Annotated in this window: 49 protein-coding genes and 1 rRNA gene (1 of these 50 only partly in view); 32 read left to right on the top strand and 18 right to left on the bottom strand. The window is 65.0% G+C overall.

Features of this window, described 5'->3' with window-relative positions; translation table 11 throughout:
• Positions 1–110, top strand: partial view of an ABC transporter substrate-binding protein gene (locus AC3A4Z_RS20460; protein WP_498713841.1) — the 3' portion only. The gene continues 874 nt to the left of window position 1, outside the view; 110 of the gene's 984 nt are visible here — the last part of the coding sequence; its start codon lies beyond the left edge, outside the window; its stop codon occupies positions 108–110.
• A 69-nt stretch (positions 111–179) separates the two neighbouring features.
• Here AC3A4Z_RS20460 and AC3A4Z_RS20455 read toward each other — a convergent pair whose 3' ends face one another.
• Complete coding sequence (locus AC3A4Z_RS20455) at positions 180–1,031, bottom strand: pyruvate, phosphate dikinase/phosphoenolpyruvate synthase regulator (RefSeq protein WP_493972673.1); 852 nt, start codon at positions 1,029–1,031, stop codon at positions 180–182.
• Positions 1,032–3,428, bottom strand: a complete 2,397-nt coding sequence (gene ppsA / locus AC3A4Z_RS20450; RefSeq protein ID WP_498713837.1) for a phosphoenolpyruvate synthase — start codon at positions 3,426–3,428, stop codon at positions 1,032–1,034. It lies immediately after the preceding gene.
• A 205-nt stretch (positions 3,429–3,633) separates the two neighbouring features.
• Here ppsA and AC3A4Z_RS20445 point away from each other — a divergent pair, with 205 nt between their 5' ends.
• From AC3A4Z_RS20445 to AC3A4Z_RS20430, 4 genes are all read left to right on the top strand, one after another.
• Positions 3,634–4,269 (top strand): TetR/AcrR family transcriptional regulator, encoded by a 636-nt coding sequence (locus tag AC3A4Z_RS20445; protein WP_498713835.1) that lies wholly within the window; start codon positions 3,634–3,636, stop codon positions 4,267–4,269.
• A 99-nt stretch (positions 4,270–4,368) separates the two neighbouring features.
• Entirely contained in the window at positions 4,369–5,886 is a 1,518-nt protein-coding gene (locus AC3A4Z_RS20440; RefSeq protein ID WP_498713833.1) for an aldehyde dehydrogenase family protein, read from the top strand.
• On the top strand, positions 5,887–7,527 hold the full coding sequence (locus AC3A4Z_RS20435) for a GMC family oxidoreductase (protein ID WP_498713830.1): 1,641 nt from the start codon (positions 5,887–5,889) through the stop codon (positions 7,525–7,527).
• 145 nt (positions 7,528–7,672) lie between these two features.
• The gene (locus AC3A4Z_RS20430; RefSeq protein WP_498713928.1) at positions 7,673–9,253 is read left to right on the top strand and encodes an APC family permease; all 1,581 of its coding nucleotides are present in this window, start codon (positions 7,673–7,675) and stop codon (positions 9,251–9,253) included.
• A gap of 35 nt (positions 9,254–9,288) precedes the next feature.
• Here the strand turns inward: AC3A4Z_RS20430 and AC3A4Z_RS20425 are convergent, their stop codons facing one another.
• Positions 9,289–10,434: a LacI family DNA-binding transcriptional regulator gene (locus AC3A4Z_RS20425; protein WP_498713828.1), complete on the bottom strand. Its 1,146-nt coding sequence runs from the start codon at positions 10,432–10,434 to the stop codon at positions 9,289–9,291.
• Between the two features lie 196 nt (positions 10,435–10,630).
• Here AC3A4Z_RS20425 and AC3A4Z_RS20420 point away from each other — a divergent pair, with 196 nt between their 5' ends.
• From AC3A4Z_RS20420 to AC3A4Z_RS20365, 12 genes are all read left to right on the top strand, one after another.
• Complete coding sequence (locus AC3A4Z_RS20420) at positions 10,631–11,464, top strand: ABC transporter substrate-binding protein (protein ID WP_498713926.1); 834 nt, start codon at positions 10,631–10,633, stop codon at positions 11,462–11,464.
• A gap of 104 nt (positions 11,465–11,568) precedes the next feature.
• Positions 11,569–12,357, top strand: coding sequence for an ABC transporter permease subunit (locus AC3A4Z_RS20415; RefSeq protein ID WP_493959830.1), 789 nt, complete (start codon positions 11,569–11,571; stop codon positions 12,355–12,357).
• A complete protein-coding gene (locus AC3A4Z_RS20410) occupies positions 12,354–13,136 on the top strand; it encodes an amino acid ABC transporter ATP-binding protein (RefSeq protein WP_455835890.1) in 783 nt (260 codons plus the stop codon). The genes AC3A4Z_RS20415 and AC3A4Z_RS20410 overlap by 4 nt, the downstream gene beginning before the upstream one ends.
• Positions 13,136–14,179, top strand: a complete 1,044-nt coding sequence (locus tag AC3A4Z_RS20405) for a Gfo/Idh/MocA family protein (RefSeq protein WP_498713826.1) — start codon at positions 13,136–13,138, stop codon at positions 14,177–14,179. The genes AC3A4Z_RS20410 and AC3A4Z_RS20405 overlap by 1 nt, the downstream gene beginning before the upstream one ends.
• A 79-nt stretch (positions 14,180–14,258) precedes the next feature.
• Positions 14,259–15,440: an NAD(P)/FAD-dependent oxidoreductase gene (locus AC3A4Z_RS20400; protein WP_498713824.1), complete on the top strand. Its 1,182-nt coding sequence runs from the start codon at positions 14,259–14,261 to the stop codon at positions 15,438–15,440.
• A gap of 1,304 nt (positions 15,441–16,744) precedes the next feature.
• Positions 16,745–18,106, top strand: a complete 1,362-nt coding sequence (locus AC3A4Z_RS20395) for an MFS transporter (protein WP_498713822.1) — start codon at positions 16,745–16,747, stop codon at positions 18,104–18,106.
• 81 nt (positions 18,107–18,187) lie between these two features.
• Complete coding sequence (locus AC3A4Z_RS20390; protein ID WP_498713821.1) at positions 18,188–18,847, top strand: GntR family transcriptional regulator; 660 nt, start codon at positions 18,188–18,190, stop codon at positions 18,845–18,847.
• Between the two features lie 39 nt (positions 18,848–18,886).
• Positions 18,887–19,681: a carbon-nitrogen family hydrolase gene (locus tag AC3A4Z_RS20385; protein ID WP_498713819.1), complete on the top strand. Its 795-nt coding sequence runs from the start codon at positions 18,887–18,889 to the stop codon at positions 19,679–19,681.
• Positions 19,682–19,698: 17 nt separating this feature from the next.
• Positions 19,699–20,382, top strand: coding sequence for a DUF2848 family protein (locus AC3A4Z_RS20380; RefSeq protein ID WP_498713817.1), 684 nt, complete (start codon positions 19,699–19,701; stop codon positions 20,380–20,382).
• Positions 20,379–21,845, top strand: coding sequence for a 4-hydroxyphenylacetate 3-hydroxylase family protein (locus tag AC3A4Z_RS20375; RefSeq protein ID WP_498713815.1), 1,467 nt, complete (start codon positions 20,379–20,381; stop codon positions 21,843–21,845). Before AC3A4Z_RS20380 ends, AC3A4Z_RS20375 begins: the two co-directional genes overlap by 4 nt.
• A 2-nt stretch (positions 21,846–21,847) precedes the next feature.
• A complete protein-coding gene (locus AC3A4Z_RS20370) occupies positions 21,848–22,204 on the top strand; it encodes a cupin domain-containing protein (RefSeq protein ID WP_498713814.1) in 357 nt (118 codons plus the stop codon).
• Position 22,205: 1 nt separating this feature from the next.
• A complete protein-coding gene (locus tag AC3A4Z_RS20365) occupies positions 22,206–22,730 on the top strand; it encodes a flavin reductase family protein (protein WP_498713813.1) in 525 nt (174 codons plus the stop codon).
• Positions 22,731–22,854: 124 nt separating this feature from the next.
• Here the strand turns inward: AC3A4Z_RS20365 and AC3A4Z_RS20360 are convergent, their stop codons facing one another.
• Positions 22,855–23,442, bottom strand: a complete 588-nt coding sequence (locus AC3A4Z_RS20360; RefSeq protein ID WP_498713812.1) for a GntR family transcriptional regulator — start codon at positions 23,440–23,442, stop codon at positions 22,855–22,857.
• 266 nt (positions 23,443–23,708) lie between these two features.
• Between AC3A4Z_RS20360 and AC3A4Z_RS20355 the strand changes: the two genes are divergently transcribed.
• The 4 genes from AC3A4Z_RS20355 to AC3A4Z_RS20340 all read left to right on the top strand — a co-directional run bounded on the left by AC3A4Z_RS20355 (position 23,709) and on the right by AC3A4Z_RS20340 (position 29,223).
• Complete coding sequence (locus AC3A4Z_RS20355) at positions 23,709–25,925, top strand: catalase (RefSeq protein ID WP_498713810.1); 2,217 nt, start codon at positions 23,709–23,711, stop codon at positions 25,923–25,925.
• A gap of 334 nt (positions 25,926–26,259) precedes the next feature.
• The gene (locus AC3A4Z_RS20350; RefSeq protein ID WP_498713808.1) at positions 26,260–27,408 is read left to right on the top strand and encodes a glutathione-independent formaldehyde dehydrogenase; all 1,149 of its coding nucleotides are present in this window, start codon (positions 26,260–26,262) and stop codon (positions 27,406–27,408) included.
• A 60-nt stretch (positions 27,409–27,468) separates the two neighbouring features.
• Complete coding sequence (locus AC3A4Z_RS20345; RefSeq protein WP_498713806.1) at positions 27,469–28,617, top strand: zinc-dependent alcohol dehydrogenase; 1,149 nt, start codon at positions 27,469–27,471, stop codon at positions 28,615–28,617.
• A gap of 15 nt (positions 28,618–28,632) precedes the next feature.
• On the top strand, positions 28,633–29,223 hold the full coding sequence (locus AC3A4Z_RS20340) for a hypothetical protein (RefSeq protein ID WP_498713804.1): 591 nt from the start codon (positions 28,633–28,635) through the stop codon (positions 29,221–29,223).
• Between the two features lie 157 nt (positions 29,224–29,380).
• Here the strand turns inward: AC3A4Z_RS20340 and AC3A4Z_RS20335 are convergent, their stop codons facing one another.
• Positions 29,381–30,460 (bottom strand): LacI family DNA-binding transcriptional regulator, encoded by a 1,080-nt coding sequence (locus AC3A4Z_RS20335; protein ID WP_498713801.1) that lies wholly within the window; start codon positions 30,458–30,460, stop codon positions 29,381–29,383.
• A gap of 211 nt (positions 30,461–30,671) precedes the next feature.
• On the opposite strand from AC3A4Z_RS20335, the gene AC3A4Z_RS20330 reads away from it, so the two are divergent.
• The 7 genes from AC3A4Z_RS20330 (at position 30,672) to AC3A4Z_RS20300 (ending at position 37,436) form a co-directional block, all read left to right on the top strand.
• Positions 30,672–31,154, top strand: coding sequence for a hypothetical protein (locus AC3A4Z_RS20330; protein ID WP_498713800.1), 483 nt, complete (start codon positions 30,672–30,674; stop codon positions 31,152–31,154).
• Positions 31,155–31,219: 65 nt separating this feature from the next.
• Entirely contained in the window at positions 31,220–32,356 is a 1,137-nt protein-coding gene (locus AC3A4Z_RS20325; protein WP_498713799.1) for a substrate-binding domain-containing protein, read from the top strand.
• A 54-nt stretch (positions 32,357–32,410) separates the two neighbouring features.
• On the top strand, positions 32,411–33,916 hold the full coding sequence (locus AC3A4Z_RS20320) for a sugar ABC transporter ATP-binding protein (RefSeq protein WP_498713797.1): 1,506 nt from the start codon (positions 32,411–32,413) through the stop codon (positions 33,914–33,916).
• Between the two features lie 3 nt (positions 33,917–33,919).
• Positions 33,920–34,906, top strand: coding sequence for an ABC transporter permease (locus AC3A4Z_RS20315; RefSeq protein WP_498713795.1), 987 nt, complete (start codon positions 33,920–33,922; stop codon positions 34,904–34,906).
• 63 nt (positions 34,907–34,969) lie between these two features.
• Positions 34,970–35,785, top strand: coding sequence for a sugar phosphate isomerase/epimerase family protein (locus AC3A4Z_RS20310; protein ID WP_498713793.1), 816 nt, complete (start codon positions 34,970–34,972; stop codon positions 35,783–35,785).
• Positions 35,786–35,856: 71 nt separating this feature from the next.
• Positions 35,857–37,029, top strand: a complete 1,173-nt coding sequence (locus tag AC3A4Z_RS20305; RefSeq protein WP_498713792.1) for a levoglucosan dehydrogenase — start codon at positions 35,857–35,859, stop codon at positions 37,027–37,029.
• A gap of 71 nt (positions 37,030–37,100) precedes the next feature.
• A complete protein-coding gene (locus tag AC3A4Z_RS20300) occupies positions 37,101–37,436 on the top strand; it encodes a putative quinol monooxygenase (RefSeq protein ID WP_498713790.1) in 336 nt (111 codons plus the stop codon).
• Positions 37,437–37,446: 10 nt separating this feature from the next.
• On the opposite strand, the gene AC3A4Z_RS20295 is transcribed toward AC3A4Z_RS20300, so the two are convergent.
• From AC3A4Z_RS20295 to AC3A4Z_RS20260, 8 genes are read right to left on the bottom strand one after another with little or no spacing between them, the layout of a single operon-like run.
• Positions 37,447–37,605, bottom strand: coding sequence for a hypothetical protein (locus tag AC3A4Z_RS20295; RefSeq protein ID WP_498713788.1), 159 nt, complete (start codon positions 37,603–37,605; stop codon positions 37,447–37,449).
• Positions 37,602–38,960 carry an NtaA/DmoA family FMN-dependent monooxygenase gene (locus AC3A4Z_RS20290; RefSeq protein WP_498713786.1) on the bottom strand — a complete coding sequence of 453 codons (1,359 nt, stop codon included), beginning with the start codon at positions 38,958–38,960 and terminating at the stop codon, positions 37,602–37,604. Before AC3A4Z_RS20290 ends, AC3A4Z_RS20295 begins: the two co-directional genes overlap by 4 nt.
• Positions 38,961–38,970: 10 nt before the next feature.
• Positions 38,971–40,071: an LLM class flavin-dependent oxidoreductase gene (locus tag AC3A4Z_RS20285; RefSeq protein ID WP_498713784.1), complete on the bottom strand. Its 1,101-nt coding sequence runs from the start codon at positions 40,069–40,071 to the stop codon at positions 38,971–38,973.
• Positions 40,068–40,901 carry a DUF1684 domain-containing protein gene (locus AC3A4Z_RS20280; RefSeq protein WP_498713781.1) on the bottom strand — a complete coding sequence of 278 codons (834 nt, stop codon included), beginning with the start codon at positions 40,899–40,901 and terminating at the stop codon, positions 40,068–40,070. The genes AC3A4Z_RS20285 and AC3A4Z_RS20280 overlap by 4 nt, the downstream gene beginning before the upstream one ends.
• A complete protein-coding gene (locus AC3A4Z_RS20275) occupies positions 40,885–42,012 on the bottom strand; it encodes an LLM class flavin-dependent oxidoreductase (RefSeq protein ID WP_498713779.1) in 1,128 nt (375 codons plus the stop codon). The genes AC3A4Z_RS20280 and AC3A4Z_RS20275 overlap by 17 nt, the downstream gene beginning before the upstream one ends.
• On the bottom strand, positions 42,009–43,064 hold the full coding sequence (locus tag AC3A4Z_RS20270) for an ABC transporter substrate-binding protein (RefSeq protein WP_498713777.1): 1,056 nt from the start codon (positions 43,062–43,064) through the stop codon (positions 42,009–42,011). Before AC3A4Z_RS20270 ends, AC3A4Z_RS20275 begins: the two co-directional genes overlap by 4 nt.
• 12 nt (positions 43,065–43,076) lie before the next feature.
• Positions 43,077–43,904, bottom strand: a complete 828-nt coding sequence (locus AC3A4Z_RS20265; protein WP_498713772.1) for an amino acid ABC transporter ATP-binding protein — start codon at positions 43,902–43,904, stop codon at positions 43,077–43,079.
• Entirely contained in the window at positions 43,901–45,004 is a 1,104-nt protein-coding gene (locus AC3A4Z_RS20260) for an amino acid ABC transporter permease (RefSeq protein WP_498713769.1), read from the bottom strand. The genes AC3A4Z_RS20265 and AC3A4Z_RS20260 overlap by 4 nt, the downstream gene beginning before the upstream one ends.
• Before the next feature lie 265 nt (positions 45,005–45,269).
• Here AC3A4Z_RS20260 and AC3A4Z_RS20255 point away from each other — a divergent pair, with 265 nt between their 5' ends.
• From AC3A4Z_RS20255 to AC3A4Z_RS20240, 4 genes are all read left to right on the top strand, one after another.
• The gene (locus AC3A4Z_RS20255) at positions 45,270–47,240 is read left to right on the top strand and encodes an FAD/NAD(P)-binding protein (RefSeq protein WP_498713766.1); all 1,971 of its coding nucleotides are present in this window, start codon (positions 45,270–45,272) and stop codon (positions 47,238–47,240) included.
• 3 nt (positions 47,241–47,243) lie between these two features.
• Entirely contained in the window at positions 47,244–47,825 is a 582-nt protein-coding gene (locus AC3A4Z_RS20250; RefSeq protein ID WP_498713764.1) for a GNAT family N-acetyltransferase, read from the top strand.
• 50 nt (positions 47,826–47,875) lie between these two features.
• Positions 47,876–49,627, top strand: coding sequence for a helicase HerA-like domain-containing protein (locus AC3A4Z_RS20245; protein WP_498713763.1), 1,752 nt, complete (start codon positions 47,876–47,878; stop codon positions 49,625–49,627).
• 69 nt (positions 49,628–49,696) lie between these two features.
• Positions 49,697–50,689, top strand: a complete 993-nt coding sequence (locus AC3A4Z_RS20240; protein WP_498713761.1) for a hypothetical protein — start codon at positions 49,697–49,699, stop codon at positions 50,687–50,689.
• 160 nt (positions 50,690–50,849) lie between these two features.
• Here the strand turns inward: AC3A4Z_RS20240 and AC3A4Z_RS20235 are convergent, their stop codons facing one another.
• The 5 genes from AC3A4Z_RS20235 to rrf form a co-directional block, all read right to left on the bottom strand.
• The gene (locus AC3A4Z_RS20235) at positions 50,850–51,668 is read right to left on the bottom strand and encodes a DUF559 domain-containing protein (protein WP_498713758.1); all 819 of its coding nucleotides are present in this window, start codon (positions 51,666–51,668) and stop codon (positions 50,850–50,852) included.
• 220 nt (positions 51,669–51,888) lie between these two features.
• A complete protein-coding gene (locus AC3A4Z_RS20230; protein ID WP_498713755.1) occupies positions 51,889–53,910 on the bottom strand; it encodes an NHL domain-containing thioredoxin family protein in 2,022 nt (673 codons plus the stop codon).
• On the bottom strand, positions 53,910–56,063 hold the full coding sequence (locus tag AC3A4Z_RS20225) for a bifunctional copper resistance protein CopD/cytochrome c oxidase assembly protein (protein ID WP_498713754.1): 2,154 nt from the start codon (positions 56,061–56,063) through the stop codon (positions 53,910–53,912). The genes AC3A4Z_RS20230 and AC3A4Z_RS20225 overlap by 1 nt, the downstream gene beginning before the upstream one ends.
• A 117-nt stretch (positions 56,064–56,180) precedes the next feature.
• A complete protein-coding gene (locus AC3A4Z_RS20220; protein WP_009358243.1) occupies positions 56,181–56,468 on the bottom strand; it encodes an HU family DNA-binding protein in 288 nt (95 codons plus the stop codon).
• A 669-nt stretch (positions 56,469–57,137) separates the two neighbouring features.
• Positions 57,138–57,213 (bottom strand): 5S ribosomal RNA (rrf, locus tag AC3A4Z_RS20215); the annotation flags it as partial.

Genomic DNA, 57,213 nt, shown 5'->3' with positions numbered 1-57,213 from the left:
ACGAACTGATCGAAAACGGCACCTACGCCAAGATCCTGGACCGCTGGGGCCTGTCATCCGAGGCGATCCAGAAGTCCGAGCTGAACCCGGCAGGCCTGCCCAAGAAGTAAGCGGGCCTGCCGACGAATGGGTCCCCGCCTTGCTTCGGCAAGGCGGGGATTCTTCGTGGTGGCACATGCTCAATGGTGCAGCTGCATGCGCTGGAGAACGGTGGCGGAGATTTCCTCGACGGACATCGACGCGGAGTTCACATACGGCACCTGGTTGACCCGGTACATATCCTCGGCGTTGCGCAGCTCGAAAGTGCACTGGCCCAGTGAGGCGTAGTCACTGCCGGGTCTGCGTTCCTGGCGGATCTGGCTCAGCCGGACGGGCAGTGAGGTGAGTCCGAAGCACTTGTCCACGAACGGCTGCAACGGTTTGGGCAGGGACATACTGGCGAAGTCTTCCTCCACCAGCGGGAAGTTGGCCGCGAGGATGCCGTGCTGCAGTGCCAGGTACATAGTGGTGGGCGTCTTGCCGCAGCGTGACGGGGCAATGAGGATCAGTTCGGCCCGCTCCAGGGCACGTACCGACTGGCCGTCGTCGTGCTCGATGGCGTATTCAACGGCGGCCATGCGCGACTGGTAGCGGGCCGCGTCACCCACGCCGTGGGCCTGGCCCGGCTGTCCGCTGGCAGAGGCATGCAGGGCATGTTCCAGCTGGCCGATGTGCGCACCGAACAGGTCGAAGAAGTGCCCCCGGCTTTGGGACAGGACGGCCCGGATGTCGTTGCCCACGGTGGTGGAGAAGATGATCGGCCGCGGCCCTTCCGCGGCCAGCTGATCGATGACGGCCACTACCTCGTGCGCCTGCTCCACAGAGGTGATGAACGGAATCGTCCGGCGCTCGAGGCGCCGGCTGGGAAATTGCGTGAGCAAGGTGTTGCCCAGCGTTTCGGCGGTGATGCCGGTGCTGTCAGAAAGGAAGAACACCGTGGGGGCGGACGAGCTGTCCGCCCCCACGGTATCCATCCGGTGGGCGTCGGCCATTTAGACCGCGGAGCGGGTGCGGGCCAGGCGCAGCCAGGTGTCCGTCACGGCGTCGGGGTTCAACGAGATGGAGCTGATGCCCTGCTCGAGGAGCCACTCGGCAAAGTCCGGGTGGTCGCTGGGGCCCTGCCCGCAGATTCCGACGTACTTGCCCTTGGCGCGACAGGCCGCAATGGCCATTTCCAGGAGCTTCGTAACCGCGGGATCACGTTCATCGAAGCCTTCGGCCACCAGGGCGGAATCACGGTCCAGGCCCAGCGTCAGCTGGGTCAGGTCATTGGAGCCGATCGAGAAACCGTCAAAGTACTCAAGGAACTCATCGGCGAGGAGGGCGTTTGAGGGAAGCTCGCACATCATCTCGATCTCCAGGCCGTCCTCACCCCGGCGCAGCCCGTTGGCGGCGAGCAGCTCAGTCACGCCGCGGGCCTCGGCCAGGGTGCGCACGAACGGGACCATGATCTTGATGTTGGACAGTCCCATCCCGGTGCGCACGAACTTCAGGGCTTCGCACTCAAGCTCGAAAGCCCGCCGGAAAGAGTCCGAGAGATACCGGGAGGCGCCGCGGTAGCCGATCATGGGGTTTTCCTCGGCTGGTTCGAATGCGGGGCCGCCCAGCAGGTTGGCGTACTCGTTGGACTTGAAGTCCGACATCCGGATGATCACCGGCTCCGGGGCAAAAGCCGCTGCGATCGTGGAGATACCCTCGGCCAGGCGCCGGACGTAGTAGTCCCGGGGCCCGTCGTAAGCTGCCGTCTTCTCGCGGATTTCCCGCACGGTGTAGTCCGAGAGCGAGGCGGGGCGTTCGATTTCTCCCGCCACCGCCAGCAGGGCGTTGGGGTGGATGCCGATCTGGCGGTTGATGATGAATTCGAGGCGGGCCAGGCCAACACCGTGGTGCGGAAGCCTGGCGAAGCTGAAGGCCTGCTCGGGGGTGCCTACATTCATCATGATCTTCACCGGCGCCGGCGGCATGGTGTCCAGGCTGGTCTCGTTCAGGGTGTAGTCCAGCAGGCCCTCGTAGACCAGGCCGGCCTCGCCCTCGGCGCACGAAACAGTGACCGGGACTCCGTCCGCAAGGACCCTGGAAGCGTTGCCGGTTCCGACGACGGCCGGGATGCCAAGCTCGCGGGCAATAATGGCGGCGTGGCAGGTGCGCCCGCCACGGTCCGTGACGATGGCGGCGGCCTTCTTCATGATCGGTTCCCAGTCCGGGTCCGTCATGTTGGCCACCAGGACGTCGCCGGCCTGGAACGAGGCCATCTGGTCGATCGAGGTGAGGACCCGCACCTGCCCGGCGCCGATACGCTGGCCGATAGCGCGGCCCTCCACCAGGACAGCCGAGCGCTCGTTCAGCGTGTACCGGGAGATGGTGCCGGTGGCCTTACGCGACTCAACAGTTTCGGGGCGGGCCTGAAGGATGTACAGCTCCCCGTCCACCCCGTCCTTGCCCCACTCGATGTCCATGGGACGGCCATAGTGCGCCTCGATGGCCACCGCGTGGCGGGCAAGCTGCTCCACTTCTTCATCCGTCAGGCTGAAACGGCGGCGGAGGTCCTGCGGCACGGGCACGAAGTCCACGGTCCTGCCCACCTCGCGGGACTCTGTGTAGGTCATCTGGACTGCTTTTTCGCCCAGGCCGCGTTTCAGGACTGCCGGGCGTCCGGCGGCCAGGGCCGGCTTGTAGACGTAGAACTCGTCAGGGTTAACGGCACCTTGGACCACAGCCTCCCCCAGCCCGTAGGACGAGGTGATGAAGACGGCGTCGTTGAAGCCCGTTTCGGTGTCCATGGTGAACATCACCCCGGAGGCGCCGACGTCGGAGCGGACCATGCGCTGCACGCCGGCCGAGAGTGCCACCTCGGAATGGGTGAACCCGTGGTGCACCCGGTAGGCGATGGCGCGGTCGTTGTAGAGCGAGGCAAAAACATCCTTGATGGCGAGCAGGATGTTCTCGACGCCACGGATGTTCAGGAACGTCTCCTGCTGCCCCGCGAAGGAAGCATCAGGAAGGTCCTCTGCCGTGGCACTGGAACGCACCGCCCAGGACACGTCCCCCGCGTGCTGGTCCGTCAGGCGGGTGTAAGCAGTACGGATCTGTTCCTCGAAACCGTCCGGAAACGGGGTGCTGCGGATCAGGTCCCGGATCTGTTTCCCTGCCAGGGCCAAGGCGGCCACATCGCCGCTGTCCAGGCCCTCAAGGATGTCTTCGATCCGGGTGTCCAGGCCCGAGCCGCTCAGGAAACGCCGGTAGGCGTCAGCGGTGGTGGCGAAGCCGTCCGGCACTTTGACCCCCGCCGAGGCGAGGCCCCGGACCATTTCCCCGAGCGAGGCGTTTTTGCCGCCGACCTGGTCAAGGTCGGACAGGCCGAGGTCCGAAAACCAAAGAACGTCAGTCATAGGTGGTGCTCCTTCGTTGGGCACGCTCTGACAAGCGCTTAAAAAAGATGTGATGCAAGGTTGGGCGGGTACGCCGTCCGGAAGCAATTACATGTGACGCGCACAACACCAATGGGAAGTAATGAAAAGTCACCGAGTTGTCTGACAGATGCGGCCTGGCAGCCGCCAAAGTGCACCTGCACGGGTTTGGCAATAGTCTGGCCAGATGGGGACAAACACGGTCAACGGCGAACAAATCGACAGGCAGTCGCGCATTCTCGAAGCCGCACTGGACCTGCTGTCCCGGCACGGCATCTCCGGCGTGAGCATGCGTGCGGTAGCCCGGGAAGCCGGCGTCGCGCTGGGCCTGGTGAACTACTACTACGACGATAAAACAAGCCTGATCCGGGCGGCCCTGCAGCGCGTGGACGAACACGACCTCCTGCTGCTGGCCCGGGACTCCTCCGTTTCCGCGGATGAGCAACTCCGCAAGGCATTGCGGCGGGTTGCGGCCGCCGACCTGTTGACCACCCGCTACCTGTCCCTGCGCCTGCACCTGTGGGCCCTCGCGCAGGCAGACGAGGACTACGCGCAGATCAACGCTGCCGCCTTTGACCGCTACATCGACGGGCTTGCGGCGCTGGTCTCTGAAGCCCAGCCCGGGATGCCATGGGACGAATGCCGGGCACGGGCCTCGGACATTGTGGTGATACAGAACGGCATGTGGCTGACCTCGCTTCTCGGGGTGGACCAGGAGTCCATCGAGCGAAGCATCGCCCGCACCGAGGAAATCGCCTTCGCCCCGCCGCAGGACAACGCTCCCGGCAACGGGCCCGGCGAGGACGCCATCCAGGAACGCTAAGCACCGCGGCATCATTCGCCGCAATCAGTCACAGTAATATTTGAACGAGTGTTCAACTACCTATTGAACACTCGTTCAACTTCCATTACTGTCCTGCGTATGACTTACGCCACACCGTCTCCGGACGTGACAGCATCCACACTGTTCATCAACGGCTCCTGGGAGCCGGCAGCGTCAGGCGCCGTGCGCCACATCCACAACCCGGCCGACGGCGAGCTCGCCGCCACGGTCTCCGAAGCTGGCCGGAAAGACGCGGAGCGGGCCATTGCCGCCGCCCGCGCCGCCTTCGACTCAGGGATCTGGTCAAGCGTCCCGGCTCCCGAGCGGGGCACCTTCCTGCTCAAGGTCGCCGCCGAACTGCGCGAACGCCGGGAAAAGTTCGCCCGCGCCGAATCGCTGGACACCGGCAAGCGGATCATCGAAAGCCGCATCGACATGGACGACATCGCCGCCTGCTTCGAATACTTCGGCAGGCTCGCGGGACAACAGCCGGGCCGCGTGGTCGATGCCGGGAACCCCGATGTCGCCAGCAAGATTGTCTACGAACCCGTGGGCGTCTGCGGCCTGATCACCCCATGGAACTACCCCCTGCTGCAGGCGGCGTGGAAGATCGCACCCGCGCTGGCCGCAGGCTGCACGTTTGTCCTTAAGCCCTCCGAGCTGACCCCCTCCACCGCCATCCTGGCCATGCAGCTGCTGCAGGACCTCGGCCTGCCGGACGGCGTAGCCAACCTGGTGACCGGACCCGGCGCCGAGGCGGGCGCACCGCTCTCCGAACACCCCGACGTCGACCTCGTCTCCTTCACCGGCGGCCTGGAAACCGGCAAGCGCATCGCCGCGGCCGCCGCCGGAACCGTCAAAAAAGTGGCGCTGGAACTGGGCGGCAAAAACCCCAACGTCGTGTTCGCCGACGCCGACTTTGACGCCGCCGTCGACAACGCCCTGAACGGGGCGTTCGTCCACTCCGGCCAGGTCTGCTCGGCCGGAGCACGGCTGGTGGTGGAGGAATCCATCGCCGAACACTTCGTCGACGAACTGGTCCGCCGCGCGCAGGACATCCGCCTGGGCGGCCCGTTCGATGACGCAGCCGAAACCGGCCCGCTGATCTCCGCCGCCCACCGCGACAAAGTGCATTCGTACGTCCAGCGCGGCATTGCGGAGGGGGCGCGGCTGCGGTGCGGCGGTGCGGCACCGGCCGGCGGGAAGTTCGACGGCGGTTTCTACTACCAGCCCACCGTCCTGGACCGCGTCCAAAAGGGCATGTCCGTGGTCATCGACGAGGCGTTCGGACCCGTCGTTACCGTCGAAACCTTCCGCACGGAAGACGAGGCAGTGGCCACCGCCAACGACACCATTTACGGACTGGCCGGCGCAGTCTGGACCCAGGACGCCGGCAAGGCGCAGCGCGTGGCAGGCCGGCTCCGGCACGGCACCATCTGGATCAACGACTACCACCCCTACCTCCCCCAGGCCGAGTGGGGCGGCTTCGGCCAGTCCGGCGTCGGCCGCGAACTGGGCCCCAGCGGGCTGGCCGAATACCAGGAAGCCAAGCACATCTACCAGAACACCAGCCCCCAGGTCACTGGCTGGTTCGCTGACCACGGCAAGGAGAACTAGATGCACTTCGACAACATCGAGGACCTCAGCGAGCGCGGGTTCGACTACGTGGTGATCGGCGGCGGATCCGCCGGAGCGGCTGTGGCAGCACGGCTGAGCGAGGACCCGGAGGTGACCGTGGCCCTGGTAGAGGCGGGTCCGGACGACCGCAACATCCCGGAAATCCTGCAGCTGGACCGCTGGATGGAGCTGCTGGAATCCGGGTATGACTGGGACTACCCGGTGGAACCGCAGGAGAACGGCAACTCCTTTATGCGCCACGCCCGCGCCAAAGTCATGGGCGGCTGCTCCAGCCACAACTCCTGCATCGCCTTTTGGGCTCCGCGGGAGGACCTGGACGAATGGGAGTCCAAGTACGGCGCAGCCGGCTGGAATGCCGACGCCGCCTGGCCGCTCTACAAACGGCTGGAAACCAACGAGGACGCCGGCCCTGACGCACCCCACCACGGGGACTCAGGCCCCGTGCACCTGATGAACGTGCCCCCGGCCGATCCTGCCGGCGTCGCGCTTTTGGATGCCTGCGAGCAGGCCGGGATCCCCCGTGCGAAGTTCAACACCGGAACCACGGTGGTCAACGGTGCCAACTTCTTCCAGATCAACCGCCGGGCGGACGGCACCCGCGCCTCAAGCTCGGTTTCCTACATCCATCCGATCATTGAAAGGGAAAACTTCACCCTGCTGACCGGCCTCCGCGCCCGCCAGCTGGTGTTCGACGCGGACAAGCGCTGCACCGGGGTGGACGTGGTGGACTCGGCGTTCGGCCGGACCCACCGGCTCTCCGCGCGCCGCGAGGTCATCCTGTCCACCGGTGCCATCGACTCCCCCAAGCTGCTGATGCTCTCCGGCATCGGCCCGGCAGCGCACCTCGCCCAGCACGGCATCGAGGTCCTGGTGGACTCCCCCGGCGTGGGCGAGCACCTGCAGGACCATCCGGAAGGCGTGGTGCAGTTCGAGGCCAAACAGCCCATGGTGCAGACCTCCACCCAGTGGTGGGAGATCGGCATCTTCACCCCCACCGAGGATGGGCTGGACCGGCCGGACCTGATGATGCACTACGGCTCGGTCCCGTTCGACATGAACACCCTGCGGCACGGCTACCCCACCACCGAGAACGGCTTCAGCCTCACTCCCAACGTCACGCACGCCCGCTCCCGCGGCACCGTCCGGCTGCGCAGCCGCGACTTCCGTGACAAGCCGATGGTGGACCCGCGCTACTTCACCGATCCCGAAGGGCACGACATGCGGGTCATGGTGGCCGGCATCCGAAAGGCCCGGGAAATCGCCGCCCAGCCGGCCATGGCCGAATGGGCCGGGCGCGAACTGTCGCCGGGCGTCGAGGCCCAGACCGACGAGGAACTGCGGGACTACATCCGCAAGACCCACAACACCGTGTACCACCCGGTGGGCACGGTCCGGATGGGCCCGTACGACGACGACATGTCACCACTGGATCCCGAGCTGCGGGTCAAAGGCGTCACCGGACTCCGGGTCGCCGATGCGTCCGTCATGCCCGAGCATGTCACCGTGAACCCCAACATCACCGTCATGATGATCGGCGAGCGCTGCGCAGACCTGATCCGCGCCGGCCACACGGTCCCAGACGCCCTGGAAGAGAAGGAGCTCATCACATCCCTCGCCTGAGCGGCGGGTCTTAGGGGGCCGCATTTCCCCAACAGCGACGGCCCCCACGCGTTATTTCGCCGCACCCCAGGGCGGCCGGTCCCATCGTGCTTTTTTGATCTAGGAGTCCATATTGGAACCCAGCAAGAGTATTGATTCAAGCGGCATGGACGAGTTTGGTTACACGCAGACGCTGGACCGGAGCATCGGCAAATTTGCCAGCTTCGCGGCAGGCGTCAGCTACATCTCGATCCTCACAGGTGTTTTCCAACTGTTCTATTTTGGTTTTTCCATGGCCGGCCCGGCGTATGCCTGGTCCTGGCCGCTCGTGTTCGCAGGCCAGCTGATGGTGGCGCTGTGTTTTGCCGAACTGGCGGGCCGTTACCCGGTGGCCGGATCGGTGTACAACTGGGCCAAGCGGCTCTCCTCCGGCACCTCGTCGTGGCTGGCCGGCTGGTTGCTGCTGCTGTCCTCCATCATGGCGTTGGGTTCGGTGGCGCTTGCCCTGCAGCTCACCCTGCCGCAGCTGTGGTCGGGTTTCCAGTTCGTGGGTGACGGCACCGGCCCCTACGACTTCGCCATGAACGGCGTGGTGCTGGCAACAATTATGATCACCATTTCCACCCTCATCAACGCGTTCGGCGTGAAGTTGATGACCCGCATCAACAGCATCGGCGTTTTCGTGGAGCTGATTGCGGCAGTGCTGCTGATCCTGGCACTGGCGTGGCACACGGTGCGCGGGCCTGAGGTCTTCTTCGACACCGCAGGCTTTGGGGAAGGCCACGATCTTGGCTTCTTTGGTGTGTTCCTGATCGGAGCCATGGCCTCCGGTTATGTCATGTACGGGTTCGACACGGCCAGCTCCCTCGGGGAGGAAACCAAGGATCCGAAGCGCACGGCGCCCAAGGCCATCCTGCGGGCCATCACGGCGTCCTTCGTGCTGGGCGGGCTGATCCTGCTCTTTGGGATCCTCGCCGCACCGGACCTCAGCGATCCCAAGGTGGGAGCTGCCGACGGCGGCCTGCAGTACATTGTGCTCTCCGTCCTGGGCGGGCCTTTCGGCAAGGCGTTCCTCGCCTGCATCGTGGTGGCGGTGGTGGTGTGCACCCTCGCCGTCCATGCGGCGGCGATCCGCATGATGTTCGCCATGGCCAGGGACAACAACCTGCCGTTCAGCCGGCAGCTGAGCAAGGTGGACCCGGTCCGCAGGACCCCCACCGTCGCGGCCATCGTGGTGGGCGTGATCGCCGTCATCCCGCTGCTGGTGAACGTGATGCAGCCGGCGATTTTCACCATCCTGTCCAGCATCAGCATCGTCCTGATCTACCTGTCCTACCTCCTGGTCACGGTTCCGATGCTGCGCAACCGTTTCCTGAAGAAGTGGCCCCTTGCGGCCGACGGCTCCGAGCCCGGCTTCAGCCTGGGCAAGTGGGGGCTGCCGGTGAACATCCTTGCGGTCCTGTGGGGCGGGGCAATGACGCTGAACCTGGTGTGGCCGCGGCCGGAGATCTACAACTCGGTGCCGCCGTTTGAGTGGTACCTGCAGTGGGGCGGAGTGATCTTCGTGGCGGCCGTCACCGGCGGCGGCGCCCTGCTGTACCGGCTGAAGATCCGGCATCAAACGGGGGTCCTGGCCGAACACGCCGCAGCCGTGGCAGCACATCCGGCGTCGGGCGCTGCCCCGTCGGGAACTGCTCTGCCGGCAACCCCGGCAGAACCCCGGTCGGTGGACGCCACGGTGGCCTGAGCCGCCGCCCAACACCTGCATCTGCCTGCTTTCCCCTAGCGAAGGGCCGACGGCGGTACTCCCCCGAGTGCCGCCGTCGGCCCTTCTGCAGTGCGTGCCTGGGCAAGCTGGAATGCTTCGCTGGGCGGCCCCACTGAGCCTCGCTTGATGAGCCGCGCTCGAAGGCCGGGCACCGCCCCGAACGCCTTCCTTCCATCAATCTGCCTGATCAAAGCTGTGGCGGCCGCTACGCCCATGTCATAGACGGGTTGGGCCACGACCGTCAGGGGCGGCGTAGTGAGGCGTGCCCAGGCGAAGTCGTCGTACATAAGAAACGAGACGTCCCCGGGGATCGAGAGTTGCAGGTCCTGAATTGCGCCCAGGGCGCTGAGCGCGATCAGCCCATCTGACGCCACGATGACCGTTGCCGGGTCTGCCCGAACGAGGAGTTCACGGGTGGCATCGCGGATGGAGTCGGCGTCGCCCGCATTGAGCCGTACCAGGTCGTAGGGGAACGGGAGTCTGGTCTCCGCAAATGCCCGCAGCATGCCCTCCAGGCGCTCCGAAATCTGTGACGAATCCAGCGAGGTCCCTTCAACGAACGGCGAAGCATTTTTCAAAGTGGAGATGAAGGCGATCCGGCGGTGGCCGGAGTCCAGCAGGTACTTCGTGGCGTCGTAGGAGATGGCGGCCATGTCTGCGGTGATGACTTCCGCCGGGAGTCCGAGGGCTGCCCGGTCCAGCAGGACCAAGGGGCGCCCTGACTCGTAAACGCGCTGCAAATGGTCTGTTTCGGTGGACGATGCAGGGGCGACTATAAGGCCGTCCACCCGATTGTCGAGCAGAACCTGGACGGCCTCCACCTCGGCGGCCCGCTCCTCATCGGTATTGGCAAGGATGACGTTGTAGCCGCTCTTTTTTGCGGTGTCGGTGATACCCCTGGTGGCCAGGCCAAAATGAGGGTTTTCAATGTCGCCCACCACCACACCTATCGTGTGGGATTTGCCGGTGTTCATGCTTCGGGCCAGCTCATTGGGGCGGTAGGAAAGTCCCTCGGCTGCGGCCAGGACGCGCTCGCGCACATCCTCGCTCACCGCACCGTAATTGCCCAGCGCCCGCGCAGCCTGCGCCTTGGAAACACTGGCCGCCCGGGCTACATCCGCGACTGTAACGTCCCGGCGCCTGGAAGTGTTACTGCTCATTTCTGCCTTCGAAAATGGGGCCTTGACGCCCGATGTGGCTTGGGTTACATTTTTACCAACCCGATGTGAGTCCGGTCTCAACCGTACCGACTGAGACCGGACTCAGCAAGAGCTTTGAACCAAGGCCGAATGGCCGCCCTGCTTCCCAAGATTGGAAATAACCTTGAACAAACGATTCAGCTTCCGCCCCGCGGCAATGGTCGCGGCCGCCGTCGCGGCACTCGTGGCACTGTCCGGCTGCGGCGGGTCAACGCCCGCCCAGTCCACCGCCGATAACCCGTACGGCCTCATCCAGCCCGGCACCGTCCGGGTTGCCAGCCTGGGTGATTCGAAGCCCTACACCTTCACCGACGCCCAGGGTAACTTCACCGGTTTTGATGTTGAGCTTTTCCAGGACGTTGCCAAGCGGGCCGGGGTAGACAACGTGGTCTTTACCGGCCAGGACTTCTCCGCAATTCTTCCCGCCGTGGCCAACGGACAGTTCGACGTCGGGGTCGCCGCGATCGGCATCACCGACAAGCGCAAGGAAACCGTGGACTTCTCCAACGGCTACCTCGCTGGCTACCTGACCGTCCTGACCACCAAGGATTCCGGCATCAAAGGCGTGGAAGGCCTGAACGGAAAGCGCCTCGGCGTGGTCCAGGGTACCCTCCAGGAAGCCTACGCAGTCAAGAACTTCCCCACCGCCAGCCTGGTCCGGTTCCCGGACAACAACTCAGCCATCGCAGCGGTCAACAGCGGCTCAGCCGACGCCCACTTCCTCGACTACGAGGCGGCCAAGGACTACACCGAACAGCACGGCCTGGTCAGCGTCGCCGACATCCCCTCCTTCGACGCACCTGCCGGTTTCGCCATCGCGAAGGACAAGACCGCCCTCAAGGAAGCCCTGAACAAAGCACTCGCCGAAGCCATGGAAGACGGCACCTGGAAGTCCCTGTACCAGAAGTGGTTCCCGGGCTCCCCGATGCCCGAGCAGTACCTGCCCAAAGCCGAGCAAACAGCAACACCGGCCCCCACCGCCGCCAAGTAACACCTGACCCACCACAGCCGGACACCAGCCGGCCCTACCAACCGGGCGGACCGCCGTTCGCGGTCCGCCCGGGATTCACAAGCTAACTACGTCTGAGAGCAACCATGGACTGGTTCAACACCATCATCCGCACCTTTTTCGACTTCAAGGCGATGGCCGAAGTTTTTCCGCAGCTCCTCGCAGTCGGGCTGCTGAACACGCTGATCATTTCCATCGCGGCAACCATCCTGGGGGTTTTCCTGGGCATGGTGATCGCGGTGATGGGCATCTCGCCGTCCCGGTGGCTGCGTGTCCCGGCCCGCATCTACACTGACCTGTTCCGCGGCCTGCCGGCCATCCTGACCATCCTGCTGATCGGCCAGGGCTTCGCCCGGTTGAGCCAGTCAGTTTTTGGTCCCTCTCCGTACCCGCTGGGCATCATCGCCTTGAGCCTGATCGCCAGCGCCTACATCGGCGAGATCTTCCGGGCCGGCATCCAGAGCGTGGATAAGGGACAGGGCGAGGCCTGCCGGGCCCTGGGCATGAGCTACGCCAAGTCCATGGCACTGGTGGTCATTCCCCAAGGCATCCGCCGGGTACTGCCAGCCCTCGTGAACCAGTTCATCGCCATCGTCAAAGACTCCTCCCTCGTCTACTTCCTGGGCTTGCTGGTCAGCGAGCGCGAACTCTTCCGAGTGGGACAGGATGCCGCCGTCCTCTCGGGCAACCTCTCCCCGCTGGTCATGGCAGGCCTCTTCTACCTCGTCATCACCGTGCCGCTGACCCACCTGGTCAACTATTTCGACAACAGGTTCCGCACCGGCCGGCGCCGCCCCGCCGCGCCTACGAGCGGCCTGAAGGAAGTCAAAGAACTCGACGCGGCCTCGCCGCTGATTACCGGGAGCAACACATGAGCCTCGCCAGCAACACCTCACGCAGCAACACGGCACCAGACATTGAGACCTTCCACGGTTCCAGCCTGGAGCTGAAGAACCTGACCATGGCGTACGGCGACATCGAGGTCCTGCGCAACGTCAACCTCACCGTCAAGCCGGGAACCACCACCTGCATCATCGGACCGTCCGGTTCGGGCAAGTCCACCCTGCTCCGCGGCGTCAACCGCCTGCATGAACCCAAAAGCGGTGACGTGCTCCTGGCCGGCGAAAGCGCCCTGAAGGTCAACCCGGACATCCTCCGGGCCCGGATCGGCATGGTGTTCCAGCACTTCAACCTCTTCCCGGACCACACGGCACTGGAAAACGTCGCCCTGGCCCTGTGGAGTGTCAAAAAGATGTCCAAGGCAGAGGCCCGCGAACGTGCACGGCGCCGGCTGGCTGAAGTGGGCCTCGCCGAGCGCGCGGACCACCGCCCCCGGGACCTGTCCGGCGGCCAGCAGCAGCGCGTCGCCATCGCCCGCGCCCTGGCCATGGAACCCGAAGTCATGCTGTTCGATGAAGCCACCAGCGCCCTGGACCCGGAACTGGTCAAGGGTGTCCTGAACCTCATGGCAGGACTCGGACGCCGCGGAATGACCATGCTCGTGGTCACCCACGAAATGGGCTTTGCCCGCAAGGTCGCGGACCAGGTCGTTTTTATGGACGAAGGCGAAGTCGTCGAAGCCGGCACCCCCGGCGACCTCTTCGATAACCCCAAGAGCGAACGCCTCCAGCGTTTCCTCTCCGAAGTCCTGTGATGCGCCGGGTGACCACCACGCCCATCCGTACAGCCGTCGTCGGGTTCGGGGTCTCGGGCAAAGTCTTCCACGCGCCGCTCATCGCAGCTGATCCTGCCTACTCGCTGGACATCATCGTCACAGCCGATCCGGTCCGCGCGGCCGTTGCGTCCAGGCTCTATCCCCAGGCCCGGATTGTTCCAACGCCGGAGGCCATGCTCGCCCACTCCGGCGACCTCGACCTGGTAATCCTCGGAACGCCGCCGCTCACCCATTTCGACCTTGCCTCCACCGCCATGGCGCACGGGCTGCACGTGGTGGTGGACAAGCCGTTCGTCACTGCCTCTGGCCACGGAGAGGAGCTCGTGGCCGCCGCTGCCGATGCTGGTGTGCAGCTCACGGTCTTCCAAAACCGCCGGTGGGACGCAGACTTCCTGACGCTCCGAAGGCTGCTCGACGAAGGCGCGCTGGGAGAAGTCCGCAGCTTCGAGTCACGCTTCGAATGGTGGCGGCCGGAAGGCTTCGGGAACTGGCGCGACACCGCTTCGCTGGGGGAGGGCGGGGGAATCCTCCACGACCTCGGCGCCCACCTGATCGACCAGGCGGTCCAGCTGTTCGGGCCGGTCCAGGAAAGCTATGGTGAGACGGCAAATCACGGACCGCACCCGGACGCGGCGGACACCGAAGCCTTCGTGTCACTGCTCCATGAATCCGGCGTCCGGTCCCGGCTGTGGATGAACGGGATGGCGGCGCAGGTGGGCCCGCGCTTCCATGTCCTGGGTTCCGTGGCCGGCTACACCAAGTGGGGCCTGGATCACCAGGAACCTGCCCTCGCAGCGGGTATGTCCCCCTTGGATCCCTCGTACGGCGTGGAGCCCCAGGACGCTTGGGGGGTCCTGGGCATCGACGGTGCCACCACCCGCGTCCGGCCGGAAACCGGCGCCTACCCCCGGTTCTACACAGAACTGGCCGCCGCTCTTCGCGGCGAAGGCGCCTTGCCCGTCAATCCGGCCGAGTCGCTTGAAGTCCTTCGGATCATCGAAAAAGTCCACGCCTTCGCCTGAGGCAGGTCCGAGCAGCACAGGTACAGGCTGTTCCAGTCCTGCCCGCACTATCGTCCTAAACACCCAGAAAGGGAGAACCATGTCCTCCACAGCCCCAGCAAAACGTGTTGCCGTCATCGGCGGCGGCATCCTCGGCGCATCAACCAGCATGCACCTCGCACGGGGTGGCGCCCACGTGACCCTTGTAACCGCCGGGCCCCTCGCGAGCGGGGCCTCAAGCCGCTCCATCGCGTGGCTGAACTCCTCCGGGGCCCGGTCCGCGGACTACCACTACCTGCGGATGCTTGCCATCGACCGGTACCGTACCTGGACTGCGCACCACCCCGAGAGCCGGGGCTACATCAGGTTCGATGGCGCCATGAAATGGGCCGGACCGGATGAGACATTCCGCGAGACCTTCGCCTTTGAGCGTTCAACGGGGTACGACTCCGTCTGGATCAACCGCCACGACGTGTCCCGGATCGCACCCGACGTGAACGTTGAGGCGGTGGCCGAGGAAGGTGCCATTTACAACGCGGGAGAAGGCTGGGTGAATATGCCCGACTTCATCCCCGCGCTGGTCGCCGAAGCAGTGGCCAACGGCGCTGAGGTCATCGAGAACGCCGGCGACGTGCGGGTGGACGTTCAGGACGGCGCCGCGTACGGCGTCATACTCGGCGACGGGACCAGGCTGGCGGCAGACCAGGTGGTGCTGGCAACCGGCGGTGACGTTCCTGGCCAACTCGCCGCCTTGGGGGTGACGGTCCCGGATGCCACCCCTGCCGCCTTCGTGCTGTTCACGGATCCGGTCGACTTCGAAGTAAAAACAGTGCTCAATACCCCGCGCGTGGCGGTGCGGCCCACTCCCGACGGCCGCCTGGTACTCGATGCCGATTGGGCCGAGCAATCCATCATTGTCGAGGACGATGGTTCCCTCACGGTTCCCGAAGCGTCCGTGCAGGGCTTGCTCGACGAGGCATCGAAGGTCCTTGCCGGAAACCCCCGGCTGACCGCGCAGAAAGTAGGCGCAGGGCTGAAGCCCATTCCGGGCGACGGCGAACCCGTAGTTGGTCCGGTGCCGGCTATTTCAGGACTGCACACGGTGTTCACTCATTCGGGTGCAACGCTCGGGCTGATCCTTGGAGAACTCCTCGCTGAAGAGATCCTCACCGGAACCCCCTCTCCGGTGCTGAAGTCCTTCCGCCTGGACCGGTTCGACGCCGGCACCACGGCGCCTGAAGCAGTGGGTACGGGCGCCTGGGCGCCGGTACCGCAGAAATAGCAGACTGTGGGCGGGGAGTGGCGAAGGCTTTCACCACTCCCCGCTGTGGCTTAGGTCCGGACTACTGCACTCCCTCATGCGGGGGCGGCCCCACTGAGCCCCGGCTCGCCGCCCATTATGAGGCTGCGCGGGGATACTCGCTGGAAGGACGCCGGTACATGTAGTAGTCCCCGTACTACCAAGACGCATCCGACGGCGGGAGGGGCCCAACAGCCCCTCCCGCCCTGATTCTTTTCAGATAGCGGGCAAGGGACCCCGTCTCATGGCGGTCCATCAAGCACAGTTAGTCCGTTTCAGGCCCTTCGCAAAAGTGGCAGCCGTCGTCGCAGGCGTCCAGGGCCTCCCCTGCTGCCGACCTGTGCGCGGGCTGGTTTTCGTTGTACTCCATCGGTTCCTCTCAGCTTTAAGACCGGGCCGGCGCGTTGGCTAGCGTGCGAGACGCCACGCTTGTTGGTGGACGGTGTGACCACTGGGAAGGTCCGGGGACACGGAAACAGTGAAAGACCAGTAGTCATGCTGGGTTACAAGCACGCCACCTCCTCGGCTGCGGCACGCAGTCGAAGCAATTGCCACCGCTGCACCGAGATCTTGCTGAAGCGTAGCGGCGTCATCGGCGTCTACTTCAAGCATGCTTTCTGACATCTGGATCAAGGTCATGACTGGTACCCCTGTCGATGGATTAATGGTGCGTCATTGCCACCCCTTTGTGGCGACGATCACGAGAATATTATAGACCTGCTGTATACGAATCGTCTACAACGGCACGAGCGCGCTGTGTCACGGACTCGGCAGGTGCTCGAACCGGAATCACTGTTGGCTGGCGTAGCCTTCCCAGGCTGCGCGCGCAGAAAGCGCCTGCCGGGTTGTACCGGTCCGATGCCGGGCCTGCCGGTTGGTTGGCGTGCTTGGGCAACGGCGATAATTCCGCGAGGGTCGAAGGGGGCCAGCAGGGCGATGCGTACGACTATGGTCAGCGGCGCTGCCGCGGGCACCAGCCTAAACACAATGTCACGAGTGCCGATTGCGTTCTTCTTGGTTCCGTCCTTGGCGCAGCGCTGGCGTGTGGCGTCGGTGCCGCATTTTTTTAGTGAAAGGCATTCACTAACTATTGATTTGAATCCCACCCCCGTCAAGGCGTGGTCCACCATCAGTATTTTTATAGTGGACAAGTTGTATACGAGTGATTTACAGTTTTTGCACGGCTCAACGTGAGTTGAATCACGAAGGCCGCATTGTCCGGCACTTGGCCTTCTCCGCAACGGTGCGAAGTAGGCATCCGACCCTGAAAACCATCGAGGATTTCCATGAGCAATGTGTCCCAACAGGCGCGAGCGGTGCGTAAGCACACCTCCCTCCCCGCAGTTGCCGCATCCAGCCTCGCCGGCACCGCCGTCGAGTGGTACGACTTCTTCCTCTACGGCACGGCTGCTGCCCTTGTCTTCAACAAACTGTTTTTCCCAAGCGCGGATCCCTTCGTCGGCACCATGCTGGCCCTGGGCACCTTCGCAGCAGGCTTCGTCGCCCGCCCCCTCGGCGCCATCGTGCTTGGCCATCTCGGCGACAAGCACGGCCGCAAATCCACCCTTGTAGCAAGCCTGCTCCTGATGGGTGTGGCCACCGCTCTCATCGCCTTCATCCCGCCCTACGCCTCCATTGGCATCGCCGCTCCCCTGATCCTCCTCGTCCTTCGCCTGGTGCAGGGTTTCGCCCTCGGGGGTGAATGGGGCGGCGCTGTCCTGCTCGTCTCCGAGTACAGCGACGACAGCACCAAGCGTGCCTTCTGGGCCTCATGGCCCAATGTTGGTCCACCCCTGGGCAACCTCATGGCGGCTGGCGTCCTTGCTGTTCTGTCGGCAGCCATGCCACAGGCAGATTTCCTTGCCTGGGGATGGCGCATCGCCTTCGGGCTTTCGGCCCTGCTCGTGATCATCGGGCTGGTCCTGCGCCTCTATGTCCAGGAGACGCCGCTCTTCCTGGCTTCGCAGGCCAAGGCAGATGCCGAGCACGCCAAGCAGGCGAAACTGCCCCTGGCAGAGCTGTTCCGCGGCAACTGGCGTGAAATCCTCATCGCCACCGGCAGCCGGATGGGTGAGAACGCAGGTTTCTACATCTACTCGCTGTTCCTCATCACCTACGTCACCGAGATCCTGAAACTGGACCGCCAGACCGGCCTTACCGCCGTCATGATTGGCCAGGGCGTCGCCGTCATCGCGATCCCCATCCTGGCGATCTTCGCCGACCGTATTGGACGCAAGCCCATGATGATTGGCGCATCGGTGGCCACCGTGGTGTGGGGTTTCGCGTTCTTCGCCCTCCTGGATACCCGCCAGCCGGTCATGATCGTCCTCGCTGCCGTCGGCGGCCTGCTGATCTTTGCCGCCTACAGCTCGGTCATCGGGGCCTTCTTCTCCGAACTGTTCCCGACGAAGGTCCGCTACAGCGGAACGTCCGTCGCATACAACGTGGCCTCCCTGATCGCCGGTTCACTCTCCCCCATCATTGCCCTGGCCCTATACCAGGCTTTCGGCACAGGCCAGGCGATCGCCCTCTATCTCGTACTCATGGGCGTCATCTCGATCGTCTCGGTTTCCTTCGCCAAGGAAACCAAAAACATGAAGCTGAGCGACCTCGACGAACAGGCGGCCCGCAAGGTGGCACAACCATGACGTAACCGCCGTTCGTGGCGGCCACGCCGCCACGGACAGTACCAACTACCTGCCCGGTGAAGGCACCAGAACAGAGGACCCATGAGTATTATGCAGAAACCCGCCCGGACCGCCCCTGAAACGGCCTACCGGTGGCTCCGCCGGGAAATCTCAGCACTGCCATGGGACCAGGAAGCCTTCCTCACCGAAAGCGCCATTGCGGAAGCGTCGGGAGTTTCCCGCACGCCCGTCCGTGACGCGCTCCTGCGCCTTGAAGCCGCCGGGCTCCTTCGCAGGGTTCCACACAAAGGCGCCTATGTTCCAGCCCTAAGCGCGCAGGACATCGAAAGCATGATGGAAGTCCGGCAGGTGATCGAAGACTGGGCAGTCCGGAAGGTGACATCGCTTGACCGGTTGGGCGCGGAACTTGAACTGCTCCTGCAGCAGCAGCAGGACAGCCTGGCTGATCCTGTGGCGTTCATCGACTGCGACATCAGTTTCCACAAGCACATCGTGCACGCCGCCAACAACCGGTCGCTGGAGGAAGTCTACGACTCACAGCGCATCAAGCAACAACGCATGGGGGTCACGGCGGTCCAGGACAGCCGAGGCCGCAGCGATCACGTCGTGGACGAACACCGGGCCATTGTCGAAGCAATCCGCAGCAGGGATCCCTTGGCCGCCGCGGCGGCCGTTCGAAGCCACCTCGACTCCACCCTCACCGTCCTCAAAGCCATCCCAGCCTACGGAAACCGCGGCTGACGACCAATCGGGGCGCCGCCCCCATCATGAAGGAGCACCATGGACATCGCACTCGTCCAGCTGTCCAGTCCGGACGCTGAGACCCAGACCCAGCGCATTGAGCGCGCAGAAAAACTCCTGCGCGAGCAGGCCGGGGCGGACCTCATCGTCCTGCCGGAGCTTTGGAGTGCAGGCTATTTCCATTTCGACCAGTACCCGGCGCTGTCCGAGACGGTCAGCGGGCCGACGGTCAGCATGTGCGCTTCCGTAGCGAAGGACCTCGGCGCCTATATTCACGCCGGCAGCATCGTTGAACGTATCGATGGAGGTGCGCTGCGCAATACGTCGGTCCTGGTTAACCCGGAAGGGCATATTGTCCATGAGTACTCGAAGCTGCATGTCTTCGGCTACAAGTCCCTGGAGGCCGATCTACTCACGCCAGGCACCTCGCTCCCGGTCGCAGACACAGCTTTCGGGAAGATGGCCGGCACCACCTGCTACGATCTGCGGTTCCCCGGCCTGTGGTCGGAGCTAAGCCTGCGCGGGGCCGAGATCGTCGTGGTTCCCGCCGCCTGGCCGGCTGCGCGCCGTGAGCATTGGAAGCTACTGACCTCCGCCCGTGCGGTGGAGCACCAGGTCTTTGTCCTTGCCTGTAACGCCAGCGGCATCCAGGAAGGCGTCGAACTCGGCGGCACCAGCCGCATCGTGGATCCCGCCGGACGTCTTCTGGCGGAGGCCGGAACCGGCGAGGAGGTCCTGCGCGCCACCATCGACCCGAACCTGGTACAGGAGACCCGCCGCGAATTCCCGGTCATCGCCGACCGGCTTACCGATTACTCGGGCCTGACCCGCTGAGCAAGAAAGCAACTCTCATGAAGACCAGTACGGAAACCCTGACGTTCACTGTCGCCGGCACCGGCGAGACAATCGAACTCACCGACTACGACGCCATCGTCGCCGGTTACACCGGCCGTGACGCCGCCGCCGTCCAGCACCACATCGACGAACTCGCCGCGATCGGCGTCGCACCGCCGCCTGAAGTGCCCATGTTCTATGCCGTGGACAGCAGCACTGTCACCGCCGCAGCGGAGGTGAGCGCCGCGGGCGAGAAGACCTCTGGCGAAATAGAGCCGCTCTATATCCGGCACAACGGGCGCTACTACTTCGGCATCGCCTCCGATCATACGGACCGCCACATCGAAACCCGCGACATCGGTGAATCGAAGCGGGCGTGCCCTAAACCGGTGGCCGGAACCGTCATCCCCGTCTCCGACATCCAGGCCTTGTCGCTCGATGACTGCCGGGCGCGAAGCTGGGTGGACGGCCGGCTCTACCAGGACGGCACCCTGGACGGGCTGCGGACACCGGCGAATGTCGTCGAACTGCTCCTCGAACGGAATCCCATCGGGGAACGGGACTTTGTCTGCCTCGGCGGGACCCTGCCCGTCATCGGCGGCGACTTCATCTACGGCCGCGAATGGCGGATCGAAATCACCTTCCCGGACGGCACCACCATCGACCACACTTACACCATCACGAAAGGACACCAGTCATGAGGACCGGAGACGAATACATCAAGACGCTCAACGATGGGCGCACAGTACTGATCGACGGGGAGGCGGTCGACAACGTCGCCGAGCACCCCGCCTTCCGCAACGTGATCGGCACCATCGCCGAGCTATTCGACATCGCAGCCGACCCCGGGAACGGCATGCAGTACCACAGCGACGAAATCAACGGCACCGCCAACCGCGTTTTCAGCATCCCCCGTACGGCAGAAGAGCTGAAACTGCGCCGCCAAGCCGTTGAACGGTGGGCCAAGCACACCCACGGCTGGGTGGGCCGCAGCCCGGACCACGTCGGCACCTTCTTCGCCGCGTTCGGCGCGCACCCGGAGGTCTTCGAGGACTCAGAACGGGACTTTTCCGGCAACATCCGCCGCTACTACGAGCGGATTCTCGCCGAGAGTCTCTACGTTTCCTATGCGATCATTCCGCCGCAGGTCTCCCGCGCCACGACGGCGTCCGGCTGGGAAGGCGACTTCCTGCAGGTAGGCGTCGTGAGGGAAACCGAGGAAGGCCTGGTCGTCCGCGGCTCGCAGATGCTCGCCACCGGCGGCGCCATTGCCGATGAAGTCTTCGTTACCTGCATCAAGCCCCTGGGCCCCGATGATGTCGATTTCGCCATCAGCTTCGCCCTGCCTACTGCCACGGAAGGGCTGAAATTCCTCTGCCGGCGCCCGTTCGCCCCGGCGGCCACCAGCGAGTTCGACTACCCGCTGACCAGCCATTACGACGAACCCGACGCCCTGGTCATCTTCGAAGACGTCCTCGTGCCCTGGGACCGCGTCTTCATCAACCGCAACGTTGAAACCCTGCGCCGGCAGTTCTTCGAAACCGGAGCACACGCTTTGGGCAACTGGCAGGCCCAGACCCGGTTCACCACCAAGCTGCAGTTCATCGCGGCCGTGGCACGCAAGGTCACGCAGGTTAACGGCACGGACAAGATCCCAGGCGTCCAGGAGAAGCTCGGTGAACTCGCCGCCCTGGTTTCCTCTGTGGAGTCCGCCCTGCTTGCCGCGGAGTACACCGCCGAGGCCGATTCCTCCGGCATGCTGGTCCCCGGCAAGCGTGCCCTCTACGGGGCCATGGGCCTGCAGTCCGAAACCTACCCGCGCGTCATGGCGATCCTACGGGACCTGGTTGGCGGCGGCGTGCTGCAGCTGCCCTCCAGCGTGGTGGACATGAAGAGCTCCATCACCGCCCCCGACGTTGAGCGCTACATCGCTTCCCCCGGCGTGCCGAGTGAGGAGCGCATCAAGCTCTTCCGCCTGGCATGGGACATCATTGGGTCCGAATTTGCCGGACGCCACCAGCAGTACGAGCTCTTCTACGCCGGCGCGCCGTTCGTCGTCAAGGGCGTCTACACCTACCGCAACTACGGCTATGAAGCGCAGGTCGCCGAACTCGATCAGTTCCTCGCAGGTTACGGCGTGGACGGCCGCAAGGAGGACAACTAGCCATGGCAAAGCCCGAATTCGAATTCACCCCCACCTCTTCGGTGGATTTCACCCCCTGCAACCCGCACATTGAGGGCCTCTCCGAGGCTATCCTCGCCCGCGACGACTCAAACGACTCGGTTACCCGGATCCTCAAATTCGAACCTGGCACCGACACCTCCCCCAACGGGGTCCTGACCCACGATTTCTGGGAAGAGGTCTTCATCTTCGAAGGTTCCTTCGTTGACCAGCGCCTCGGGAAAACCTTCAGTGCCGGAGACTGGGCAACCCGTCCACCAGGCATGGAGCACGGCCCCTGGGTCTCGGAGAACGGCGCAAGGATGTTCGAAGTGCGCTACTACCAGAACGGAAAGAACTGACATGGGCGCCCCGGCAGCCTTCGCCGTCCCGGACGGGCTGGCCATGCGACGGACCATGGGAAGGTTCCTCACCGGCGTCGCCATTGTGACTACGGAGCACGGGGGCGAGCAGTACGGCATGACCATAAACTCGCTCACGTCCATCAGCCTGGATCCGCCGATCCTGATGATCTCGCTGAACTTCAACACCCGCACCGGTGATGCCGTACTGGCGAGCGGAAAATTTGCGATTTCCATCCTGGGCGCCAAGCAGGAGGCCGTTGCCCGGCAGTTCGCCCAGCGCGGCGGAGCGCGCTTCGAAGCCGGCGAGTTCGATACCACCGAGGGCGGTCTGTCCGTGATCACCGGCGCGTTGTCCCAAGCCGAGTGCAGGGTGGTCCACCAGTACGACATTGGTGACCACCAGGTTTTCTTTGGCCAAGTGACTTCCTGCCGGGACCGTGACGGCGAAGGCCTGGCCTTCAACGCCGGAAAGTTTGGCTCGTTCCGCGACTTCAACCACGACGCCATGCCCTGGACGTTCTAGCGCCAGAACCTCCAGTCCGTTGCATGATGCCGTCCCTGTTCCCGTTACCGGGCGCGGGGACGGCAGGAGCGTTTCAGCCCCGCCCGGCCAGGGGCTGACCACCGCCAACGGCGTGCGGCACAGGTCAGTAACCGATGATTGCCAACCGGGTCGAGTCCAGATGCGCGTCGATGGCTTCATGCGCCGACTCGACACTGCGTGTCCGCAATGCATCCACGATCATCTGGTGCTCACGGAGGACTTGTTCGGCGCGGCCGGCGCCCTGGGTTACGGCCAGGACACCGATCCGGAGCTGGCGTTGCCGGAGAGAAGAATAGAAATCGGCAAGGATCGGGTTACCACCTGCGCGGACCATCAGGGTGTGGAATTCGGTGTCCAGTTCAATGAACCGGGCCGGCTCGTCCTGAGCGTCCCTTTGCTGGTCAATGAGGCGCTGGAGCGCGTCGATTTGCCCTTCAAGTACATCGCCCAGCCCCAGGACGGCCCACTTCTCCACCACCGAACGCGCTTGGAGAATCGCACGGACCTCAGGGTCTGATATCGGCGGAACGTACGCACCTTTATGGGGGACGCGCTTGATGAATCCTTCAGCCTCAAGTCGGAGCAGTGCCTCGCGGACAGGAGTGCGGGAAGTTCCCGTTGACTTTGCCAGGACGGCTTCGTTGAGAAACGATTCCTCATCGCGGGGCAACTCCGCTATATAAGTTTTCAACCACTCATAAGCTATCTCTGGCGCTGACTGGTTGGACGGGGTTATTCGGATCATTCAAAGCCTTCCTCGCCTAGCCAGTATACGAGCGGCATTCATCCCGTCCATGACCTTCTGGAGACCCGAGGTCCGGGACGAAGTCCGGATCCCGAGCGAAATTTGTGGTATCCGACAACATTCCCTAGGGTGCAAAGCAATACTAAGTACGCTTAGCATTTCGGTCATCGGCCGAGGATTGCCAGTCTCGCCCATCCTGAGGAGAAATATTCGTGCCAGATAAGAGCAGCATCAACATCCCCGGCGTCCCGGCCAGCGAGCCTGCCGGCCTGGAAGAACCCACAACCCCGCGGGAGCCTCTGCCGCCCAAGCCGGACCAGCGGGGACCTGAGGCGGTCTCCCCCACCGGAAGCCCAACAGGGGCGCCGGCCACGTCACGCGCACAGTCCGGCCAGTACCTGACCACTGCCCAGGGGCATCGCCTTCGCGATACCGACCACTCCCTGAAGGCCGGTTCGCGCGGGCCCATCCTGCTGCAGGATCACCACCTGCGGGAAAAGATCACCCACTTTGACCACGAGCGCATTCCGGAGCGCGTGGTCCACGCGCGCGGCGCCGGAGCCCACGGCGTGTTCCGCTCCTACGGCACTGCAGCCAACATCACCCGTGCAGGGTTCCTGGCCAAAGACGTAGAGACTCCCGTCTTCGTCCGGTTTTCCACCGTACTGGGGTCCCACGGCTCTGCCGATACTGTCCGTGATACCCGCGGATTCTCCACCAAGTTCTACACCGACGAAGGCACCTATGACCTGGTGGGCAACAATATCCCTGTGTTCTTCGTGCAGGATGGCATCAAGTTCCCGGACATCGTGCACGCCGCCAAGCCCCATCCGGACCGGGAGATTCCGCAGGCGCAGAGTGCCCACGACACGTTCTGGGACTTCGTGTCCCTCCACACCGAGGCCCAGGCGCACACCATGTGGAACATGTCCGACCGGGGAATCCCGCGTTCCTACCGGACCATGGAAGGCTTCGGCGTCCACACCTTCCGCTTCGTCAACGCGGAAGGCCGCACCACCCTGGTGAAGTTCCACTGGAAACCAAAGCAGGGCGTTCACTCGCTGGTGTGGGAAGAAGCGCAGATCATCAACGGGATGGATCCGGACTTCCACCGCCGGGACCTCGCCGACGCCATCGAAGCGGGCGCCTACCCGGAGTGGGAACTCGGGGTCCAGACCTTCCCGGACACCGAAGACCAGATGTTCGAAGGCATCGACCTGCTGGACCCCACCAAGTTCGTACCGGAGGAACTCGCTCCGGTGCAGCCCATCGGCGTCATGATCCTTAACGCCAACCCCACTAATTTCTTCGCCGAAACCGAGCAGGTGGCGTTCCACCCCGGCCACCTGGTCCCCGGCATCGACGTCACCAATGATCCACTGCTGCAGGTACGCCTCTTTTCGTACCTGGACACCCAGATCTCGCGCCTGGGTGGCCCCAACTTCGGCCAGATCCCCATCAACCGCCCGCAGGCCCCCGTGAATGACATGTTGCGGGACGGGATGCACCAGCAGGCAGTCCACGGCGGAGTCGCTCCTTACCGGCCCAACTCGCTCGACGGCGGCTGCCCGTTCCTCGCCGGTCAGGATGTCGGGTCGTTTATTGACGTGCCGGAGGAACTGGCGGCCTCCATCAAGGAGCGCAGAAACCCGGCGTCCTTTGACGACCACTACAGCCAGGTGGGCCTCTTCTTCCGCAGCCTGAGCCCCGTGGAACAGGACCACGTGATTCAGGCCTACACGTTCGAGCTGGGCAAGTGCTACGAAAAGTCCATCCGGGAACGGCAACTGGAGGCTCTGGCCAACGTGGACGCCGGACTGTGCGCCGCCGTAGCCAAGGGCCTTGGCCTGCCCGTCCCCGCTGCAACGGAACAAGTGCCTGAGTCCGAGCCCAGCCCTGCCCTGTCCCAGGTGGGCAAGACCTGGCCTGTTGCCGGGCGGATCGTCGGGATCCTGGCCGATGAGGGCAGCGACCTTGCTGCCGTGCACGCCGCACGGCAGGCTTTGGACGCCGAGGGCATAGTCCCGCTGGTTATCGCTCCGGCAGCCGGCTTCCTGGGATCGGAGAACGACGGCGGGGTCCCCGTGCAGCGGACGTATCTCACCGCGCGCTCAACAGAGTTTGATGCGGTCATCGTTGCCGCGGCTGCCGCTCCGGCTCCCGACGCCGCACCTGGGCTTGACGCTAAGGCTGGCGCGCCCGGCGGTGCTCTGGATCCGCGTGCCGTGCTGCTGCTGACGGAGGCGTTCCGGCACGCAAAGGCCATTGCCTCCCTGGACAGCAGCTCAGCGGCTTTGACTGCGGCAGGCATCCCGCAGGATGCTCCGGGCATTGTTTCCAGCAAGGAGGTTGAACCCCTGATAAAGGAACTGGCCGCCCTGCTGGCCGCCCACCGGGTGTGGGAACGGTTCCCGGCAACATCGGCCTAGGCAGTTGCCGCATAGGCGCCCCGGGCATCCGGGGTGAAGTCCTCCCCATCGGCTCAGCCGACGCACACCCTTCACCAGCCGTATCAGCTTTGTGAAGGGTGGTCAGCGGCGGCCGGTGGGGTGGGCGGCAGGTCCGCCATCAAGCAAGGCCTTCACACATTTTTCCGGGCCGCAATCCTCATTCCCCAACTCCCCGCTGGCTCAATTCGCGTATTTGGGTGACGCCTGCGCCGCCGTTCCGGAAACTGGCACTGCATCTTTCTGCTCCTGCACGCCCGGAATCTACGACTACTTGGCCACGAAGGGAACGGGCAAGAAAGAAAAGAGCGGAAAAATGAAGGCAGTAGTTTACAAAGGACCGAACGACGTCAGCGTCGAGGACGTGCCGGATGCAAAGATCGAGCATCCCGCCGACGTGCTGGTGCGCATCACCTCGGCGAACATTTGCGGCTCCGACCTGCACATGTACGAGGGCCGCACCAGCTTCGAAACCGGACGTACATTCGGGCACGAGAACCTTGGCGAAGTGGTCGAGACCGGCCCGGCGGTGAGCAAAGTGAAGGTAGGCGACCGTGTCGTGCTGCCGTTCAACATCGCCTGCGGATTCTGCAAAAACTGCGAACGGGGCTTCACCAACTACTGCCTAACCATGCAGCCCGAACCCAAGCTCGCCGGCGCAGCCTACGGCTTCGCCGATATGGGGCCCTACCAGGGCGGACAGGCCGAATACCTGCGGGTACCGTACGGGGACTTCAACTGCCTGCGCCTGGGCGAGGACTCCGTGGAAAAAGAACTCGACTACGTCATGGTCGCCGACATTTTCCCCACCGGCTGGCATGCCACCGAGATGGCGGGCGTGTACCCGGGCGACTCCGTGGTCATCTACGGCGCAGGACCTGTCGGGCTCATGGCCGCCTACTCAGCGATCATCAAAGGCGCCGGAAAAGTCATGGTGGTGGACCGCCATCCCGACCGCTTGAAGCTGGCTGAGCAGATCGGCGCCATCCCCGTGAATGATTCGGAAGTGGACCCTGTTGAATTCGTCAAGGACCAGACCATGGGATTCGGGGCAGACCGCGGCTGCGAATGCGTGGGCTACCAGGCGCACGACCCGGCCGGAAACGAACAGCCCAACCTGACCCTGAACCGGCTCGTGGACTCCGTCCGGTTCGTCGGCGGCATCGGCGTCGTGGGAGTGTTCCTGCCCCAGGACCCCGGCGGCCCGGACGAACTCGCCAAGCAGGGCCAGGTGGCCTTCGACTACGGAAACTACTGGTTCAAAGGGCAGACAATGGGCTCCGGGCAGTGCCCGGTCAAAAAGTACAACCGGGCCCTGCGCGACCTCATCGCCGGCGGAAAGGCCAGTCCCTCCTTCATCGTCAGCCACGAGCTCACGCTGGATCAGGCCCCCGAGGGCTACAAGAACTTCGACAGCCGTGAAGACGGCTGGACCAAAGTCGTCCTCCACCCCGCCAGCGCTTAAGAAACCACCGACAGGAGAACGTTCGATGTCAAGACGAGCAATCCACAGTAGGCGGTACTGATGCGGGCAATGGTTTACCGCGGACCGTACAAAGTACGGGTCGAAGAAAAAGACATTCCGAAGATCGAGCATCCGAATGACGCGATTGTGCGGGTCAGCAAGGGCGCCATTTGCGGCTCGGACCTGCACCTGTATCACGGCATGATGCCGGACACCCGGGTGGGGATGACGTTCGGGCACGAGTTTGTGGGCACCGTGCATGAGGTGGGCGGCTCCGTGCAGAACGTGGCGGTCGGGGACCGGGTGATGGTGCCGTTCAACGTGTACTGCGGCTCCTGCTACTTCTGCTCCCGCGGCCTGTACTCCAACTGCCACAACGTGAACCCGAACGCGACGGCGGTGGGCGGCATTTACGGCTACTCCCACACTTGCGGCGGGTACGACGGCGGGCAGGCAGAATTCGTGCGGGTACCCTTCGCCGACGTGGGGCCTTCGAAGATTCCTGACTGGATGGACGAAGAGGACGCGGTCCTGCTCACCGACGCCTGTCCCACCGGCTACTTCGGCGCCCAACTCGGGGACATAGTTGAGGGCGACACCGTGGTGGTGTTCGGTGCAGGCCCGGTGGGCCTGTTCGCGGCCAAGTCCTCCTGGCTGATGGGCGCCGGGCGGGTGATCGTCATTGACCACCTGGAATACCGGCTGGAAAAGGCCCGGACCTTCGCGCACGCCGAAACGTACAACTTCGCCGAGTACAACGACATCGTGGTGCACCTGAAAAAGGAAACCGACTACCTGGGCGCCGACGTCGTCATTGACGCCGTGGGGGCCGAAGCGGACGGCAACTTCCTCCAGCACGTCACCGCCTCCAAGCTGAAGCTCCAGGGCGGATCCCCCATCGCCCTGAACTGGGCCATCGATTCGGTCCGCAAAGGCGGGACGGTGTCCGTGGTGGGCGCGTACGGGCCCATCTTCAGCGCCGTGAAATTCGGCGACGCGATGAACAAGGGCCTGACCCTGCGGATGAACCAGTGCCCGGTCAAACGCCAATGGCCGCGCCTGTTCGAGCACATCCGCAACGGCTACCTCAAACCCAGCGACATCGTCACCCACCGCATCCCGCTGGAACACATCGCCGAGGGTTACCACATGTTCTCCGCGAAACTGGACAACATCATTAAGCCGCTCGTCGTCGCCGGCCAGTCCTGAAAGGAGACCCGCACCATGACCGAGCCAGCCACACCATACATTGCCAACAAACGCATCCCACCCAGGTCCGCCGAAGACCTCCGGGCCCAAATCCCTGGATGGGGCGCAGACCTCGACCCCGCCGACCGCCCCTCCTACCCCCGCGAACAACCCGGAATCGAGACAGGCGCGCGTTGGGACTTCCCCGAACGCCAACCCGAAAAATGGCCCCGGGAACGCTCCGTCGAACACGCCTTCCTGACCCCGGTCTTCGGGACCTCCACCCCTCCCGCCGGGGTCTCCGGCGCCATCCGGAAATACGCCTACAAATACAGCGAGGGCCGGGCCGCGCACTGGCTGCTGCTCATCGCCGCTGACCGCGTGGACGCCACCGAACACCACGTGAAGTCCCTGGCGACCCTGCACCCGGACAACCCCATCACCGAAACCGGAGTGCTCAGCGAGTTCTCCCACCACCCCATCCAATCCCGCTACGGACAAAAACGTGCCGACACCAACCACCAGTGGATGGATCCCTTGGTGGTGGGCGGGCCCTGGGTGCTGGCCGGCCTGGGCGGTGTCGTCGCAGTGCGGGCGCTCAGGCGGGCGGCGGTGGGGCGGAAATGACGCCGTCCCCTTGACCTTGCAAAAACGTCGCGCGGACTGACAGCTGTTCACGCCAAGGGACGGACGAAGGTGTCACCAGCAAAGCATGTGCTGGTGACACCTTCACGTCATGTGCCCAGGAAGCGCAGTGGTGGACATGCGCGCAAGGGTTCCTTTATCAGGACCCCTCGGACTTACGGGCCGCGGCGCGGGTGGAGCTGTCGCGCACCACAAGTGTCGGGGCGATCGGAGTACGGTCTACCTCCCGCCCCTCCATCGCCCCGATAAGCACCTCCATGCTCATCAGCGCCAGTGCGGTGAAGTCCTGGCGCACCGTGGTCAGGGGCGGCAGGAAATAGTCTGAACCTTCGATATCGTCAAAACCGACAATGCTCACATCGCCCGGGACATTCACGCCATTTTCCGCGAACGCGCGGATAAGCCCGAGGGCGGTGTGGTCACTGGCGGCAAAGATCGCTTGGGGAATCCTGTCCTCGCGGACCAGTTGGAGGCCGGTTTCGTAGGCCCAGCGGGGGCTCCAGTCGCCCTCAAGGCAGAGGCCCGGTGAAAGCCCGGCGTCACGAAGCGCAGCCTCCCAGCCGCGTTTACGGACCCGCCCGTCGAACCAGTCCATCGAGCCCGCAATGTGGGCGATGTCCGTGTGGCCCAGGTCAATAAGGTGCTGGGTGGCCAGCCGTGCTCCGAGCTCCTGGTTTTCCGAGTAGGTGAAGACGTTCGGCGTCGATGATGCACCTGCGGCAATCATCTCCACCGGGACGCGGCAGGAGGCATTCCAGACCGCTGCCGCCATATCGACCACGGGTGCGATGACGATGATTCCCCCGACGCCGATGTCATCGAGGGTGTCCAGGGCAGTCTGAACAGACTCTCCATAGGGCTGGTCGACACTGATGACCGTAGTGGCATAGCCCTTTTTCCGCGCCACGTTCTCCAGCGCCATCAGTGTTCCCACGGGACCGAACCGCGGCGAGCCGTCGGAAAGTATCCCGATGGACGTCGACCGGCTGGTGACCAGCGCCGTTGCCGCCCTGTTCCGGCGGTATCCGATATCCTGGATGACCTGCAAAACCCGCTGGCGGGTTGCGGCACTGACATCCGGTGCATTGTTGAGAACCCGTGAGACAGTCCCAAAAGAGACCCCGGCGACGTGCGCCACATCGTTAATGGTGGGTTTCCGGCGCAACGGCGCCTCCGGAAGCCGTCCCTTCGCGGCGCCCGGGCTTGCAGCGTCTGCCATGCTCTCTCCTGTCCCGCACTGCCCGCACCGACGCCGGCGGCAGACTTCGTGCGTCCTAATCCTACGTTGATGGAATCCGTCCGGGGCCTTCCCGTCCTGCCGCTGTGATGGTTGACACCTTCCACCGTAAACGTTTACGATCACTTCCGTAAACGTTTACGGCATCCCGTTAGCGTTTACGGAAGCACGTTCAACGAGGAAGGAGCGAAAAATGCCTGGCACTGCTGCAGACGCACTTGCGCTCGATTCCCTCTTCAGGCTTCGAAGTGTTCACCGGGGGCAGTGGGCAAATCTGGCATCGCTCCTCACGGACGATGCAGTGGATGATCTCGCCGCAGCTGTCCGAACCTTCATCGCCGCCGGCTCCTCGGCCGTTGTCTGCATCTTCGATGACAGCTTCCTTTGGGCCAGCATGGTCATCACCGTTGACAAGTGGGGCGGAAGCGCATCCGTTTCCACGTTGGACGCCCCGGCCGCCGACGGCGGCGGTCACATGACCAAAGCGGCAGACGAGGCTGTGGACTGGGTTCAGACCCACTTTGGACCTTGTTCCCTGGGCTTCTTCGTCAATAAGGAGCATGCACAGGCGCTCCTGCGGGCTTCGGACAAGGCCGGCGCTATCCGCTCCGCCTCTGCCGCAGGCGGCCTCGTCCTGTCACCTGTTCCCCCGGCGCTGGCCATCGCCCTCGCCTGATCCACCCCAACCATCCACCCACCTCAAAGCACTGGAGAACAATGATGATCCGCAGGCTTCCCCTCATGGCCTTGGCAGCAGTCCTGTCACTTTCGGTCGCCTCCTGCAGCAGTTCGACAACGGCCTCGTCAAACGCTCCTGATGCCGGCGTCTCCGAAAAGGCCCAACAGGCCCTGGACAAGATCACCGGCCAGGTCCTGAGTAAGGGCCCCAGCGGCGAAAAACCCTCGCCGGCGTCCGTTGCAGATCTGACGCCTGAAGAGATCGAAAAGGTCAAGGGACTCAACGCCACAGCAGCAATCGTGATGCACTACGGCGGCAACGACTGGGCCACGGCCCAGGTCAATGGGCTGAAGAGCGAATTCGAAAAGCTCGGCATCAAGGTGATCGCCACCACCGATGCGAACTTCAAGCCGGACAAGCAGGTGTCCGACCTTGAAACAGTGATGACCCAGGACCCGGACATTATCGTGTCCATCCCCACGGATCCCGTTGCCACCGCCTCCGCCTACAAGAAGGCCTCTGCCGCCGGCACGAAGCTCGTTTTCATGGACAACGTTCCCCAGGGCTTGACCGCCGGCCAGGACTACGTCTCCGTTGTCTCCGCCGACAACTACGGAAACGGCGTGGTCTCCGCCCACCAGTTGGCCAAGGCACTGGGAGGCAAGGGAAAGATCGGCCTTGTCTTCCACCAGGCTGACTTTTTTGTGACCAAGCAGCGCCACGAAGGATTCAAGGACACGATTACGAAGGAATACCCGGAGATCCAAATCGTGGAGGAGAAAGGCATCGCCGGCCCGGACTTCGCTGGAGACGCCCAGGCTGCTGCCAACGCCATGATCAGCAAGTACCCCGACCTGGCCGGCATCTGGGCCGTGTGGGACGTCCCGGCAGAAGGCGTTATGGCTGCAGCCCGCGCCGCCGGCCGGCAGGATCTGAAGATCGCGACAGAGGACCTCGGCAAGAACGTTGCCATCGCCCTGGCCAAGGACGAGCTCATCGTCGGCCTCGGAGCGCAGGTTCCGTTCGACCAGGGTGTCACTGAAGCACGGCTGGGCGCAGGCGCCCTGATCGGTAAGGAAGCGCCCGCATACGTGGCGTTGAGCGCCCTCCCGGTTGACCACGCCAACGTCCTGGAGGCCTGGAAGCAGGTCTACCACGAGGACGCCCCGAAGGACATCCAAGAGTCCTACAAGCAGTAGCCAGACCCGACGGTGCGGGGGTTTCCACCCCCGCACCGCGCCGAAAGGGCAACAATGAACACCGCAGACAATGTCGTCGAGATGCGCTCGATTTCCAAGGGCTTCAATGGCGTTTCCGTGCTGAAGGATGTCAGCTTCGACGTCCGCCGCGGCGAGGTCCACGCACTGGCAGGCGGTAACGGTGCCGGAAAGTCCACGCTCATGAAGATCCTCCAGGGCGTCTACCAGGCAGACGCCGGCGAGATCCTCATCGCGGGCAAACCCGCCGCCATCAACTCGATCCAGGACGCGAAGGCCGCCGGGATCGGCATGGTCTTTCAGGAATTCAGCCTCGTGCCGAGCCTCACCGTTGCACAGAACATCTTCCTGGGCGCCGAACCGCTGGGCCAGGGCGGGCTCATCGACGACCGTGCCGCGGTACGGCGGGCCAAGGAAGTTTTCGCCGAGATGGAGGTCGACGTCGACCCCCGGGCGGAGGTCGCCCGGCTCGGCACCGCATACTGGCAGCTGACCGAGATCGCCAAGGCCCTGGCACAGAACGCCACGGTGCTGATCATGGATGAGCCCACCGCCAGCCTGGCCCGGCATGAGTCCGAAGCCCTCTTCGAGCTGATTGACCGCCTCAAGCAGCGGGGCATCTCGATCATTTACATCTCCCACCGGATGGACGAGGTGTACAGGCTCGCAGACCGCATCACCATCCTTCGCGACGGCCGCCGCCTCCTCACGGAACCGCTCACTGACGTCACGCCCGAGCAGATCGTGGAAGGCATCGTTGGCAAAAAGATCGAGGGCCAGCTTTCCTATCGTGCCCGTCACGTGGCGCAGGACGTGGCACCCCTCCTGGAAGTGCGCGGGCTGAACGCGGGCCACCGGGTCCGGGACGTTTCCTTCACACTCCGTCCGGGGGAAATCATTGGCCTGGCAGGACTCATGGGCAGCGGACGCACCGAACTTGCCCGCGCGCTCTTCGGCATAGACAAAGTGGACAGCGGTGAGGTCCTGCTCCGCGGCAAAAAAGTAACCCTCGCCTCTCCACAGCAGGCCATCAATGCAGGCGTCGCCCTCATTCCGGAAGACCGCAGGGCCCAGGGCCTGGTCCTTGAGCACTCCGTCCAGGACAACCTGCTGCTGCCGCTGCTTGGACAGATTCAGCGGGGCCCCCTCCTGGATGGCGCCAGGGGCAAAGAGTTGTCCTCGTCACTGATCAAGAGGTTCGCCGTAAAGGTAGCCCACCCCCACCGGCCGGTGCGGCTGCTCTCGGGCGGCAATCAGCAGAAGGTGGTCATTGCCAAGTGGCTGGGCACCGATCCGGACATCCTGATTCTGGACGAGCCAACCGCCGGCGTTGACATCGGCACCAAAAGCGAAATCTTGGACATGATCCGCGAGCTGGCCAATGCCGGCAAAGCCGTCATAGTCATCTCCTCCGAGTACCCCGAACTACTCGCGGTCAGTGACCGCGTCCTCGTCCTCAAGGACGGCTCCATCATCCGCGACATCCCCCGCAGCGAGATCGCTGACGAGGAATATCTCCAACTTGCAGTCCAGGGAGTCTGAACAGTGAGCAAGGCAAACACCATCGCGCCCCGGGACACCGCGGCAACCCGTAATTTCGGCACCATCCTGAAGGAACTCGACTGGCGGCGCTACGTCATCTATATCGGCTTCGTCGTCGTGTTCCTCTTCTTCGCCGTTCTGCTGCGCGAGCAGGGCTTCCTGTCGCCGAACAACCTGCTGAACATTTTCCGGCAGACGGCCACGATCACCGTCATCGCAGTAGGAATGACCTACGTCATCGCTTGTGCGGAGATCGACCTGAGCGTCGGGTCCGTAGCGGGCCTCTCCAGTGTCTGCACCGCCATGGCCCTTTCCCAGTGGGGACTCATTCCTGGCATCCTTGCCGGCCTCGCGGTCGGGCTCGTGGTCGGCTCGGTCAACGGCGCACTGGTCAGCCTCCTCGGCATCCCCTCCTTCCTGGTGACGCTCGGCACGCTGGGCATAGCTGTCGGCGTGGCCCAGTGGATCACCGCTTCTGCGCCGCAGCCAATTCTGAACGACACCTTCAACATGCTCTTCGGCTCCGGAAACTTCGGTCCTGTTCCAGGTCTCGTGGTCTGGAGCGCCATCTTCGTTGCCATCGGCGCCGTCGTCCTGAACCGCACCCGCTTCGGCCGGCAGGTCCTGGCCACGGGCGGCAACCGAAACGCCGCGGAGTTCACCGGCATCAACACCAAGCGCATTAAGTTCCAGGTGCTCCTCGTCTCGGGCGTGGCCGCAAGCGTCGCCGGCATGCTGTACGCCGGCCGCCTCCAGTCGGGCCGATTCCAGTGGGGAGCGGGCGATGAACTCTCCGCCATCGCCGCGGTGATCCTCGGTGGAACCAGCCTCTTTGGCGGCTTCGGCTCAATCGTCGGAACCCTTTTCGGGGCCCTGCTGATCGGCCTGATCAACAACGGACTGATCCTGGCCGGACTCGACAGCAGCCAGCAGCAGGTGGTCCGCGGCGCCATCATCATCCTCGCCGTCGCGCTCGCCCGGAAGAAGTAGAACCTCGCCGGTAATGCCGGCATGCAACGTGCAGTTCACCCCTGCAGTCGAAAGGCAAAAGCAATGAAACTTGGTTACTGTTCCATCACCTGGGGCGGCGTCATCGGCCACGCCCAAGGCGTCACGAGCGTCAAGGACCTCTTCTACCTGACAAACGGATCCATGCACGACGCCGTCCGCGACATCGCAGCTGTCGGCTACGAAGGCGTGGAAATGTTCGACGGCAACCTCGCCGAATTCGCGGACAAGCCCCAGGAGCTCCACGAACTCCTTAGCAGCTCCGGGGTCTCCCTGACCAGCGTGTACACCGGCGCCAACTTCATCTACGCCGACATCCTCCCGGACGAAATGCACCGAATCCACCGGGCGGCCGAATTGGCTGCCACTTTCGGAGCCGAGCGGCTTGTGGTTGGAGGTGGAGCACGGCGTGCTGCCGGAACCAACGAGGAGGACTACCGCCGCCTCGGTGAAGCGCTGGACAGTGTCACGGACATTGCAGAGAGCTTCGGGCTGTCCGCAAGCTACCACCCGCATTTGAGCACCATCGTGGAGAGCCCTGACGAGTTGGACAAGCTCATGCCGCTCACACGGATCGGCTTCTGCCCCGACACCGCCCACCTTGCTGCCGGCGGGGCAGACCCGGCCGCTGTCATCCGGAAGTATCCGGACAGGATCCGGCATGTCCACCTCAAAGACTTCCAGCAGGAACCGTTCAACTTCCTCCCCCTGGGCGAGGGCGAACTCGACTTCCCGGACATCATCGCCGCCATTCGGGAAAGCGGATATGACAGCTGGCTGATGGTCGAACTCGACGGCTACAACGGCGATCCCCGGGAAGCAGCCGCTATCAGCAAGAAGTACCTCGAGAAGCTCCTCTAACCAATCATTTTGACCTCACGGTAGGCCGCAACCGGCCATCCCCTCCCATTCCCGAAAGGAACCTGGTTCACATGCAGAACCTCAACGTCGGCCTCATCGGAGGCGGCTTCATGGGCAAAGCCCACTCCCTCGCTTACGCCGCTATGCCCATGTTCTTTTGGCCGGCACCGGCCCTCCCGGTCCGCAAGGTCATCGCGGAGGCCAACCCGGAACTCGCTGCGGAAGCGGCCCGCCGGTTCGGCTTCGAAAACTCCACCTCAGACTGGCGCAGCATCATCGAAGACCCGGACATCCATGTGGTGGACATCGCCACGCCCAACCACCTCCACGCCGAAATCGCCATCGCCGCGGCCGAAGCAGGCAAGCACATCATCTGCGAAAAGCCACTGGCCCGCACGGGCGAGGAATCAAAGGCCATGTACGACGCAGTCAAGGACAAGAACATCGTCCACATGGTTGCCTTCAACTACCGGCGGACCCCGGCAGTAGCACTGGCCAAAAAGTACATCGAGGAAGGCGCCATCGGCCAAATCCTCAATTTCCGCGGCACCTACCTGCAGGACTGGAGCGCCGACCCCAACTCCCCCCTGTCCTGGCGTTTCCAGAAGTCCATCGCAGGTTCCGGCGCCCTCGGCGATATCGCCACCCACGTCATCGACATGGCCCGCTACCTCGTTGGTGAGTTCAGCGCCGTCAACGCCGTTCTCTCCACCTGGATCCCGGAACGCCCGCTGCAGGCCGGCGGGGCCGACGCACTTGGCACCGTACGCGGGGGCGAGGGCCCCAAGGGCCAGGTCGATGTCGACGATGAAGTCATGACGATGATCCGCTTCGCCAACGGAGCGGTTGGCTCCGTGGAGGCGACACGCAACGCGCACGGCCGGAACAACTACATCACCTTCGAAATCCACGGCACCGAAGGCAGCATCGTCTTCAACTACGAACGGCGCGATGAGCTGCAGGTCTGCTTTGCTTCAGACCAGGCCGACCGCCGGGGATTCCGGACCGTATATACCGGCCCGGCCCATCCCTATGGCGAAGGGCTCTGGCCCATTCCGGCGCTGGGGATCGGCTATGGCGAAACGAAGATCATCGAAGCCTACGACTTCTTCAAAGCCATTGCCGAAGGCGGAACTGTCAGCCCCAGCTTTGCTGACGGCTACCAGGTGGCCCTCATCGACGACGCCATCGTCGAGTCAGCTGCAAAGGAATCGTGGGTGGAAGTCCCGCAAATCGCCGATTGATTTACCCGGCTGGCGGGACGGTTGCAGAACCGTCCCGCCGGATTCCGGGACCATCCCGTAAGGAACACAAGATGCCTCGTCCCCTCCCCATCCGCCAGGAAACTGCAGAAGCTTGGCTGATGCCGGTCTTCATTGCCAAAGCAGGGCGTGAAACCGAACTTCAAGATGCCCTGCACTCTCTGCAAACGCTCAGCAGGCAAGACCCGGGATGCCTGGAGTACACAGTCTTCTCCGACGGGCAGCAACCAGGTACCTTCGTCCTTTTCGAAGGCTGGGCAAGCAACGAGGACCTCGTAGCACACAACGAAGAGGACCACGTGAAGGAATTTGTGGCGGCAGTAGAGCCGCTATTGGCGGTACCGTTCTCCGTTACTCCGCTCACGCCGCTTGACGGGTCCAGCAGCTAAGCCCATACCCCTACAGCCACTGCTCCCCCACCGTCAGCTGCAGCCTGACGGCCCCGAGCGAAGGTTCGACGGCGGCACTCACCCGAGTGCCGCCGTCGGACTTCCCAACGGGGCAGCCACGCACCCGGAACCAGCGCCGCAGGCACCCGACGAGGCGGTCCGTGCTCATAACGCGCGGACAGCCTCAGCCGTCTCGTCGGCAGAACGTACCGGCGTTTCCAGTCCAAGGTTCTCGCGCAGCGTGCTGCCCGCGTACTCCGTGGGATACACGCCGCGTTCCTGCAGTTCCGGCACCAGGTGGTTCACGATGTCGTCCAGGCCGGTCGGAATCAGCCACGGCGAGATGTTGAACCCGTCCACCGCTCCCACGCGGGCATACTCGGCCAGCTGGTCCGCCACTGCTGTGTAGGAACCCGTGAAGGTGGCGTCCACGCGGGCTGTCCGGGAGGTGACGAACTGGCGGATGGAGAGGCCCTTGTCCTTGGCCTCGGCCCGCCACTGGTCCGCCAGTTGACGGGCCTTCGCGCCGTGGAACCCACTGCCGCGGGTCTCGGAGGTCTCCTCGACCACCGGGTCAATCTCCGGCAGCGGCCCGTCCGGATCGTATTCGGACAGCTCCCGGCCCCAGAACTGCTCCAGATACGCCAGGGCCTGCTGCGGCCCGATCTGCAGGCTCCGCACCCACTCCTTCTTCTCCAAAGCCTCCTCAGCGGTCGGCGCGAGGATGAATTCACTGGCTGGCATAATCTGCACGGCGTTGGCCCCGCGCCCGGCAGCCAGCGAGCGCTCCACAAGGTCCTTGCGGAACTCCACGGCATCGTCGAACTTCGGGTGGGCAGAGAAGATGACGTCCGCCTGCCGGGCGGCAAAGTTGCGGCCCTCCGGGGAGTCGCCGGCCTGGAAGAGCACGGGCCGGTACTGGGCGCTGCGGGGCAGGCGCGGCGTGACATCCACTGTGTAGTGCTGTCCTTCGTGGAGCACCCGTCGGGCGGGCCCCTCCGCGGTTGCCCAGGAGTCCCAGATCCGCTTGGCCGTTTCCACGAACGCCTCGGCGTGCTTGTAGCGGTCCGCATGGTCCAGGTATCCCCCGCGCCGGAAGTTCGCGCCGGTCCAGGCGTTGTCCGTGGTCACGATGTTCCACGCCGCGCGGCCGCCGGAAATCAGGTCAAGGGAGGCGAGCCGGTGCGCCAGGTCCGCGGGATCGTTGTACGTGGTGTTCTGCGTGGCCACCAGCCCGATGTTTTTGGTCACCGACGCGAGCGCGGCCAGCATGGTCTGTGCGTCCGGCCGGCCCGCCACATCCAGAGCATGCGGGCGGCCCAGGTGCTCGCGCAGCCGGAGCCCCTCGCCCAGGAAGAAGGCGGCGAACAGCCCGCGCTCAGCCGTCTGTGCAATACGGCGGAATGATTCAAAGTCGGTCTGCGAACCCGATTCGGCGGCCTTCCAGATGGTGCCGGAGTTGACGCCCTGGAAAAAGACGCCGAACTGGATCTTGCCCGACGGCGTGAAAACGTCGTGTGTCATGGTCTTCCCCTTACTTTCCGGCGCTGACGGCCGTGGATGCGTAGCGGCTGGCCGGACGGGCAAGGCCCAGCACATCGCGGAAAGTGCCGTCCTGCACCGGCGGCCGGAGCGCGCCCCGGCGCCGAAGCTCCGGCAGGACCAGCCGGGAAAGTTCGTCCAGCTCCAGGGCGAGCGACGCCGGATGGAGACGGACGCCGTCGGCCTCCTTCAGCAGCTCTTCAAGGAGGTCCGCGAGGCCCGCGGCGCCACCGGCATACCGGGCGCGTCCGCCGTCGAAGCCGGCCTGATTCGAACCGGCCCCCCGCTCGGCCGCAGCCTGCCCGCGGGAGTCCAGGACAACGTCGAGCTCGGCGATCACCGCTACGGATTCCCCAACCCGAGCACGGACGTCGCGCACCTCGGCGGCAAGCAGTTCAGGCGTCGGCGCGGTGACAAGCACGGCGTCAACGGCATCTGCCGGAATTTGCCCCGGGCCCACCAGCGAGGCGGCCGCAATCACCGGCAGCTGTCCCTGCAGCGGCCGCGGGATGATGGACGGGCCCTTGACCGAGTAGGCCGGGCCGGCGAAGTCAGCCGGAGTTTCAAAGTCGACGTAGTGCAGCTTGTCCACGTCGATGTACCGGCCCGTGGCGACGTCGCGGATCACGGCGTCGTCCTCCCAGGAATCCCACAGCCGGCGGGAGACCTCAACGGACGCGGCGGCTTCCTGCGCCAAGCCGGCGCCAATCACAGAGGAACGTCCGACGGCGGCGGCAGCCTCGGGTGATTCCGCTGCGGTGGCGATCCACCCGGCGCGGCCGCCCGAGACGTAGTCGAGGCTTGCGAGCTGGGTGGAGACGTGGAACGGCTCGGTGTAGACGGTGTCCACTTCGGGGACCAGTGCGATGGTGCGGGTCACGGGTCCGGCGAAGGCCGCCCGCTGCAGGGCATTGGTGCGGCCGTGAACCGGCGCGTCGGTGAACGTGGCTACGTGGAAGCCGGCGGATTCAGCGGCAAGGACCGCTTCGCTGAGACTCCTGAAGTCCCCGCCGTCCCACCCTGCACAGTCGAGTTCGATGGCGAGGAAGCCGGCCCGCGCCGTTGACGCTGCTGGTGTTTCTGTTGTGCTCACTGCTGGTCCTGACGTTCGTAGGGAATCTTTTCGCCGGCTTCGATGGCCACCGGCAGGCGGTTTTCCGCCGGCGGCAGCGGGCAGGTGGCAAGGTCCGTGTAGGCGCAGGGCAGGTTGACGGCCCGGTTGAAGTCGAGCACCACGGACCCGTCCGCGGCAGGCACCACAGACAATGAGCGGTTGGCCGCATAGGTGGTTTTGCCGGATGTCTGGTCCGTAAACAGCACCGACAGCGAGCCCGGCGCGTGGCCATTGAACGCCGTCAGCGCCAGCTCCTGGCCGGCCAGCTTGAATCTGATTTCACCCGGCGCCTCGTAGACATGCTGGATGCCTTCGACGGCGGCACCCACCGTGGTTGAGCGCGGCGCTTCGAATGGCACGTAGGTTCCCCGGACAGCGTAGGCAGCATCCGGCGAGTAGGCCGGCGTGCCCTGGTAGTCCCGCAGCAGCCCATGCTCCGGGTTCCGCGGCCGCACAATGTACTCGCCGCCGCGCTTGGCCACTTCAATGACCGTATCGCCGGAGGCCAGGTTGATCCCGCCGCGCTCCTCAATGGGGCCAAATTCGAGCGCTGCCCCGGCAGCAGTGTTCAGCTCCTTGCCGTCCCGCTGCAGGCTCTCGCCCGCTTCCAGGACAACGCGGACGACGTCGGCATCCACACTCCAGGTGCCGGGGACACCTTCCAGCCGGGCGGCCTCGCTGCCCAGCCAGTGCAGGTGGGTCACCGCCAGGAAGCCGTGCGGGTGGGCGCGCTGGCGTTCGTGGGCAGCATGCCATTCCTGCCAGTCGGCGTCGAAGGATTCGAGGGCGGTTTCAGTATGCGTAGGCAAGGTGGCTCCCGGTGGTCGAGTTGTCGGTTACGTGGGCTGATTCGGGGCGGTTGCCGTACGGATCTTCGGCTTCCCATAGCGTGGTGGGCGCTGCTGCCCGCACCGCCGGGATGACCGCCAGGGCGAACCGCTCCAGAATGTCCAGCTGCTGTTCGAACGGCAGGGTGGTGGGCAGCGAGATGGACTGCAGGTCATGGCCGTACAGGGAGTGGTAGCCCAGAATCTTGTCGATGACCTGCTCCGGGCTGCCCACCAGCGCGGGCCCTTCGGCCACGGCGTGTTCGATGTCCCGGAAGGGCGAATTGTTGCCGGGCACGTTGCGGTTCGCGGTCAGGGCTTCGTAGACCGGGCCGAACTGCCGGATGGCCTCCTGCGTGGTGTCGGCGATGAACACGCCGCCTGCCCCGCTGCCCGAGCCAAGGTACTGGCGGCGCGGATCATGGCCGTGCCGCTCATATTCTGCCCGGTAATGCTGGATCAGCACGTGATAGTTTTCCCGCGGCTGGATGGCGTTCGCCGTGAAGAGCGGGTCGCCCCACTTTGCGGCGAGCGCAGCGGAGGTCAGGGTTGTAGCAGAGCCGTGCCAAATCCGCGGCGGGCCGTTGAAGGGGCGGGGAGTGGTGGTCGCTTCTGTCAGCGGGGACCGGAAGCGGCCGGACCAGGTGAGGCCTTCCTCGCGCCAGAGCCGGCGGAGCAGTTCGTACTTTTCTGCCAGCAGGTCCCACTGGTCCGCCAGGTCCAGTCCGAACAGCGGGTACTGCAGCACCTCGTTGCCCTTGCCGACCACCAGTTCCAGCCGGCCGCGGCTCAGCTGGTCGATGGTGGCGTAGTCCTCGGCCACCCGCACGGGGTCGAGGACGGACAGCACCGTCACACCGCTTTGCAGCCGGATCCGGTCCGTGACCGCGGCGATGGCAGCCAGCACCGTGGCGGGCGAGGAGGAAATGAACTCCCCGGCGTGCCGCTCCCCCACCGAGAAGCTGTCGAACCCCAGCTCCTCGGCCCGGCGCGCGGTCTCCACCACCTGGTTGAGCCGCTCAGCGGTGGAGACAATCTCTCCCGTCACCGGATTTTTCAGGTGCGGGATGATGTCCAGGACCTGGAACTTCATGATGCCTTTCCGGACGGAGCGGCACTGGCCGTGGCCTGGGCCGCCGCGAAGCTTTCCTCGGTGATGGTCTTGGACTCCGGCAGCGCCTCCTCGGACAGGCCCCAGCGTTCCAGCACCTTGGCGTAGGACCCGTCGTCGATCGCGGAGTTGAGGGCTTCGGTGATGACGGGTGCCAGGCCGTTGCCGCGCAGGGTGGTGGCGGCCACCAGGGTTTCGGACGGCCAGCCCGCGTTGACCTTGCCCACCACTTTAAGGTCGTCGCGGGTGTTTTCCCGGTACACGGTGGACGGGTAGGGCGCGATGTTCAGGTCGGTGCGGCCTGAGGACAGCGCCAGGATGGTGTCGGCGTCGGAGGAGTAGTACTGCAGGGTGGCCGGAGCCTTGCCCTTGCTTTCCAGCTCCTTGTTCCACGCCAGCAGGATCTTCTCCTGGTTGGTCCCGGACCCCACGGACACCTTCAGCCCGGAGATGTCATCGGCGCCCTTGATGTCGTAGCTGGCCGACTTCTTGGCCTCAAAGCCCATAAACGCCGCCCGGTAGCTGGCGAAGTCGAACAGCTTCACCCGGTCCTTGTTCACGCCCACGTTGGAAAACACCGCCTCGAAGTCGCCCGACTGGGTCTTCAGCGGCCAGTTCTCCCAGGACGTCACCTGGACGTCCAGCTCCAGGCCCAGCTTGTCCGCCACCAGCTGGGCGATGTCCAGCTCGGAGCCGATCGGCGTCTTGTCATCGGTGGCGTGGAAGGACAGCGGGATGGAGCCCGCCGTGGTGGCAATAGTCAGTTTGCCGTCCTTGCCGATCAGTTCGGGAACCTTGGCGGCGAGCGCCGCGTCCTTCTCCGCGCGGAGGCGCTGCTGGTCCGGGGAGGTGTTGTACACGACGCCGTTGCGTGCCGCGGTCGTTTGGGCCCCTCCGGTGGAGGTGCCGGCAGCTGTTGCGCCGGGATCAGCGCAGGCGGACAGGCCGGCCGCGGCGAGCAGGACGACGGCGGGCAGCGCCGCCAGGGAGCGCGTGCGGCGGGCGTGGCGGGAAGTGCCGGTGGGAAATGCCATGGGAGGAATCCTTTAGATGTTGAAGGCCGGCTCGAGCACTTTGGAGAAGAAGCTCCGGGTGCGCGGTTCCTGCGGGTTGGTGAAAATCTGTTCCGGGGTGCCTTGTTCCACGATCTGCCCCTGGTCCATAAACACCACGGTGTCCGCCACGTCGCGGGCGAAGCCCATCTCGTGCGTGACGATGATCAGGGTGGTGCCGGATTTTGCGAGTTCGCGGATGACGTCCAGCACCTCGTTGACCAGCTCCGGGTCCAGGGCCGAGGTGGGCTCGTCGAACAGCAGGATTTTGGGGTCCAGTGCAAGTGCCCGCGCGATGGCCACACGCTGCTGCTGGCCGCCGGAAAGCTGGCGCGGGTACGCCCCCGCCCGGTCCTTGAGGCCCACCCGGTCCAGGAGTTCCAGGCCGCGGCGCCGGGCCTCGTCCTTGGAACGGCCCTGCGCGACGACGGGGGCTTCGGCCACGTTTTCCAGCGCTGTGAGGTGCGGGAACAGGTTGAAGTTCTGGAACACCATCCCGATGTCGGTGCGCTGCCGGAGGATCTCCTTCTCCCGCAGCTCGTGCAGCTTCCGGCCCCGGACTTCGTAGCCCACCAGCTTGCCGTCGATGGCGATGTGGCCGCCATCCACCTTTTCCAGGTGGTTGATGGTGCGCAGGAGGGTGGACTTGCCGGAGCCGGAGGGGCCCACGATGACGGCCACGCCGCCGGGTTCGACCGTGAGGCTGACGCCCTTGAGGACCTCGGTGGCGCCGAAGGATTTGTGGACCTTGGTGATTTCCACCAGGCCCCGGGTGGGAGAAGTTGCAGCCGTCGCTTCGGCAGTTGCGGTGGCGGTGCTCATCGGGCGTTCCTTGGGTTGTTGACCACGGCGTGGGTGGCGAAGAATTTGCGGGCCTTCTGCAGGGGCGTCAGCGGCAGGTTCCGCACCGCGCCCTTGGAGTAGTGCCGTTCGATGTAGTACTGGAAGACGCTGAGCACGGACGTGATCACCACGTACCAAAGGGTGGCCACGAGCAGCAGCGGGAGGACCTGCTGGGTGCGGTTGTAGATGACCTGCACGGTGTAGAACAGCTCGGAGTAGGCCAGGACGTAGACGATTGACGTGCCCTTGACCAGGCCGATGATCTCGTTGAACGCGGTGGGCAGGATGGCCCGCATGGCCTGCGGCAGGACGATCCGGGTGGACCTGCGCCAGGCCGGGATACCCAGGGCGGCCGCCGCTTCGAGCTGGCCCTGGTCCACCGAGAGGATCCCGCCGCGGATGATCTCCGCGGAGTAGGCTGCCTGGTTCAGGGTCAGGCCCAGCACTGCTGCCGCAAACTGGCTGATCAGTGTGGTGGTCTGCACCTCGAAGAACCGCACGTCCGTGAACGGGATACCCAGGGAGATCTTTTCGTACAGGTAGCCCAGGTTGTACCAGAGCAGCATCTGGACCAGCAGCGGCGTGGACCGGAAGATCCAGGAGAAGGTCCAGGACACCGAGACGAGCAGCGGTGACGCAGAGAGCCGCATCAGGGCCAGGATGAAACCCAGGACAAAGCCCAGGATGCCGGAGATCGCGGTCAGCTTCAGGGTCTCCAGCAATCCGGCGATGACGGACTGGGCGGTGAACCACTGGGCCACCACACCCCATTCCCAGCGGGGGTTGGTGGCAAGGGACCAAGCGACAGCGAGGACGCCGAGGGCCACAAATGCCGTGCCCACCCAGCGCCAGGGATGCTTCGCGGCCACCACGCGGTATTCGGAGTAGTCAGTGGCCACCCTGGCGCTTCCGCCTTCCGGCGGGACCCCGCCTGCCTTGGTGGCGGCTTCACTGGTTACGGCCGCTGAAGTAATGCTGCCTGCAGTCACGTGCCCGCCAGCGTCGACGTCCGGTGCCGCGCCTGCTGCCGACTGTGCTGGCGTTGTTGACTGCGCCGCGGTAGTTGCTGCTGAACTCATGCGCCACCTCGTTTCTCTGGTTGGGCCGGGACTGTTTGACCCGGTTGCTGGCTGCAAATCTAGGACCGGCCGGAATGGGGCAGCAAGGCGGCAAGTTGCATAACTTCACCCGGGTTCGCACAGCGTCATGAGTCGGATTTTTGCGTCTGTTGACGGGATGTGACGCGGAGTTAACGGGCGTGACCAGCCGCTCGACCGCCGTCGGAACCGCTGCCTAGCATGGGCACTCCAAGCCGCCCCCTACCGCCGCTACCAGGAGCACCCCATGCCAGCGAACATTCCGGCCGTCGTCTTTATCGGCGGCGGACCCCGCACGGCCGGAGTGCTGGAGCGGCTCGCCGCCAACCGTCCCGGGCTCTTCAGCGGGCCGCTGGAAATCCACGTCGTGGAACCGCACATTCCTGGCTCTGGCCGCATCTGGCGCTACGACCAGCACCCCGGCCTCCTGCTCAACTCCACGGCGGCGGACATCACCATGTTCACCGACGACTCGGTGGCCTGCGAGGGCCCGGCCAGCCAGGGACCGAACCTGGCCGAATGGGCGGCAGGCGTGGTGGACGGGTCCATTACGGACGTTCCGGACTTCCCGCGCAGCCTGCGCGAACAGCTCCGTTCACTCACCGGCGCCACCTTCCCCACCCGCCAGTTGCAAAGCCAGTACCTGGAGTGGTTCTTCCGGCGCGCGGTCCGGTCACTGGGACGCGATGTCACAGTCCACCGGACCACCGCCGTGGCCGTGCGGCCGGTCGCCGAAGATGCTTCTCCGGCCGGTCCCGCCGCTGGCCCCGCCTACCTTGTGGAGCTGGCCAGCGGCCGGACCCTGCGCGCCGACGTCGTCGTTACTGCCCTGGGGCACACCGATTCCCGCCCGGACGCCGCCTCCGCTGCCTGGAGCGACTTCGCCGGGCGGCACGGCGGGTACCACGCGGCACCCAGCTACACCACCGACGTCGACTACTCACCCATCGCCCCCGGCCAGGACGTCATTGTCGCCGGCATGGGCCTGGCCTTCGTTGACCTCCTGGTCCTCCTGATGGAGGGCCGCGGCGGGCTCTTCGTTGAAACGTCCGACGCCGGGCTTCGCTACCTTCCGTCGGGCCGGGAACCGAGGCTGTGGGCCGGTTCGCGCCGGGGGGTGCCGTACCACTCGAAGATTTCGGCAACGCTGCGGGGCGAGGCGCCGGGGCCGCTGCGGTTCTTCACCGCAGCCGCCGTCGAGGACCTGCTGGCACGGCATGGGGAACTGGATTTCCGCCGGGACCTGTGGCCGCTGATCGCCAAGGAAGCCGGGTACGGCTATTACCGCGAGCTGCTGACCGGGAACCCCGCACCTACCGCCATGGGCTGGGACGAGTTCGCCGCCCGGTACTCGGAACTGGACTGGTACAGCTCCGCGCGGGAAGAACTCGTCGCCGCTGCCGTTCCGGACGCCGCCCTTCACCTGGACCTGGAGCGGCTGGACCGGCCCTTCGCCGGCCGCCGCTTTGCCGGCCGGCAGGACGTGCAGGATGCGGTGGTGGGATACATCGAGCACGATCTTGACCTCAGGGACAGCCCCGACCATCCCGAGACGCTGGCCCTCTTCCTGGCACTGCTCCACGTTTACATGGAAGTGGGCCGCGTGGTCCCGCCGGAGCGCCTGAATGCCAGGTCGCAGCAGACGGTCCACGGCTGGTGGCACGGGTTCTTCAGCTTTGTGGACTCCGGCCCGCCGCCGCACCGCCTGCGCCAGATGCTGGCGCTGCACCGGGCCGGGCTGCTGCAATTCCTGGGCCCGGACCTCGAGGTGACGGCGGATGAATCCACGGGACTGTTCCACGCCGGCTCGGCACGGGCGGGAACCTCCGTGGCGGCGAAGGCACTGATCGAGGCCCGGCTGCCCTCGCCCACAGTGGCCCGATCCGGCAATCCGCTGCTGGAGTCCTTGCACAGGACCGGCTTGGGCGCGGAGCAGCAGCTGCTGACCGCGGACGGGATCCATTCCACCGGCAAGCTGTTGATCTCATCCGGGCACCAGCTCGTGAATGCGGAAGGGGTGCCGCAGCCTGGCCTGTTCGGCGTGGGTCCGGGCACTTCGGGGTGGGGTGCGGGGGCGTTTGCCCGTCCCGGCACGAACGCCGCACCGTTCCGCGAGAATGATGCCCTGGCCCGCAGCGTCCTCACCCTCGCCCGCGGCCTCGCCGCAGAAGCCTCCACCACACTGTCCACTGAACCAGCCGCCGTCGGAAAGAATTGAACCGTGACCGCAGAACCTGACCTCAGGCGCCAGCCTTTTGACTCCGGAGTCCGGCCGCCGGGCAGCGTGCCCAAGCCTCTTGATCCCGCCGCGCTGGAAGTCCTGAGCCTCCCCATGAACGATCCCCGGGTCCAGCCGCTGCTGGACGAACTCGCCGTCGAATATGACACGCGTTACGGCGATTTGTTCGGCCGGGAGGGAGCGGCAGAAGAACTGAACCGCTACCCCGCCGAAGAGTTCGCGGGGCCAGGCGGTGCCCTGCTGGTGATCCAGGAAAACGGCGAATCCATCGCGGGCGGCGCCTTCCGCCGGTACGACGCCGACACGGCTGAGCTGAAACGGATCTGGACCCATTCGGCCCACCGCCGACGCGGCCTCGCCAAGCTGGTGCTGGCCGAGCTCGAAGCCTTGGCCGCGCGCCGCGGATACACCCGGCTCTACCTCACCACCGGCCCGCGCCAGCCCGAAGCGAAGTATCTTTACCTTTCCACGGGTTACCAGCCGCAGTTCGACCTGGACGCCGACCCGGAGACCATCAAGTTCCTTGCCTTCACCAAGGAACTTCCCGGACACCCGCGGAACTGACTATGGTCCCGCTCACACACCCGGCGCGGAGCCGCGGCTAAGCTAACCGCATGGCCAACAAAACCACAGCAGAGAAGCTTGCCACGATCCAAAAGGGGTACACGCTGGAGGGGGCCGCCATCGAACTGGGCGCCGCCATCGTGGACGGCGAACTCCACAAGGAGGCGCAGGTCCGCCTGCCGCTGGCCATGATGAACCGGCATGGGCTGGTGGCCGGCGCAACCGGCACCGGCAAGACCGTCACCTTGCACATGATGGCCGAACAGCTGTCCACGGCCGGTGTTCCCGTCTTCCTCGCGGACATCAAGGGTGACCTGTCCGGGCTGGCGACGGCCGCCGTCGGCAGCGAAAAACTCAGCGCCCGCACCGAAAGCATCGGGCAGGCGTGGCAGGGCAGGACCTACCCGGTGGAATTCCTGGCCCTCGGCGGGGAGGGCAACGGCGTCCCGGTCCGGGCTACAGTGTCCTCTTTCGGGCCCATCCTGCTTTCGCGGATCATGGAGCTGAACGACACCCAGGAATCAAGCCTGCAGCTGGTGTTCTACTTCGCGGACAAAAACGGCTTGGAACTGATTGACCTGAAGGACCTCCGTGCCGTCATCCAGTTCCTGACGTCGGACGAGGGCAAAGACCAGCTGGAAGAGCTGGGCGGCCTGTCCAAGGCCACCGCGGGGGTGATCCTTCGCGAACTGGTGAACCTTGAGGCACAGGGGCTGGAGAAGTTCTTTGGCGAACCGGAGTTTGATACCGCCGAGCTGCTGCGCACCGCCCCGGACGGCCGCGGCGTGGTGACGTGCCTGGAATTGCCCGCCCTGCAGACCAAGCCCATGCTGTTCTCCACGTTCCTGATGTGGCTGCTCGCCGACCTCTTTGAGGACCTGCCCGAGGCCGGCGACCTCGATAAACCCAAACTGGTGTTCTTCCTCGACGAAGCCCACCTGCTGTTCAACGGCGCATCCAAGGCGTTCCTCGAGGCGATCACCACCACGGTGCGGCTGATCCGGTCCAAGGGCGTGGGGATCTTCTTTGTCACCCAGACCCCCAAGGACGTGCCGTCGGATGTGCTGGGCCAGCTGGCCAACCGGGTGCAGCACGCCCTGCGCGCCTTCACCCCGGAGGATGCAAAAGCACTCAAGGCGACCGTATCCACCTTCCCGGTCAGCGACTACGACCTCGAAGAGACGCTGACCTCTGCGGGGATTGGTGAAGCCGTCATCACCGTTATGAACGAGAAGGGCGCTCCCACCCCCGTGGCCCTCACCAGGTTGCGCGCCCCCGAATCCCTGATGGGACCGAGCGCCGAGGACCTGGTCCGCAGCACGGTGGCCGGGTCCGCACTGCTGGGCAAGTACGGGACAGCGGTGGACAACCCATCGGCCTACGAGAAGCTCACCGGGAAGGCTGCTGCCCCCACCGGACCCGCCGCTCCCGTCCAGCCGACGGTTCCCGGCGCTGGTACTGGCTCTGGTGTTCAGAGGGCCGGCACCGGCGGCAGTGTGGACATTGACGCAGAGGCACGACGCATTGAAGAGGAGATCCTCGGCAGGCCCAGCACCAGGACCAGTGCGCCGCGCCCCGCGGATGAGGCACCGCAGGCATCCCGGCCGCGCTCGTCCCGGCCGCCGTCCGCGCAGCAGGAGTCTTCACAGCAGGGGGACGGGATGATGGGCGACCTCGGCGGTGTTCTTGGCGGAGCACTCGGCGGCGGGCTGAAGAGCATGGCCAGGTCCATCGGAACGCAGCTGGGTCGAGAGCTGCTGCGGGGTGTTTTCGGCACGTCGTCCCGGCGCCGCCGCCGCTGACAGGTACCGCCCGCAGCCGACTCAACTGCCGCCGTCGGCCGCGTGGCAGGTAACGTATTGACAGTGCAGATGAGTCAAGCGTTGGTGAGGATCGCGGCCGGATGGCTGCTGGGCCTCATGCTTGCCGTGGCCGCTGCCGTTGTTGCGGTGAACGTGGTAAACAATACGGTGGCCAGTCCGCAGCAGCCGGTGCGTGAGTATCTGGACGCACTGCAGAGCGGCGACGGCGGCAAGGCGCTGGGGCTCCTGCGGGCCACGGTACCGCCGAGCAACGCCGCCATGCTGGACGGTACGGCGCTTCAGACCGCCGCGTCCCGGCTAGCGAATGTCAACATCGGCGAGGCCGAGGAACGCCCGGGCGGCCAGGTGATGGTGCCCATGGAGTACACCATCGACGGCAGCCGCCTCCGCACGGAATTCCAGCTGCAGAAGACCGGAACCGAATGGATCTTCTTCAACACGTGGGCGTTTGTCCCGTCCCGGCTGCCTACTGTTGACGTCTCGGTGGTCAACTCCCCGGAAGCCACTGTCAACGGCGTGGACGTCAACATGCCCAACGGCCGGAACTCCTTCGCCGTCTTTTATCCCGGCGAGTACGAAGCCACGGTCAGCGGTGAGTACTTCTCCGCTCCTGCCACCCGCGCCACGGTTACTGCCCGGGACGTCCCGGTGGCCCCGCTCAACCTGCTCACCCAGGCTACGGACAACCTGAAGAAGGACGTGGCGGCGAAGGTCAAGGAATTCCTGGACGGCTGCGCTTCCCAGGCGGTCAAGGAACAGAAACTCCAGCCGGACTGCCCCTTCTACTACGCCAGCAACAACAGGGTCCAAGACGGCACCATCAAGTGGTCCGTGACGGAGTACCCGAATGTTTCCATCGAGCCGTTCGATGGCCGCTGGGTGGTGGCGCCGCTGGACGGAAAGGCCAGGGTGCAGGCCCAGCAGCAGAACTTGTTCACCGGCGCCTGGTACCCGCTGGACGAAGAGGTGGATTTCAGCTTCACCACACGGCTGGATGTCTCCGGGGACGCCATCAAGGTCACGCCGGTCCTGAGCTTCTAGGCTTTAGCGCCACGCTGACCCGGTTCTTGATACCCGCCTGCATGCCACATGCCGTCACGCAGGGCACGCTCTAAGGGCTCTTGCCGGAGCCACGCCCCGGGAATCCGGGGTTTCGTGGTGTGGGCGGCTTCAAAAGCCTGCTCCCAGTGACACGCGCCAGCTACCGCCGCCGCCCGAGCACCGCCAAGACTTCACTGACCATGGCTTCGGGCCTGTGCACCACGTCAGCGTAGTAATAGCGGAGCGCGGTATATCCCTGCAGCACTGACTCGTTGTTCCGCCGGTGGTCCTTTTTGACCTGGTTCCAGTCGGCATGGTGCCTGCCATCCAGCTCAACCACCAGCCACCCATTCAGCAGCAGGTCAACGTACCCCACCCGCTCCAGGTAGGCCTGCGGTTGAACAGCGATCCCTGCCTGGCGGAAGTACGTCCGCGCCAGCGTTTCGAGGAGGGAGTCCGCACCGTGGTCCACCCACTGCAGCACAGCCCTCGCCTTGCCGTTGCGCCGGCCCGGAAGCCGCTGGCTAAGGAACTCAACGGTCATGTCCCCTCTCCCCACTGCGCACTCAACCATGACCAAGGACTCAGCAAACGGCAGGCAACGCAGGGCATGGACCAGGACATCGGCCAGGGCGGCAACGGGACGGATTGTGGCAGGCGGAAGCAGCAGTCCGGCGTGGTGGACGGCCTCGCCCCTGACAGCCTCTTCCCTCCGGTGATACACATGGCGGGGTCCCGCAGACGACAGGCACCAGAGGCTGTAGTGTGACGCAGCACTGGAGCACGTGAGCAGTTCCCGGTTACGCAGCACCGCAACCAGCTCCGGAGGCGCCGTCGGAAGCGCATAGAGTCCGCGCTCCGGCTGCAAAAGCCCGCTACGGACAGCCCGGCGAAGGGCTGCATCATCCACACCAAGCCGGGCGAGTACGGGCCGGCGGGCGGCCCCGCCGCAGTGCTCTAAGGCTTTTGACACGTCCATGGGGGCCATGGTGGCTGCATCAGCCCGCGTTGGGCAGCGGCAAACTGCAGTATGTGGACATCCGCGCTGGCCAACGCCGTCACGCAGGGCACGCTTTTGGGGCTTTTGCCGGCGCCAAACCCCGCAAACTCAAGGTTCAGGAAAGCCGACCATGCCAAAAGGCTGCCGCCCGTGACGCGTCAGTCACGGGCGGCAGCCTTTTCAAGGTAAATACGGCCGGTCAGTCCATGCCGCGCAGATCAAGCACCAACTCCGTATCGCCGTCGGCCTGCAGCAGCACAGGGATGCCCCAGTCCTGCTGGTACAGGTGGCAGGCCGCGTGGTCCGGGATCTCGCCGTCCTCGGTTTCGGGGCCGTCGCACGCCGCGGCGCGCGCCGTGATGTGCAGGATACCTTCGGGGACGTCGGAGGACAGCTCGAGCGTCCGCAGCAGTCCCACCGAGGTTCCGCCGCCGGAGACCAGCAGCTCGGGCGGCGTGGACGAAATCTTCAGCTGGGTGGGATCGCCCCAGCGGTCGTCCAGTTTCTGCCCGGTGGGGGCGGTGAATCGGACCGTCAGCTCGAGCGCGCCGGGCGCAACCGGGCTCTTGGGCCGGTGGGTCTGCGACGCACCCTCATCCACCTGCTGTGCTTCCTTGGGGATGGGCACGTACACAAGCTGGTGCTGGTTGGCTTCCACCACCACCAGCAGCGGCTCGGAACCGGCCGACTGGGTGTGGTCCACAATCACGTCCGAGGGCTCGAGCAGCCCGCGGGCCAGTGTGGAGACCGTGCCGTTGGAGGGGTCGTACCGCCGGACGGCACCGTTGTAGGTGTCCGCGATTGCCACGGAACCATCGGGCAGGACCGTCACGCCCAGGGGGTGCTGGAGCCGGGCCTCGGCCGCGGGGCCGTCCCGGAAGCCGAAGTCGAACAGGCCCTTGCCCACGGCCGACTCCACCGTGATGGCCCCGTCGTCGTCAATCACCAGCTTGCGCAGCGCCGACGTCTCGGAATCTGCCACCCAGATGTTGCCCTCCGCGTCCTCCGCCAAGCCCGAGGGCTGCGCGAACCAGGCCTCGTGGGCAGGTCCGTCCAGCAACCCCTCAAGGCCGTTGCCGGCAGCGATGGACACCGCACCGGTCAGCGGATCAAAGCTGAAGATCTGGTGCGTGCCGGCCATGGCGATCACCACGGCGTTGAGCTTCCGGGACCACACGAGGTCCCATGGCGAGCTGAGTGAGACCTCCAGTGGGTGTTCACTCAGGCGGCCGGTGAATCCGGCGGCGTCCTCGTCCACCCGTGCCGGACCGGTTTCCAGCAGGCGCTGCACGCCATTGCCGGCCACCGTGGAAGCCTTGCCGTCCGTGAGCGAAAGGCCCCGGAGGCGGTGGTTGACCGAGTCTGCAATCACGACGTCGTAGCCCGCCTTGGCTGCCACGTCTTCCGGCAGCAGGACCAGGCCCTGCGGCTCGTTGAAGCGGGCGGCGGCGTCGGCACCGGCGGCGGGACCGTCTACGTGGCCCTTGGTGCCGGAACCATAGGTTCCCAAAACGGTCTGGAAGTCAGTGCCCAGTTCCACCAGGCGGTGGTGCCCGGTGTCGGTGACCAGCCAGGAACCCTTCGCGGCACCGTTGGAGGCTGCAGCACCCGCCGCCGTGCCGGCGTCGTCCGTTCCCTCAGATACTGAACCGCGTCCGGCGGGGAGGAACAGCGCCTTGCCGGGGAAGCGCAGGGTGCCCGACGTCGGTTCGGGCGCCACGTACGGCCCGGAACCGCGGTGCAGCGTGCCCTTGGCCTCGTGCTCGGCAATGAGTTCGGGGATCAGGACCGCGAGCCCGTCGGCGTGGCCTTCACCGGAAAGGTGCGCCACGATGTAGCCCTCGGGATCGATGACCACCAGGGTGGGCCAGGCGCGGGCGGTGTAGGCCTTCCACGTTTCCAGCTCCGGGTCATCCAGGACGGGGTGGTGGATCTCGTAACGCTCAACGGCAGCAGCCAGCGCCACCGGGTCCGCCTCGTGTTCGAACTTGGGCGAGTGGACGCCCACGGTCACCAGGACGTCGGAATACTGTTCCTCGAGCGGCCGGAGTTCGTCCAGGACGTGCAGGCAGTTGATGCAGCAGAACGTCCAGAAGTCCAGCAGCACGATCTTGCCGCGGAGGGCTTCGAGGTCCAGTGATTTGCCGCCGGTGTTCAACCAGTTACGGCCCACCAGTTCGGAGGCTCGGACCCGGAGGTGGGTGCGTACGGTTTCGCTCATCAGCGTCCTTCCAGCTTGTTTCGTTCGGCCAGCCTGGCGTCGCGTTCGGCCAATTTGGCAAACATATCGTTGTAAGCGGTGAGATCGGCGTCGTTATTCCTGTCCGCCGCCCGGTCCACGCGTTTGGTCTCCCGCTGGTCCGAGCGCGACCACATGATGGCCACGCCGATGGCCACCAGGAGCGTGGGCACCTCACCGATGCCCCACGCCACGGCCCCGCCGGTCTGCTGGTCCAGCAGCGCGGACTGGCCCCAGGCACGGCCGAGGTTGCCGAAGTAGTCCGCGGCCAGGAGGTTGGTGCCGCCCATGATGGCCACGCCGAAGAAGGCATGGAAGCCCATGGTGGCAAGGAGCAGCAGCAGCCGCATGGGGTACGGCGCACGGCGCGGGAGCGGGTCCGTGCCGATCATACTCAGGATGAAGATGTATCCCGTGAGCAGGAAGTGCAGGATCATCAGTTCGTGCCCCACGTGCTCCCGCATGGCAAACCCGAACAGGTCCGAGTAGTAGAACAGCACGATCGAGCCGGCAAAGTTGGCGGCGGCGAAGATCGGGTGGGTCACTACCTCGGAGAACCTGGAGTGCACAAACACCAGCAGCCACTCGCGCGGGCCGCGTGAACCGTCCCCGCGGGGTGGCAGTGCCTTTAGTGCCAGGGTCACGGGCGCGCCAAGGACCAGGAAGATTGGCGCCACCATGGTCAGCGCCATGTGGTCCACCATGTGAGCAGAGAACAGCACGCGGCCGTAGACCGACGGCGGCCCGGACGTGATGTAGGTGAGCACCAGCAGGCCGATCACCCAGTTCACAGACCGGAACCACTGCCACTTGTCCCCGCGGCGGTAGATTCTGGCGATGCCGAGGGAGTAAGAGAACAGCCCGAACAGCGCCACGGCGATCCACAGCCAGTCGAGCCGCCATTCCGTCAGCCAGCGTTCGGGGGTCAGTTCCGGAGGGAGCTCGTAGCCGCTGAGAATGAAGGCCGGTGAGGCGTCGGGGGCAAAAGTGGTTGGCTGCGGCGGTGCCGAGCGGCCCAGCGCTACGGCGATGCCGGACGTTGCGCCCATCACCAGGAATTCGGCCAGGACGAGCTGCCACAGGACCCGGCGGGAGGACATGGTGGAACCCTTGGAACCCAGCTGCGGGATGACCCACTGCCGGTGCATGAAACCGATCCCGCCAAGCACCAGGGTGGCGGCGGACTTGGCCAGGATGAGTTGGCCGTACGGGGAACCAACCAGGTCGCCCCAGCTGGTGATGCGGATGCTCGCGTTGATGATGCCCGAGGCGAAGACCAGCACGAAGGCGAACCCGGCCAGTGAGGAGAACCGGCGGAGTGTTGCTTCGGTGGTGTCCGTTGAAGCGCCCGCCTTGGAGCCGGTAAGGATTCCGGACAGGAGTGCCAGCATGATGATGCCGCCCACCCAGGTGCTGACGCCTACCAGGTGCAGGCCAAGGGAGTTGATGGCACCCTCGTGGTCCGAGGAGCTGGAGGAGTGTCCGATCAGGGCGGTAGGCACCAGGCCGATGAGGGCCAGGATCAGGGTCAGCGCCAGCCCGCCCAGGGACCTGACGCCGAACAGTGCTGTTGTCACCACGGCGGCGATGATGGTGACGGCGAGCCAGGCCCGGCCCGTCTCGATGTCCGTCATGAAGTAGACCAGGGCCTGCGTGAATTCGGCGTCACCGGAGACGGCCTGGCCGGCCACGTCAGCGTACGTGAGTACCAGGACGGCGATGGCGGACAACGTCCACACCGCACCTGCAGCAGCCGCGATGGCCAAGGCCCGGGTGAAGGCCGGGTGTTCTGCGTCCTCGAGGCCGCTCTCCTGGCCCCTGTTGCGCCGGGTCAGGCTCCTGGGGAGGATGCCTACAGCGAAGATGAGTCCGCCGATGACTGTAGCCACTGAGACGTTATGGATGGCCTTGGTGACTGGCAGGCCCCAGCGCACCAGGGCACCGGGGTCCGACACCTCACGGGCGGCCACCGCGCCGGAGAAAAGGAGAGCTGCCGCCAGGGCCAGGAGGAGCGCCCCCAGGCCTGCGAGCTGCCAAGCCTTGCCGATGCCGAGGGCACCACTGCCCAGCCCCGACGCTCCCTTGCCGGGAGCTGGCGGGGTTGTTGTGGATTGGGGGTTTGCGGCAGAAGGCACCTATCCATTGTCCGTCACCACTGCCCGGGCCGCGAATCGGCTTAAAAGCAAAAGGGGCGGCAACCACGTGGTTGCCGCCCCTTATCCAGCCGGGTTTTGATGCCGGAAGGAAGGAGCTTACTTCTTGTTGGAGACCGCAGCCTTCAGCTTGGAGCCGGCGGTCAGCTTGACGCTGTGGCCGGCGGCGATCTGGATGGTCTCGCCCGTCTGCGGGTTGCGGCCGGTGCGTGCTGCGCGGTCGGTGCGCTCAACGGCGAGCCAGCCCGGGATGGTGATCTTCTCGCCCGCGGCGACAGAAGTCTCGAAAACCTCGAACAGTGCGTCGAGGACGGAGTTGACGGCTGCCTGGCTGGTGCCGGCCTTGCCCGCTACCTCTGCAACAAGTTCACTACGGTTCTTAGCCATTTATGTCCTCCTGGACGGTCTGATTCTGGAGCCTGCACGCGGCATGCGTACAAGCCACTGTTCGAAAACTTACCAGCTTGGGCCGCCGTGGTCCGCAAATTCCGCGTGTTTCCGCGACTTTTTGAGGTTAATCACCCGATTCTTGGGGATTTCCGGTCCGGTTTGGCTGCAGTGGCCAGCTTCACTGGACGTCCCGGCTGCCCCTCCCAAGGAGGCGCGATCGCCCCCTTGCAGCTCTTCCTCCCAGGCGCGCGCTCAGTTGATGCCGCTCTTGGGGTGACGCTCTCGCACTTGATGCGGCTTTTGGGGCGACGCTCTCTCACTTGATGCGGCTCTTGGGGTGACGCTCTCGCACTTGATGCGGCTCTTGGGGCGACGCTCTCTCACTTGATGCGGCTCTTGGGGCGACGCTCTCTCACTTGATGCGGCTCTTGGGGCGACGCTCTCGCACTTGATGCGGCTCTTGGGGCGACGCTCTATCAGATGATGCCGTCTCCGCGTGGACGCGCGCTCAGTTGGTGTGCGGGGTCGTGGTGTTCGACGGCGGTGGTGCCGGCGGCCGCTAACCCCGGGTTGGGGGCGGGGCGGTCAGGGGTGGGCGGCGGGGTTGTGTGTGTTAAATGTGGGAGGCCCCAACCATTGACTGGTTGGGGCCTCGACCTAATGATTGTCCGGCGGTGACCTACTCTCCCACACCCTCCCGGGTGCAGTACCATCGGCGCTGTGGGTCTTAGCTTCCGGGTTC

It is taken from the genome of Arthrobacter sp. Soil_C_49, assembly GCF_057656635.1.
This window is presented reverse-complemented; position numbering and strand designations above follow the sequence as displayed.

Excerpts from the sequence above, each read along its gene's own strand:
- AC3A4Z_RS20255 (WP_498713766.1), top strand. The coding sequence starts at position 45,270 with ATGCCAGCGAACATTCCGGCCGTCGTCTTTATCGGCGGCGGACCCCGC.
- AC3A4Z_RS20440 (WP_498713833.1), top strand. The coding sequence starts at position 4,369 with ATGACTTACGCCACACCGTCTCCGGACGTGACAGCATCCACACTGTTC.
- AC3A4Z_RS20325 (WP_498713799.1), top strand. The coding sequence starts at position 31,220 with ATGGCCTTGGCAGCAGTCCTGTCACTTTCGGTCGCCTCCTGCAGCAGT.
- AC3A4Z_RS20410 (WP_455835890.1), top strand. The coding sequence starts at position 12,354 with ATGAGCCTCGCCAGCAACACCTCACGCAGCAACACGGCACCAGACATT.
- AC3A4Z_RS20260 (WP_498713769.1), bottom strand. The coding sequence starts at position 45,004 with ATGAGTTCAGCAGCAACTACCGCGGCGCAGTCAACAACGCCAGCACAG.
- AC3A4Z_RS20235 (WP_498713758.1), bottom strand. The coding sequence starts at position 51,668 with ATGGACGTGTCAAAAGCCTTAGAGCACTGCGGCGGGGCCGCCCGCCGG.
- AC3A4Z_RS20420 (WP_498713926.1), top strand. The coding sequence starts at position 10,631 with ATGGTCGCGGCCGCCGTCGCGGCACTCGTGGCACTGTCCGGCTGCGGC.
- ppsA (WP_498713837.1), bottom strand. The coding sequence starts at position 3,428 with ATGACTGACGTTCTTTGGTTTTCGGACCTCGGCCTGTCCGACCTTGAC.
- AC3A4Z_RS20390 (WP_498713821.1), top strand. The coding sequence starts at position 18,188 with ATGAGTATTATGCAGAAACCCGCCCGGACCGCCCCTGAAACGGCCTAC.
- AC3A4Z_RS20330 (WP_498713800.1), top strand. The coding sequence starts at position 30,672 with ATGCCTGGCACTGCTGCAGACGCACTTGCGCTCGATTCCCTCTTCAGG.
- AC3A4Z_RS20425 (WP_498713828.1), bottom strand. The coding sequence starts at position 10,434 with ATGAGCAGTAACACTTCCAGGCGCCGGGACGTTACAGTCGCGGATGTA.
- AC3A4Z_RS20350 (WP_498713808.1), top strand. The coding sequence starts at position 26,260 with ATGAAGGCAGTAGTTTACAAAGGACCGAACGACGTCAGCGTCGAGGAC.
- AC3A4Z_RS20305 (WP_498713792.1), top strand. The coding sequence starts at position 35,857 with ATGCAGAACCTCAACGTCGGCCTCATCGGAGGCGGCTTCATGGGCAAA.
- AC3A4Z_RS20400 (WP_498713824.1), top strand. The coding sequence starts at position 14,259 with ATGTCCTCCACAGCCCCAGCAAAACGTGTTGCCGTCATCGGCGGCGGC.
- AC3A4Z_RS20295 (WP_498713788.1), bottom strand. The coding sequence starts at position 37,605 with ATGAGCACGGACCGCCTCGTCGGGTGCCTGCGGCGCTGGTTCCGGGTG.
- AC3A4Z_RS20395 (WP_498713822.1), top strand. The coding sequence starts at position 16,745 with ATGAGCAATGTGTCCCAACAGGCGCGAGCGGTGCGTAAGCACACCTCC.
- AC3A4Z_RS20455 (WP_493972673.1), bottom strand. The coding sequence starts at position 1,031 with ATGGCCGACGCCCACCGGATGGATACCGTGGGGGCGGACAGCTCGTCC.
- AC3A4Z_RS20300 (WP_498713790.1), top strand. The coding sequence starts at position 37,101 with ATGCCTCGTCCCCTCCCCATCCGCCAGGAAACTGCAGAAGCTTGGCTG.
- AC3A4Z_RS20415 (WP_493959830.1), top strand. The coding sequence starts at position 11,569 with ATGGACTGGTTCAACACCATCATCCGCACCTTTTTCGACTTCAAGGCG.
- AC3A4Z_RS20375 (WP_498713815.1), top strand. The coding sequence starts at position 20,379 with ATGAGGACCGGAGACGAATACATCAAGACGCTCAACGATGGGCGCACA.
- AC3A4Z_RS20340 (WP_498713804.1), top strand. The coding sequence starts at position 28,633 with ATGACCGAGCCAGCCACACCATACATTGCCAACAAACGCATCCCACCC.
- AC3A4Z_RS20310 (WP_498713793.1), top strand. The coding sequence starts at position 34,970 with ATGAAACTTGGTTACTGTTCCATCACCTGGGGCGGCGTCATCGGCCAC.
- AC3A4Z_RS20265 (WP_498713772.1), bottom strand. The coding sequence starts at position 43,904 with ATGAGCACCGCCACCGCAACTGCCGAAGCGACGGCTGCAACTTCTCCC.
- AC3A4Z_RS20380 (WP_498713817.1), top strand. The coding sequence starts at position 19,699 with ATGAAGACCAGTACGGAAACCCTGACGTTCACTGTCGCCGGCACCGGC.
- AC3A4Z_RS20270 (WP_498713777.1), bottom strand. The coding sequence starts at position 43,064 with ATGGCATTTCCCACCGGCACTTCCCGCCACGCCCGCCGCACGCGCTCC.
- AC3A4Z_RS20345 (WP_498713806.1), top strand. The coding sequence starts at position 27,469 with ATGCGGGCAATGGTTTACCGCGGACCGTACAAAGTACGGGTCGAAGAA.
- AC3A4Z_RS20335 (WP_498713801.1), bottom strand. The coding sequence starts at position 30,460 with ATGGCAGACGCTGCAAGCCCGGGCGCCGCGAAGGGACGGCTTCCGGAG.
- AC3A4Z_RS20435 (WP_498713830.1), top strand. The coding sequence starts at position 5,887 with ATGCACTTCGACAACATCGAGGACCTCAGCGAGCGCGGGTTCGACTAC.
- AC3A4Z_RS20445 (WP_498713835.1), top strand. The coding sequence starts at position 3,634 with ATGGGGACAAACACGGTCAACGGCGAACAAATCGACAGGCAGTCGCGC.
- AC3A4Z_RS20385 (WP_498713819.1), top strand. The coding sequence starts at position 18,887 with ATGGACATCGCACTCGTCCAGCTGTCCAGTCCGGACGCTGAGACCCAG.
- AC3A4Z_RS20290 (WP_498713786.1), bottom strand. The coding sequence starts at position 38,960 with ATGACACACGACGTTTTCACGCCGTCGGGCAAGATCCAGTTCGGCGTC.
- AC3A4Z_RS20370 (WP_498713814.1), top strand. The coding sequence starts at position 21,848 with ATGGCAAAGCCCGAATTCGAATTCACCCCCACCTCTTCGGTGGATTTC.
- AC3A4Z_RS20230 (WP_498713755.1), bottom strand. The coding sequence starts at position 53,910 with ATGAGCGAAACCGTACGCACCCACCTCCGGGTCCGAGCCTCCGAACTG.
- AC3A4Z_RS20240 (WP_498713761.1), top strand. The coding sequence starts at position 49,697 with ATGAGTCAAGCGTTGGTGAGGATCGCGGCCGGATGGCTGCTGGGCCTC.
- AC3A4Z_RS20220 (WP_009358243.1), bottom strand. The coding sequence starts at position 56,468 with ATGGCTAAGAACCGTAGTGAACTTGTTGCAGAGGTAGCGGGCAAGGCC.
- AC3A4Z_RS20320 (WP_498713797.1), top strand. The coding sequence starts at position 32,411 with ATGAACACCGCAGACAATGTCGTCGAGATGCGCTCGATTTCCAAGGGC.
- AC3A4Z_RS20275 (WP_498713779.1), bottom strand. The coding sequence starts at position 42,012 with ATGAAGTTCCAGGTCCTGGACATCATCCCGCACCTGAAAAATCCGGTG.
- AC3A4Z_RS20430 (WP_498713928.1), top strand. The coding sequence starts at position 7,673 with ATGGACGAGTTTGGTTACACGCAGACGCTGGACCGGAGCATCGGCAAA.
- AC3A4Z_RS20405 (WP_498713826.1), top strand. The coding sequence starts at position 13,136 with ATGCGCCGGGTGACCACCACGCCCATCCGTACAGCCGTCGTCGGGTTC.
- AC3A4Z_RS20365 (WP_498713813.1), top strand. The coding sequence starts at position 22,206 with ATGGGCGCCCCGGCAGCCTTCGCCGTCCCGGACGGGCTGGCCATGCGA.
- AC3A4Z_RS20245 (WP_498713763.1), top strand. The coding sequence starts at position 47,876 with ATGGCCAACAAAACCACAGCAGAGAAGCTTGCCACGATCCAAAAGGGG.